This is a genomic window from Nocardia arizonensis (assembly GCF_001310275.1).
In the GTDB taxonomy this organism is placed as follows: Bacteria; Actinomycetota; Actinomycetes; order Mycobacteriales; family Mycobacteriaceae; genus Nocardia; species Nocardia arizonensis.
In genome coordinates this window covers 1-42648 of sequence record NZ_LGYZ01000055.1, presented here as the reverse complement: position 1 = coordinate 42648, position 42648 = coordinate 1, and the positions used below count along the sequence as shown (strand labels likewise).

The 42648-nt window shown below is 68.9% G+C and carries 35 protein-coding genes; 12 read left to right on the top strand and 23 right to left on the bottom strand.

From position 1 onward, the window contains the following. Positions 1–818: 818 nt before the first annotated feature. From APZ21_RS10300 to APZ21_RS10285, 4 genes are read right to left on the bottom strand one after another with little or no spacing between them, the layout of a single operon-like run. Positions 819–1802 carry a short-chain dehydrogenase/reductase gene (locus tag APZ21_RS10300; protein WP_082392984.1) on the bottom strand — a complete coding sequence of 328 codons (984 nt, stop codon included), beginning with the start codon at positions 1800–1802 and terminating at the stop codon, positions 819–821. Next, positions 1799–3298 (bottom strand): flavin-containing monooxygenase, encoded by a 1500-nt coding sequence (locus tag APZ21_RS10295; protein ID WP_054813032.1) that lies wholly within the window; start codon positions 3296–3298, stop codon positions 1799–1801. Before APZ21_RS10295 ends, APZ21_RS10300 begins: the two co-directional genes overlap by 4 nt. 45 nt (positions 3299–3343) lie before the next feature. Further along, positions 3344–4405 carry a PDR/VanB family oxidoreductase gene (locus APZ21_RS10290; RefSeq protein WP_054813031.1) on the bottom strand — a complete coding sequence of 354 codons (1062 nt, stop codon included), beginning with the start codon at positions 4403–4405 and terminating at the stop codon, positions 3344–3346. Next, positions 4402–5277 carry a metal-dependent hydrolase gene (locus APZ21_RS10285; RefSeq protein WP_054813030.1) on the bottom strand — a complete coding sequence of 292 codons (876 nt, stop codon included), beginning with the start codon at positions 5275–5277 and terminating at the stop codon, positions 4402–4404. The genes APZ21_RS10290 and APZ21_RS10285 overlap by 4 nt, the downstream gene beginning before the upstream one ends. 113 nt (positions 5278–5390) lie before the next feature. On the opposite strand from APZ21_RS10285, the gene APZ21_RS10280 reads away from it, so the two are divergent. The 4 genes from APZ21_RS10280 to APZ21_RS10265 all read left to right on the top strand — a co-directional run bounded on the left by APZ21_RS10280 (position 5391) and on the right by APZ21_RS10265 (position 8266). Then, entirely contained in the window at positions 5391–6059 is a 669-nt protein-coding gene (locus tag APZ21_RS10280; RefSeq protein ID WP_054813029.1) for a TetR/AcrR family transcriptional regulator, read from the top strand. Positions 6060–6279: 220 nt separating this feature from the next. After that, positions 6280–6669: a hypothetical protein gene (locus tag APZ21_RS10275; RefSeq protein ID WP_054813028.1), complete on the top strand. Its 390-nt coding sequence runs from the start codon at positions 6280–6282 to the stop codon at positions 6667–6669. After that, positions 6666–7232, top strand: coding sequence for a DUF3558 domain-containing protein (locus APZ21_RS10270; RefSeq protein ID WP_054813027.1), 567 nt, complete (start codon positions 6666–6668; stop codon positions 7230–7232). The genes APZ21_RS10275 and APZ21_RS10270 overlap by 4 nt, the downstream gene beginning before the upstream one ends. Before the next feature lie 89 nt (positions 7233–7321). Continuing rightward, a complete protein-coding gene (locus APZ21_RS10265; RefSeq protein ID WP_054813039.1) occupies positions 7322–8266 on the top strand; it encodes an MBL fold metallo-hydrolase in 945 nt (314 codons plus the stop codon). A gap of 70 nt (positions 8267–8336) precedes the next feature. Here the strand turns inward: APZ21_RS10265 and meaB are convergent, their stop codons facing one another. Genes meaB through APZ21_RS10250 form a run of 3 tightly spaced genes read right to left on the bottom strand, consistent with a single transcriptional unit; the run spans position 8337 to position 13494 of the window. Beyond that, positions 8337–9377 (bottom strand): methylmalonyl Co-A mutase-associated GTPase MeaB, encoded by a 1041-nt coding sequence (meaB, locus tag APZ21_RS10260; protein ID WP_054813026.1) that lies wholly within the window; start codon positions 9375–9377, stop codon positions 8337–8339. Continuing rightward, positions 9374–11638: a methylmalonyl-CoA mutase gene (scpA, locus tag APZ21_RS10255; RefSeq protein ID WP_054813025.1), complete on the bottom strand. Its 2265-nt coding sequence runs from the start codon at positions 11636–11638 to the stop codon at positions 9374–9376. Before scpA ends, meaB begins: the two co-directional genes overlap by 4 nt. After that, the gene (locus APZ21_RS10250) at positions 11638–13494 is read right to left on the bottom strand and encodes a methylmalonyl-CoA mutase family protein (protein ID WP_054813024.1); all 1857 of its coding nucleotides are present in this window, start codon (positions 13492–13494) and stop codon (positions 11638–11640) included. Before APZ21_RS10250 ends, scpA begins: the two co-directional genes overlap by 1 nt. Positions 13495–13673: 179 nt before the next feature. Here APZ21_RS10250 and APZ21_RS10245 point away from each other — a divergent pair, with 179 nt between their 5' ends. The 4 genes from APZ21_RS10245 (at position 13674) to APZ21_RS32865 (ending at position 18192) form a co-directional block, all read left to right on the top strand. After that, positions 13674–14351 (top strand): TVP38/TMEM64 family protein, encoded by a 678-nt coding sequence (locus APZ21_RS10245; RefSeq protein ID WP_174553555.1) that lies wholly within the window; start codon positions 13674–13676, stop codon positions 14349–14351. Positions 14352–14740: 389 nt separating this feature from the next. Continuing rightward, positions 14741–16732 (top strand): TerD family protein, encoded by a 1992-nt coding sequence (locus tag APZ21_RS10240; protein WP_054813023.1) that lies wholly within the window; start codon positions 14741–14743, stop codon positions 16730–16732. Between the two features lie 593 nt (positions 16733–17325). After that, positions 17326–17874 carry a DUF8020 domain-containing protein gene (locus APZ21_RS10235; protein WP_054813022.1) on the top strand — a complete coding sequence of 183 codons (549 nt, stop codon included), beginning with the start codon at positions 17326–17328 and terminating at the stop codon, positions 17872–17874. Between the two features lie 171 nt (positions 17875–18045). Beyond that, positions 18046–18192, top strand: coding sequence for a DUF1059 domain-containing protein (locus APZ21_RS32865; protein ID WP_082392983.1), 147 nt, complete (start codon positions 18046–18048; stop codon positions 18190–18192). A gap of 85 nt (positions 18193–18277) precedes the next feature. Here APZ21_RS32865 and APZ21_RS10230 read toward each other — a convergent pair whose 3' ends face one another. From APZ21_RS10230 to APZ21_RS10195, 8 genes are all read right to left on the bottom strand, one after another. Further along, on the bottom strand, positions 18278–19180 hold the full coding sequence (locus APZ21_RS10230; RefSeq protein ID WP_054813037.1) for a S1C family serine protease: 903 nt from the start codon (positions 19178–19180) through the stop codon (positions 18278–18280). A gap of 162 nt (positions 19181–19342) precedes the next feature. Continuing rightward, positions 19343–20266, bottom strand: a complete 924-nt coding sequence (locus tag APZ21_RS10225; protein WP_162240327.1) for a CorA family divalent cation transporter — start codon at positions 20264–20266, stop codon at positions 19343–19345. Positions 20267–20506: 240 nt separating this feature from the next. Then, positions 20507–22219 (bottom strand): hypothetical protein, encoded by a 1713-nt coding sequence (locus APZ21_RS10220; protein ID WP_054813020.1) that lies wholly within the window; start codon positions 22217–22219, stop codon positions 20507–20509. Next, positions 22216–24072 carry an ABC transporter permease family protein gene (locus APZ21_RS10215; protein WP_054813019.1) on the bottom strand — a complete coding sequence of 619 codons (1857 nt, stop codon included), beginning with the start codon at positions 24070–24072 and terminating at the stop codon, positions 22216–22218. Before APZ21_RS10215 ends, APZ21_RS10220 begins: the two co-directional genes overlap by 4 nt. Further along, a complete protein-coding gene (locus APZ21_RS10210) occupies positions 24069–25367 on the bottom strand; it encodes an ABC transporter substrate-binding protein (RefSeq protein WP_054813018.1) in 1299 nt (432 codons plus the stop codon). The genes APZ21_RS10215 and APZ21_RS10210 overlap by 4 nt, the downstream gene beginning before the upstream one ends. A gap of 108 nt (positions 25368–25475) precedes the next feature. Further along, on the bottom strand, positions 25476–26291 hold the full coding sequence (locus APZ21_RS10205; protein WP_054813017.1) for a hypothetical protein: 816 nt from the start codon (positions 26289–26291) through the stop codon (positions 25476–25478). A 71-nt stretch (positions 26292–26362) separates the two neighbouring features. Continuing rightward, positions 26363–27193, bottom strand: coding sequence for a DUF3097 domain-containing protein (locus APZ21_RS10200; RefSeq protein ID WP_054813016.1), 831 nt, complete (start codon positions 27191–27193; stop codon positions 26363–26365). A gap of 56 nt (positions 27194–27249) precedes the next feature. Next, positions 27250–28461, bottom strand: coding sequence for a DUF7373 family lipoprotein (locus tag APZ21_RS10195; protein WP_054813036.1), 1212 nt, complete (start codon positions 28459–28461; stop codon positions 27250–27252). 172 nt (positions 28462–28633) lie between these two features. Here APZ21_RS10195 and APZ21_RS10190 point away from each other — a divergent pair, with 172 nt between their 5' ends. Both APZ21_RS10190 and APZ21_RS10185 read left to right on the top strand, forming a co-directional pair. Next, positions 28634–29065, top strand: coding sequence for an NfeD family protein (locus tag APZ21_RS10190; RefSeq protein WP_054813015.1), 432 nt, complete (start codon positions 28634–28636; stop codon positions 29063–29065). After that, complete coding sequence (locus tag APZ21_RS10185; protein WP_054813014.1) at positions 29065–30360, top strand: SPFH domain-containing protein; 1296 nt, start codon at positions 29065–29067, stop codon at positions 30358–30360. Before APZ21_RS10190 ends, APZ21_RS10185 begins: the two co-directional genes overlap by 1 nt. A 46-nt stretch (positions 30361–30406) precedes the next feature. On the opposite strand, the gene APZ21_RS10180 is transcribed toward APZ21_RS10185, so the two are convergent. From APZ21_RS10180 to APZ21_RS10145, 8 genes are all read right to left on the bottom strand, one after another. Continuing rightward, on the bottom strand, positions 30407–31459 hold the full coding sequence (locus tag APZ21_RS10180) for a ferrochelatase (RefSeq protein WP_054813013.1): 1053 nt from the start codon (positions 31457–31459) through the stop codon (positions 30407–30409). Next, positions 31459–32292, bottom strand: a complete 834-nt coding sequence (gene inhA, locus APZ21_RS10175) for an NADH-dependent enoyl-ACP reductase InhA (protein WP_054813012.1) — start codon at positions 32290–32292, stop codon at positions 31459–31461. Before inhA ends, APZ21_RS10180 begins: the two co-directional genes overlap by 1 nt. 43 nt (positions 32293–32335) lie before the next feature. Continuing rightward, positions 32336–33058: a 3-oxoacyl-ACP reductase FabG1 gene (fabG1, locus tag APZ21_RS10170; protein WP_054813011.1), complete on the bottom strand. Its 723-nt coding sequence runs from the start codon at positions 33056–33058 to the stop codon at positions 32336–32338. A 63-nt stretch (positions 33059–33121) separates the two neighbouring features. Continuing rightward, positions 33122–34123, bottom strand: coding sequence for a VWA domain-containing protein (locus APZ21_RS10165; protein WP_054813010.1), 1002 nt, complete (start codon positions 34121–34123; stop codon positions 33122–33124). After that, complete coding sequence (locus APZ21_RS10160) at positions 34120–35070, bottom strand: DUF58 domain-containing protein (RefSeq protein WP_054813009.1); 951 nt, start codon at positions 35068–35070, stop codon at positions 34120–34122. Before APZ21_RS10160 ends, APZ21_RS10165 begins: the two co-directional genes overlap by 4 nt. 32 nt (positions 35071–35102) lie before the next feature. Then, positions 35103–36272, bottom strand: a complete 1170-nt coding sequence (locus APZ21_RS10155) for an AAA family ATPase (RefSeq protein ID WP_082392981.1) — start codon at positions 36270–36272, stop codon at positions 35103–35105. A 147-nt stretch (positions 36273–36419) separates the two neighbouring features. Beyond that, positions 36420–37835: an NlpC/P60 family protein gene (locus APZ21_RS10150; protein ID WP_054813008.1), complete on the bottom strand. Its 1416-nt coding sequence runs from the start codon at positions 37833–37835 to the stop codon at positions 36420–36422. 270 nt (positions 37836–38105) lie between these two features. Then, on the bottom strand, positions 38106–38672 hold the full coding sequence (locus APZ21_RS10145; RefSeq protein ID WP_054813034.1) for an Rv1476 family membrane protein: 567 nt from the start codon (positions 38670–38672) through the stop codon (positions 38106–38108). Between the two features lie 349 nt (positions 38673–39021). Here APZ21_RS10145 and acnA point away from each other — a divergent pair, with 349 nt between their 5' ends. Together acnA and APZ21_RS10135 are read left to right on the top strand one after the other, a co-directional pair. Continuing rightward, positions 39022–41826 (top strand): aconitate hydratase AcnA, encoded by a 2805-nt coding sequence (gene acnA, locus APZ21_RS10140; RefSeq protein WP_054813007.1) that lies wholly within the window; start codon positions 39022–39024, stop codon positions 41824–41826. 118 nt (positions 41827–41944) lie between these two features. Continuing rightward, entirely contained in the window at positions 41945–42511 is a 567-nt protein-coding gene (locus APZ21_RS10135; protein ID WP_054813033.1) for a TetR/AcrR family transcriptional regulator, read from the top strand. Positions 42512–42648 lie beyond the last annotated feature (137 nt).

The window sequence follows — 42648 nt, the reverse complement described above, 5'->3', positions numbered from 1 at the left end:
GCCTCCACCATCGCGTCCACGGCGAAATGCATGTCACCCGCACACCGAGGATGGATGTGTTCATACGAGTTAGAAAATGCAATTTTAATAGCAAGTTCTATGCCGCTCGACACTGCTTCTCCACTTATTTCCCCTAAAGACTTCATAACTACCTGACCAAACGACGGTCAGATACTTTCCTTCATCCAGGAGGTACTCTAGCGCTGTTCCACACTCGGTTCCTTGCAGGGAGATCATCGAGTGCGCGGTCCGCTTCGTGCAGAAGATCGTCGAAGCTCGTGAGCGGAAGCCAATAGTCGGCTCCCCCTGGCCCGGTACTCCCACAGAGTTCGCGCCGAGTCGACCACTTGATACCGCGTCAGGACAGTGCCGGGAATCGCTTCTCCGCCGGCGAACGTCGCGGGAAACGTCCTCGGCGCCGACTTCGGGCCGGCCGGCTCGCGCTCATGTGCGCCTGCGTCGTTTCCGTCGTGGGGATGGGCGCCGCGATCAACCTCCTCGTCCCCGATGCGCGCGAGGATATCGAAACCGGCGCCTACGCTGAGCCAGGACGCCGCCGCCCGCTGTTCGCCACGGACACTGGTCGGCCACAGTCGATTCGGGCCATGTTCGCGCGGAACGCATCGTGCGAGGAATGCGGTCCCTCCGCTGCGACTCGCTTGCCGAGAATCGCGCGAGGGACAGGTGTCAAGTCACCGGCATCCCAGCGCGGCCGTCACCTCGTAGGCCGAGGTGTGCGCACAGAGCCGGCGCAGCACCTCGGGCATCTCGGGTTCGGTCGGCAGGTCGGCCTCGGTGCGGATCACCTGGCGTATGACCTAGGAAGGTGGTCGATCGCGGGAGTCGGAACTCGCGCTCTCCTGCGCGGATGTCGTGCTCGTGGCCGTGGCGCGACGGGACAGGACTCGGGCTTCTACCTGGTGGATCAAATCGCGGACTCGGGGATCGCGGGCGAGGCGGTCGTCGAGAACGACGTTGACGGCACCGCGCAGGAGCGCATAGGGCTCCCATTGGATGGGGGCGATGGTGCGGGGAGCGCGGCGGAGGATGCCTTCGGCGATCGACGTGGCCGCTTCGCTGGCGGTGATGCGGCGGTTCAGCGGCCAGGGCAGCAATTCGCCCACATCGCGGCCCAATTCGTCGTCATCGAGGGTGCCGTGGGTCATCGCCGTATCGACGATGCCGAAGTAGGCGACGCCCGCCGTGGCGCCCGAGGCCGCCAACTCGACCCGCAAGGCGCGGCCGAACTGCTCCACGGCGGCCTTGGTGGTCATATACGGCGATCCGGCCATGCCGGGAGCGAAGGCGGCGGCCGAGGACACCACGACGACATGGCCGCCGACGGCGATGACGTGGGGCAGCGCCGGGTGCACGGTATTGAAGACGCCGATGAGGTTGATGCCGACCACCCGGTCGAATTCGGCGGGGTCCATGGTCGCGATGGTGGCGGGTTCGGGTACCACCCCCGCATTGGCGACGACCACGTCAAGTCGACCGAAGCGCTCGTGTACCTCGGCCACCGCGGCGCGCATGGCCGCGCGGTCGGCGACATCGGCGGTGCGGGCGAAGGCATTGTCCCCCAGCGCGGCCGCGGCCGCGGCGGCGGCCGTGCCGTCGATGTCGACGATGGCCACCGACGCGCCGCGCGCGATCATGTCCTCGGCCAGCGCCCGGCCGATTCCGGTGGCCGCGCCGGTGATCAGCACGACCTTGTCGCGCGGGTCGAGCGCGCCCGCGCCCCGCGCCGCCGACGGTACGGCGGCGAGCAGTTTGCGCAGCGGCAGCAGATCGGCCAGGTTCATCGCCGACTCGATTCGGGTGTGCGCGAAGCGCGCGGGTCCAGTTCATAGGATTCGGCGTCGAAACGCCGGGTGCGACGCCGGTACTCGAAACTCCAGTTCGGATACAGACCGGCATTGTGGCCGTCGGGGGTCTGGTAGTAGCTGCGGCAGCCGCCGGTCAGCCAGGCCGTGTCGCGGCTGCGCTCGTCGACCTCGTCCAGGAAGGCGCTCTGCACCTCGGCCTTCACCTCGACCCGGCCGAAACCCTTGTCCCGCATGGTCTCGAGCGCGTCCACGATGTACTGCAACTGCGCCTCGATCATGTAGATCGCGGACTGGTTGCCCGCCGCGCCGAAGGGGCCGAGCGTACAGAAGAAGTTAGGGAATCCGGCGATGGCCGCACCCAGGTAGCTGCTCGGGCGGCGGTGGTATTGATCGGCGATGGAGCGGCCGTCCGCACCGCGCACACGTTCGAAAATGCCAGGTGGCACGCCGAATCCGGTCCCCCAGATGAGGGTGTCGATCGGATACTCGACGCCGTCGGCGGTGAGGATGGAATGCGGGCGGATCTCCTCGATGCCCGCGGTGACCACCTCGACATTGGGGCGGGTCAGCGCCGGGAAATAGGTGTCGGAGAAGATCGCGCGCTTGCAGCCGATGACGTAGTCGGGGGTGAGTTTGCGGCGCAGTTCCGAATCGCGCACCTGGCGTAGCAGTTGCAGTTTCGCCAGGGTCTCGTAGGGATGGCGGAAACGCTTGTCCACGAAGCCGACCAGACCGAACGTCTCGATTCCGGCGAAGTACGCGCCGCGAATCGCCTTGCCGAGCAGTGGAACCCGGCGCAGCATCGCGCGCTCGACACCGGAGGTGGTGCGGTCGAGGCGCGAGACGATCCAGGGCGCGGAACGCTGGAAGACCGTCAGCGTGCGCACCTTCGGCTGAATCTCGGGGATGAACTGCACGGCCGAGGCACCGGTGCCGATCACCGCGACCCGCTCACCGGTCAGGTCGTGGTCGTGATCCCAGTGCAGCGAATGGAATTGAGTGCCCGCGAAACTCTCGCGCCCCTTCAGCGCCGGAATCTGCGCCTCGCTGAACGGACCGACCGCCGAGATCAGGATGTCGGCGGTGAGCTCACCGCGACTCGTGTGCACCGTCCACAGCCTGCGACCCTCGTCCCAGTCCGCCCGCTCCAGCTCGACCCCGAACCGCATGTGCGGGCGCACCCCGTACCGGTCGGCGACATCGCGCAGATAGGCCAGGATCTCCGGCTGGGTGCCGTAGGTGCGCGACCAGTTCGGATTCGGGGCGAAAGAGTAGGAATACAGATGCGAGGGCACGTCGCAGGCCGCACCGGGATAGGTGTTGGCGAACCATGTGCCGCCGAGATCCTCGGCGCGTTCGAGGACGAGGAAATCCTCGAAACCGGCCTCGCGTAATTTCACGGCGAGGCCGATGCCTGCGATGCCCGCTCCGACGACGGCGATCGGGACGTGTGCGGGTATGTCAACGGCCATGTCAGCCAGTCCTTTCCGGCGCGGGCAGCGTCGCCCGCCGAACAACTACAGGTCCAGGGTGAGTTCGCTGCCGCGCGAACGGGATACACAGGTGAGCATGTAATCCGCGCGTTCGTGGTCGGCGAGCCTGCGATCGCGGTGTTCCACGGTTCCGTTCAGGACCGCGACCTTGCAGGTGCCGCAGAATCCCTGCTGACAGGAGTAGGCCACCCCCGGCAGCACGCGCCGGATGGCGGCCAGCGCGGATTCCTCCGCGCCGACCCGCACGGTGTGCCCGCTGCGCCGCAGCGTGAGGTCGAACTCCACCCCGTCGCGCACCGGCAGCGGGGAGAAGCGTTCGGTATAGAGCGCGGTACCGGGATCGAGGGCGCGCAGTCGCAGGGCCGCGGCGTCCATGAGCGCGGGTGGGCCGCAGACGTAGGCCGCGGACCCGGCGGGCACGCGGTCGATGAGATCCGCCGGTTCGGCCACGCCGAATTCGTCGTCCGGGCGCACAACGAGTTCGCCGCCGCCGAGTCCGGCGAGATGGCTCAGGAAGGGCATACTCGCCCGCGACCGTCCCAGATACACCAACCGCCAGGGGATCGCGGCACGGGCCGCCTCGGTGACCATCGGCAGGATCGGGGTTATCCCGATACCGCCCGCCACGAACACGTACGCCGGTGCCGCGATGAAGGGAAAGGCATTGCGCGGGCCGCGAATACGCAGCTCGTCACCGACGCGCAGCGTGTCGTGCACCTCCAGCGATCCGCCGCCGCCGTCGGCGATGCGCCGCACCGAGATCCGGTAGCGGGCCCGGTCCGCGGGATCGCCGTCCAGCGAGTACTGACGCTGACGGCCCGAGGGCAGGAACAGGTCGAGGTGCGCGCCCGGGGACCATTCCGGCAGCGGCGCCCAGTACGGATCGCGCAGGGTCAGGCTGACGACGTCCTCGGCCTCGGCCTCGATCCGGTCGATCACGACCGCGCGCTCGTAGCCGTCGCGGCGCACCGGGCTCGGGCGCGACAGTACGCGCGCGGCGGCGGTCTGCACGAAGACCGTCTTGTAGGCGTCCACCGCCGAGGCCAGCAACCGCACCCCCGTACCGGGGCGGTATTCCTCGCTCACGACTTGGTGCCCCGGGCGGCGGGCGACTGCGCCAGATAGCGCAGCGCGTTGTCCATCGGACCCAGTTGCGAGGGATGGAAACCCGGCCTGAGATAGCGCGGTATCTCGGTGAAGAAGGTGGTGAAGCTGGGGATCACGCCGCGGAACGACGCGCTCGCCAGTTGCACGGGCCACCACCGGCCCTTGTCGGGTTCGGGATCGCGCCCGAAGAGGTAGCCGCTCGAGGCGACGAACAGGAAAAGGAGTCCGAAACTGGCGATGAGCGCCTGCCTGGCCTTGCGCGAGTAGCTGCCGTCGACGTACATGTAGGCGTCGTAGACGACGCTGCGATGTTCGACCTCCTCGGCACCGTGCCATCGGATCAGGTCGAGCATCGCCGGATGCATACCGGCGGCCTCGAGCTTGTCGTTGGTGAGCAGCCATTCGCCGATGACCGCGGTGTAATGCTCCATCCCCGCGAACAGGGCGAGCCGCTCGCACAGCCACGCGTGTTTGGCGCGGCCGGTGAGGCCGTGGTCGCCGAGCAGGCGATCGGTCAGCCAGGACATGGTCTCGACCATGGAGTCGACGTCGAGTCCGATCCGCTGCAACTGTCGCCGAGCCCGTTCGTGCGAACTGGCGTGCATGGATTCCTGGCCGATGAATCCGCGGACCTCCTCGGCCAGCCGCTCGTCGGAGATCAGCGGCAGCGCCTCAGTCAGGGCCTGCGCCATCGCCCGCTCGCCCTCCGGGAGGAGCAGATGCATGACATTGATGATGTGGGTCGCCATGACCTCACCCGGGATGTAGTGCATCGGCACCGTGTCGAAATCGAATTCGACATCGCGGGCGTGGATGGCGTGCGCCTGGTCGGTATACGGGGCAGAACCCATCTCGCGTGGTCCTCACGTCTCGTCGCTGAAACCGGACACTGGGAATCTAAAGCTGAAATCAAATGATGTCAACATCATGCGATGTCAACTTCTCGGTATGAGAGGATCGGGACATGGTCGCCGATTCGGACGCAACGCCCCCCGGTATGCGGCGCTGGCGCGGGCTCGCACCCGCGCAGCGGGTCGCCGCACGCCGCGAACAGCTGATCGAGGCGGGCATCGAACTCATGGGCACGGTCGGCGCCGCCGGCATCTCCATGCGCGGCATCTGCCGACAGGCCGGGCTCACCGAGCGCTATTTCTACGAGAGCTTCCCCCATCTCGACGCCCTGCTGACCACCGTGCTCGAGACGGTGGTGCTGGCGGCGCGCGACCATCTGCTCGACGCGTTGACCACCGCGCCCATCGACCGCGACGCCATGTTCCGCCACTGCGTCGCGGCGTTCACCGACCATCTGACCGAGGATCGTCGGCGCGGGCGCATAATGTTCGTCGAATCGCAAGCCACCACCGCGCTCAGCACCCGGGCCGACGAACTCATCGAATTGTTCACCGCCCCCATCGCATTGACGATCGGCGCGGGCGACTACCGGCAGCCCGCACCCGACCACCTCGACAGCGTGCTCAACGCCAATGCCATCTTCGGTTGTCTGGCCTACATCTATCGCCCGTGGCTGGAGGACTCGATTCCGGTGCCGCGGGAGCGTTTCGACGAACACGCGGCGCGACTGCTGATCGGTATCGCCGTGGTGCGCTCGAGCCACGCGGAATCGCGTCCGTAGCCGCGACGAGCAGACCGGATGGTCGGGAACCAGACACCGACTTCGAGTGAATTCGGCCGGGCCGCAGGTCCCCCGCCCTGCGAATCCGAGCCCGCCGCGGAACCGGTCCCCGCGGGCCGCCGACACGCGACCTTTCCGTACGAATCTGTGTTTCGATGGAACCGGTGCGTGGGCGAATGCGTCTCAATGGGCATACGCGACTAGTGGAAGGGCGGCCGGGATGGCGGTGGAGAGCCCGTTCGGGGCGTTCATGGAGGATGCGGCGTCGGGGGCGCTGCGGGTGCGGATGGAACCGCAGGTCTTCATCGACTTGGATGCCGCGTGTCAACAGCTCATCGATGAGCTCATCGTCGCCCAGCTGGACGCGCGGTCTCTGGGCGAGAAGGAGGCATGGGGGCTCGGTGAGGGCAACGCCCGGCTGTCCTCGGCCATCGAGTTGGTGAAACTGTTCCGCGAGAAGGCATTCGGCGGGCCGAACAACGCCTACGACACGATCGGCGACTACATCACCGTGGCCACCGACTTGCGCGCGTTGTTCAGCGCCATCCGCGAAACCTACGAGCGCACCGACGAAGATTTCGCGCGCAGACTGCGGGAGATCCACGTATGACCGAGTTTCGGCCGTACGCACGGATACTCGCTTCGGGCGCTGCGATCACCTCGACGCTGCTACTCGCCACCGCCTGCGACGAGAGCGGCAACCCTACGCCGGTGACGACCACGAATACCGCGCCGGCGGCCACGTCCGGTGCGAGTACCGCCTTCGACCCGTGCGCGGCTCTCACCCAGCAGTTCCTCGCCGAACACCAATGGGACGCGCGCGCTCCCGAGCGGAAGCAAACGACGACCGGCGGGGTCGTCTGGCAGGGCTGCGCCTATCTGGCCCAGACGCGCTACAGCTTCACCGTCCAGACGACCAACGGCACGCTGGCGCAGGTCCATGAGAAGTTCCCCTCCGCCACGGCCACCACCATCAACGGCAGGAAGGCATTGCGGTACCAGGCAAGACCCGATATGCCCGGCGGCTGCACGGTGAATGTGGAGATGACCAGCGGCTCCCTCTACATTCTCGTCGACGACCCCCGCGCCGCCCATCCGCGCAAACTGTCCCCCTGTGACAATGCCACCGAGATCGCCGAGGCCGTGGTGCCGCTGCTGCCCGCGGGCAGCTGAGGTCCCCCCGCGCGCGGTGTGGGCGATCCGGCGAGGATCACGCCGCTGGCGTGATATCGGTGCGGTGGACGATACTTCGGGATGTGTCGATGCCTGCAACCGATCCGGTGTCCAGTCCGAGCTTGTTCGACTGCTGTGCCGCGGTGGGCGGTCTGCTGACCGGTCTGGTCCGGCCGCGCCCCGCCGATCAACGTTTCCTGCGCACCATCACCGACGCCGGACTGCCGAATCCCGCGCGCACGGTGCGGATCACCGCGTTGCGGCAGGTGCCGCGGCCGGTGCCGACCTACGGCGTGGCCGAGGGCGTCCTGCGGCCGCGGCGGCTCGCGAATTCCATGACCACGTTCGTCCTCACCCACCCCGAGGCGCGATTCCTCGTCGATCCGGCGATCTGCACCGACGTCGCCGACCGGGCCATCGCGCAATTACCCGCCATCCTGCGGCCGTTGGTGCGCCCGCCCAGCACCACCGTGCCGACCATCGAGGCGCTGCGCGAATTCGCCGACCCGGCCACCGTGGATTTCGCGCTGCCGACCCATGCCCACTGGGATCATGTCTGCGGTCTGCTGGATCTGCCGGGACTCGCGGTGCGGCTGCACCGCGTCGAACACGAGTGGGTGTCGACCGGGCCGGTCGCACCGGTCGGCGGTGTGCGCGACGCGCTGCGGGAGCGCGAGACGACGCACTACGATCTCGACGGCCCGCCCGTGCTCACCTTCACCCGCAGCCACGACCTGTTCGGTGACGGCTCGGTCCTCCTGGTGGATCTCGCCGGCCACACCCCCGGCAGCGTAGGCGTGCTCGCCCACACCGAACGCGGCTGGGTGCTGCTGGCGGGCGATGCGGCCTGGCATCGCGTCCAGATCGATGAAATCCGCCAGAAGGCAAGCTTCCCAGGCGAATTCGTCGATGTCGACCGCGATATGACCTTCAAGACCCTGCACCGACTGCATCTGGCCCGGCACACCGTCCGCGTCGTGCCCACCCACGATCACGATGCCGCCGTCGCGCTAGGCACGGGCACCGACGTCTGACCCGGTGCCCGAAAGGGCGGCGAAGCCCAGGATTCCGTCATCATTCCGTCATCGGCCGCCGCCGACCGGATCAGGAACCGTCGAAGGCGTCGAGGATCTGTTCGGCGGCCAGGGCGGCCGTCAGCGTGCCCTCCCTGACCTGCTGTTCGATTCCCGCGCGCAGGGCTTTCACCCGCGGATTCTCGGCGAGGCGGCGCAGCAGCTGATCGTTGACCATGGTCCAGGTCCAGTCGACCTGCTGGCGACGACGCTTCTCGTCGAACTCCCCCGCGTCGGTGAGCACCCGGCGGTGCTCGAGGACGGTGTCCCAGAACTTGTCGAGGCCCACTCCCTCGAGACCGCTCATGGTGAGCACCGGCGGACGCCACAGCGCGTCATGCGGATGGATCAGCCGCAGCGCGCCCGCGAGTTCGCGGGCCGCGGCCTTGGCCTCGATCTCGTGTTTGCCGTCGGCCTTGTTCACCGCGACCAGATCCGCGAGTTCCAGCACGCCCTTCTTGATGCCCTGCAACTGGTCTCCGGTGCGGGCCAGGGTCAGGAAGCAGAAGACGTCGACCATGTTGGCGACGGTGACCTCGGACTGCCCGACACCGACCGTCTCCACCAGGATCACGTCGTAACCGGCCGCTTCCAGCAGCACGATGGTCTCGCGGGTGGCCTTGGCCACACCGCCGAGCGTGCCCGCGGTCGGCGAGGGGCGGATGAAGGCATCGCGTTCCAGTGAGAGCCGGGCCATGCGGGTCTTGTCACCGAGGATGGAGCCGCCGGTGCGAGTGGAGGACGGGTCGACGGCCAGTACCGCCACCCGATGCCCCTTGCCGATGAGGTCCATGCCGAGCGCGTCGATGAAGGTCGACTTGCCCACGCCCGGCACGCCCGTGATGCCGACGCGGTTGGACACCGCGGTGGCCGAATCCCCCGCCTGCGGAGTCAGTGCCAGCAGCAGCCGCTGGGCCAGCGCCCGGTGGTCGGACCGGGTGGATTCGACGAGGGTGATGGCCCGCGCCAGGGCGGCCCGGTCATTGGACCGGACCGCCGCGGCGAGTGCGTCGACATCGACGGTCCGACGTGCGGCCACCCGTTGCGGAGTGGCCGAACCTGCCTCGCTCATTCGGCGGTGGCGGCTTCGCTGCCGTGGCCGAGTTCGGACCCGAGCTTTTTCAGCAGGTCGATCGCCGCGTCGGCGATCACGGTGCCCGGCGGGAAGATCGCCGCCGCACCGGCCCGATACAGCTCCTCGAAGTCACCGGGCGGAATGACGCCGCCGACGATGACCATGATGTCGGGGCGACCGACATCGGCCAGTGCCTGCCGCAGGGCGGGCACCAGCGTGAGGTGGCCCGCCGCCAGCGAGGACACACCGACGACGTGCACGTCGTTGTCGGCCGCCTGCTGCGCCACCTCTTCCGGGGTCTGGAACAGCGGGCCCACGTCGACGTCGAAGCCGAGATCGGCGAAGGCGGTGGCGATCACCTTCTGCCCTCGGTCGTGTCCGTCCTGGCCCATCTTCGCGACGAGGATGCGCGGACGACGGCCCTCGGCCTCGGCGAATTCCTCGACGAGCTCGCTCGCGGTGGTGATGTTGGTGACCTTGCCTGCCTCGTCGCGGTACACACCCGACAGGGTACGGATCTCGGCCTGGTGCCTGCCGTACACCTTCTCGAGCGCGTCGGAGATCTCGCCGACGGTGGCCTTGGCGCGCGCGGCGTCGATGGCCAGCGCCATCAGGTTGTTGTGCATTCCGCCCTCGGCGGAGGCCGCGGCGCGGGTCAGTTCGTTCAGTGCCCGCTCGACCGCGGCCGGATCCCGTTCCGCGCGCAGACGCCGCAACTTCTCGATCTGCTCGGCGCGCACCCGGGAGTTCTCGACCTTGAGGACCTCGACCTGCTGGTCCTCTTCGACCTGGTACTTGTTGACACCGATCACCGGTTGCTGACCGGTGTCGATGCGCGCCTGCGTGCGGGCGGCGGCCTCCTCGATGCGCAGTTTCGGGATGCCCTCGCCGATGGCCTGGGCCATACCGCCGTGCGCCTCGACCTCGGCGATGTGGGCGCGGGCGCGGTTGGCCAGCTGATGGGTCAGCCACTCGACGTAGTACGAGCCGCCCCACGGGTCGATCGGCCGGGTGGTGTTGGACTCCTGCTGGATGAGCAGCTGGGTGTTGCGGGCGATACGCGCGGAGAAGTCCGTTGGCAGCGCCAGCGCCTCGTCGAGCGCGTTGGTGTGCAGCGACTGGGTGTGGCCCTGGGTCGCGGCCATCGCCTCGATGCAGGTGCGCGCCACATTGTTGTAGGCGTCCTGCGCGGTCAGCGACCAGCCCGAGGTCTGCGAATGGGTGCGCAGCGACAGCGATTTCGCGCTCTTGGGGTTGAACTTCGCGACCAGCTCGCTCCAGAGCAGCCGTCCCGCGCGCAGTTTCGCGACCTCCATGAAGAAGTTCATGCCGATCGCCCAGAAGAACGACAGGCGCGGCGCGAACTTGTCCACCTCCATGCCCGCGTCGATGCCGGCCCGGATGTATTCCACGCCGTCGGCGAGGGTGTAGGCCAGCTCCAGGTCGGCGGTCGCGCCCGCCTCCTGGATGTGGTAGCCGGAGATGGAGATCGAGTTGAACTTCGGCATCTTCGCGCTGGTGTAGGCGAAGATGTCGGAGATGATCCGCATCGAGGGCTTGGGCGGGTAGATGTAGGTGTTGCGGACCATGAACTCCTTCAGAATGTCGTTCTGAATGGTTCCGGCCAGCTGTTCGGGGGCGACGCCCTGCTCCTCGGCGGCGACCACGTACAGCGCCAGGATCGGCAGCACCGCGCCGTTCATGGTCATCGACACCGAGACCTGGTCCAGCGGAATGTGATCGAAGAGCTGGCGCATGTCGAGGATCGAGTCGATCGCCACGCCCGCCATGCCGACATCGCCCTGCACGCGCGGATGGTCGGAGTCGTAGCCGCGGTGGGTGGCGAGGTCGAAGGCCACCGAAAGACCCTTCTGCCCCGCCTGGAGATTGCGGCGGTAGAAGGCGTTGGAGTCGGCGGCGGTGGAGAATCCGGCGTACTGGCGAATCGTCCACGGCTGGTTGACGTACATGGTCGGGTACGGTCCGCGCACGAACGGCGCGACACCCGGCACGCTGTCGAGCGGATAGCCCTCGGCCACCACGGCGTCGCGATCGGCCTTGGTGAACACCGGCGCTACGTCGATGCCCTCGGGCGTGGACCAGACGAGTTGTTCCGGTGTGTGGTGGTTGGCGGCCGCGGCCTCGGCGACGAACTCCGCCACGTCCGCGGCGTCGACCGCTGCGGGTTCGGGGGCGTGCTCGTGCAGTGGCACATCGGCGAAACTGCCGATCACATGGCCGACTTCGCGCGTGGTCATCAGGCTCCCACCTTCTCCAGTAGGTCCGACAACGCCGCGACCGCGTCGATCTTCGCGGCGAGGTATCCATCGGGGCGACGGCTCTCGCTCAGCTCGGCGACGGCCTTCGCCGCGCCCGCGAGCAGTACGGTCCGCACGCCCGCGGCACGCAGTGCGTCGACGGCCGCGCCCGCCTCGTCGGCGTAGCGCGCGTCCGATCCGCACAGCACCGCGATCGTCGCGCCCGCCTCGGCGACGGCCGCGCCGAGGCCGTCGGCCGCGAGCGGACCCGGGTTGACGGATTCGATACCGCCGGAGGCGAGCAGGTTGGCGACGAAGGTGACCCGCACATTGTGTTCGGCCACCGTGCCCAGCGGCACCAGCAGCGCCTTCGGCCGCGATCCGCGCGCCGCCAGATACGCGTCGGAGCGATCGCGCAGTGCCTCGAAGGCCGCGCCGTAGCGGGTGGCGAGACCACCCGCGCGCGCCGCCTCCGACAGCGGCTTCTCGGCCAGATTCGGGAACTCGTTGACGCCGGTGACCGCGAACCGCCGGTGCGCCACGTCGGCGCCGCGTTTCGCGGCGGTCTCGCCGATGCGCTCGGCCAGCCATCCCGATTCCAGCGCGGCCGAACAGCCGCCCGCGGCCTCGATCTCGCGCATGAACGTCCACGCGGCGCCCGCGAGCGCCGAGGTCAGTTCCTCGACATACCAGGAGCCCGCGCCGGGATCGCGGACGTGACCCAGATGCGATTCCTCGAGCAGCAGCAGCTGGGTGTTGCGCGCCATGCGGTCGGCGAAGGACCGCGAGACGCCCAGTTCACCGGCGGGCAGTGCGGCGTCGAAGGGCAGCACGGTGACGGTATCCGCGCCGCCGACACCCGCGCCGAACGCGGCGAGGGTGGTGCGCAGCATGTTCACCCACGGATCACGCTGGGTCATCATGGCCGCGGAGGTGACGGCGTGCTGGGGCGCGTCGCCGAAATCGGGCGCACCGCAGACCTGCGCGACCCGGGCCCAGAGTTGGCGGGCCGCACGGAATTTGGCGATGGTGGCGAACTGGTCGTCGGTGGCGGCGAGGCGGAATTCCAGCTGGCCGAGCACATCGGCCATATCGCGGCCCGGGATGAGCGCGCGCAGGTATTCGAGTCCGGCCGCGACCGCGGCGCCGAGTTCCTGGGCGTCGGAGGCGCCCGCGTCGTGGAAGACGGTGCCGTCCACGGTGATCGCGCGCACCGTCTCCGGGCGCGCGATGGCGGAGTCGGCCAGTGTCGCCGCCTCGGCGAGGTCGATATCGGCGCTGCCCGCGAATCGGCTGGTCAGCGGCGCCGCGCCGAGACCGACCGCGATGGCGGAGCGGTCGGGGGTCTGGTAGTCGTCCAGCGCGGCGAAGATCCGCGCGGCGGCCTCGGTGACCGATGTGCCCGCGCGCAGGCTCAGCGGCGCGAGTTCGAAGAGCAGTCCCGACAGCGCCGCGGACAGGTCCGCGACCGGCACGCCGCCCTCGCCCGCGGTCAACCGGACCGCGCTCAGGCCGTTCTCCAGACCCGCCAGGATCTCGCGGTTGGCGCTCGCCCCGTCGGTCGCGGTGACCGGCGCGGTCACGAACCAGCCGCGATGGATGTCGCGGGTGGCGTCGCGGCCGCGCACGAACGGGAAGCGCCCCGGCAGGGGCTGTTCCGGCAATTCGTCGCGACGGGTATACAGGGGAGCGACGGTCAGGCCGTCGTAGGTCGTCTCCGCGAGCAACTGCTCGGGTTCCTCCGGCAGATCGGCGATGTCGACCCTGCGGGCCTTCGCCAGCACGCCGGCCACTCCCTTACGCCATGCGGCGTACTCAGGCACCGGCGTCGAGGCCGGATCTGAAGCAATCGGCACTGCTTTCCCTCTTCCACTCGAGCCGGGCTCACCTACGGTGCGCACCCGCAAACCCCAGCATTCGCCCAGCTCAGCGACCACTTCGGTTAACGAGTATTCGTCTCGTTTCCTCTGATGCTAGCGGCAGCCGACACGGCGGTTGACGTCGGCAGCCACTACCAACCGGTAACCTGACGCGGGTGACCCGGCTCATCCGCAACCGACATATCGTCGCGCTACTTCTCGGAGTCGGGGTCGTCGTCACCGCGATGCTGCTACCGCTGCCGGGTCCGAGCCGGATCCAGGAGTGGGCCGGTTCGGCGGGCCCCTGGCTACCGCTGGTCTTCTTCGTCGTCTACACCATCGCGGCCACCGCGCCGATTCCGCGCACCGTGCTGACGGTCAGCTGCGGCGTCCTGTTCGGCCCGATCCCGGGCAGCGCGGTGGCGCTGTCGGCGACCACCGCGGCCGCCGCGCTGGCCCTGCTGCTGGTGCGCGCGCTCGATCGCGATCAGATCGCCGCGCGGCTCACCCACCCGGCGGTGCGCGCCATCGACTACCGTCTCGAGCGCCGGGGCTGGCTCGCGGTGGGCTCCCTGCGGCTGATCTCCTTCGCCCCGTTCTCGATCGTCAACTACTGCTGCGGACTGTCCTCGGTGCGGTTCTGGCCGTACCTGGTCGCCTCGCTGGCGGGCTCGCTCCCCGGCACGGTCGCCACGGTGATCCTCGCCGACGCCCTCACCGGAGGCACCGATCCCGCCATGATCGCGGTTTCGGCGACGTGTATAGCGTTCGGCCTCCTCGGACTCGCCGTCGACGCCCGCTGGAGTCCCCGCGCCCCCGAGGAACCGATGGCGACCGCGGCCCCGCCGTCCTGAAGCCGTCATCCCGAAATCGCGGCGCGCGAAGGCGCACCGCGACGTGATTCCGCATTGCGCGGAAAATACTCTCCGGTCGGAATAACGACCGGTATGCAGTAAACCCTCCGGTCGCCGCGACCGAATTCCGACTGGGCCGGTAACAATTCGGCGTCGACAATCGGCGGTGATTGTCGATCGCGACAGGAAAACTCCTCCGGGACAATCGATTACCGGAGCACAGTCGGCAACCTCGGTTACCCGGGCCGCGAAAACCCTGTAACGGCAAGCGAAACCCGACCGACACTGTCTGCGCCGCCGAAATGCGGCTTACACAGGGGGTCGGTATTCCGCCACCTGCATGAAAGTTCGTCAGCGCGCGCGTCGAATCGTAGAGGGGAAATACCGACATGGCACCGATGCTGTCCAAGGGTCAGAACACGCCGCTGCCGGAGGATGTGACAGGCATCGATGTCGTCCTCGGGTGGACCGAGGCGGATATCGAGGTGGACGCCTCGGCGCTGCTGCTCGGAACGGGCGGAAAGGTCGGATCCGACGCCGACTTCGTCTTCTACAACCAGCCGGAATCCCCGGACGGCGCCGTGCGCTTTCTCGGCACGGGCGTCACGGAGGACGGCGCGCAGGCCAGGATCGCCATCGACCTGGCAGCCGTTTCGGCCTCGGTCGACACGGTCGCGCTAGCGGGCTCCATCGCCGCCGGAACCTTCGGTGAACTCGGCAAACTCGCCTTCCGCGTGGTGGACGGCGCCGGGCACGTGCTCGCCGAGTACATCACCGCCGACGCCACCACCGAATCGGCCTTCGTCTTCGGTGAGATCTACCGCCGCGGCGGGGCGTGGAAGGTGAGAGCGGTCGGCCAGGGCTGGGATTGCGGACTGGCCGGGCTCGCCAAGGATTTCGGCGTCGACGTGGACGAGGACGCCGAACCGGGGACGAGCGCCGAAGCCGAGGCCGTGCCTGCCGCCGCGCCCGCGGCGGCCACCGCGTCCACCGATCGGCCCGCCGCGCCGCCCGCCAAGCGCGCCAAGGGTGTGCGCACCGCGAAACGGGTGACCAAGCGCGCCAAACCCATCGAATTCAGATTCGCCGAGGTCGACACCTGGCAGCCTGCCCGCCTGTTCTCGGTCTTCGGGGTCGGCGCGGGTGAGGAACAGGAACAGCGTGCCACCTCCGCACTGGTGTCGACGATGCAGGTGGTGCGACCGCTGGCCCGTGCCCTCTGCGCACGCATGGGCGCGCCCGCGGGCGCGTTCGAGGGCTATGTCGAGGTGCAGTACGAACGCGGCGAATCCAAGGTCGTCCCCGACGCCGTGCTGAAGGTGGTACGCGGCGCGCGCACCTGGACCGGGCTGCTCGAGGTCAAGACCGGCAACGGCAAACTACGCCGCGAACAGGTGGAGAACTATCTGGACGTGGCCCGCCGCAGGAAGTACGACGCGGTGATCACCCTGTCCAACGACGTGCCCGCGAGTCCGGGCGAACTGCCGGTCGAGGTGGATCGCCGCAAACTGGCGAAGGTGGCGCTGCGGCATCTGTCGTGGGCCGAGGTGACCCACGAAGTGCGCATGCTGCTCTCGCACGGCGGCGTCGAAGACGACCTGCAAGCCTGGATCACCGCCGAATTCCTCCGTTACCTGGAACATCCGCGATCGGGCGCCACCGAACTGCTCGATATGGGCAGGCACTGGGTCGCGGTGCGCGATGGGGTCACGGCGGGCACGCTGCGTGCGGGCGATCAGAAGGGCGCGGCCGTGGCCGAACGATGGGTGTCGCTGGCGCGTCATCTCGCGCTGCGGCTCACCGCGGAACTGGGGGTCACCGTCAAACACGTGCAGCCGCGCCGCCACCAATCCGATCCCGCCGCGCGCAATGCCGCGGTCGCCGAGCGGCTGGCCGCCGAGGGCGTCTTCGAGGCGGTGCTGCGCATTCCCGACACCGCCGGCGATCTGGTCGTGGTCGCGGACCTGCGCACCAACCGGATTCGCTGCCGCACGGTCATCGAGGCACCCGACGAGGGCACCTCGGCCCGGCGGGTGTCCTGGCTGCTGCGGCAGTTGGCCGATACCCCGGGCGAGGTGCAGGTCGAGGCGGTGTTCTCCGAACGCGGCAACGAGACGTGCGAGTTGCTGTCCACCGTGCGTACCGATCCGAAGACGCTGACCGCGGGCCGTGCCGGGGCGATTGTGTCCTTCTCGCTGGAGCGGGCGTTCGCGATGGGCAATCGACGGTCGGGAACCGCGGCCAGTTTCATCGCCAGCGTCACCGCGGCGGTGGACGCGTTCTACGGCACGGTGGTCCAGCCGCTGCGTGGTTGGGTACCCGCCGCGCCCAAACAGTCCGAGACCGTGTCGGGCGACGGCGCCGACGGTGACGAGGCGTAGGGCGACGCCCGCCCGGTCCACCCCGAACGGTATGAACATGTGAATAATCCTGCGCGGCACGCCATCTCCGGTGCTCGCCGAGAGGGCGGGAGCGGTGTTCGCCCGCGCGATGCGGGGGGCCTTTCGAGTCCCTGTGCCGGGTATCACACGCGTGTCGCGGAGTGCGCCACGCGACCGGATCACCGAAGCGATCTGTCGCCGCGACCCGGAAGTCCGAGGCGCGGCGGCAAACCCGTGCGGGCCGTCCGGCGTCGCGATCGAAAGTCGCTCACCGCAGGCTATTCCATCGGGAATCGCCAGGTGGGGTACCACCGATCGGATACATCGGCCCTCGTTCGAGGCGGTGTCCGTCCCGTCGCGCGGTTGTCGGGCACCATCGCAGTGAATGTCCACACTCCGAAAACGGTTATCGGACAACGCCGCAACGGTGGCGCGTAATTCGCCGTGCCGCAATGGCGGTACGCGGACGAGAGCCGGTGCGATGTCACCAAAACCGACCGTCGCACCGGAGGCTGGGTGAGAATGGGTACTGCCGAGATCCGGCCGTCAGGGGAAAGTCGGCGTACGGTAGCCGACGGAATATGGGGAAAGCAATGAGAGCCAAGAAGTTCGCCGCCACTGCTCTACTCGCGGTCGGCGCCACCGGAATCACCGCGGGCGTCGCTGCGGCGCAACCTGTTTCGAATACCGAATTCGGCGTGCGCGGCGTCGATCACGGTATCGCCTACGTCGCGGCGCCCAGCGCCGACGGCCGTGGCATCACGACCTCCGTCGACGCGGGCCGGTTCGTACTGGCCGCCGACGGCCGCTCGGTCTCGCTGACCGACGCGGCGGGCGGCGTCGTTGCCACCGTTCCGCTCGCCTTGCGGGCCGTGAACCAGACCATCGCGCTCGCGCCGCGGATCGACGCCGAGGGCCGTACCCTCACCCTCACGCCGCAGGCAGATGCCGCGCAGACCGCGACGGCCATCGACGAGGCGGCCGACACCCTCGCCCGCAAGCAGTACAACGCGGGCATCGGCGCGCTGATCGGCGCGGGCATCGGGGCCGTCATCGGCTTCTTCCTTGGCGGGGTCGGCGCATTGGTCACCGTCCCGATCGGCGCGGGCATCGGCGCGCTCATCGGCTTCTCCACGCCGTAGCCACTCGACGCCGAAGATCCGATGATCACGCTGCCCGCCCCGTACCCGGGGCGGGCAGCGTCACGAGAACGGCCCTACCGCGCGTTCACCCGAGCCGGCTACGATGAGCAAGCGCTCGGTTCGTGCCAGCCCGCACGGCCGGGCCACCGTATACGGAGGAAGGACCAGCGCGTGAAACGAAATCTGAACTGCCCCTGCGGGGAGTCCATCGTCGGCACCGACGAGGACGATCTCGTGGCCAAGACCCAGGCCCACCTGGCCGAGAAGCATCCCGACCACGATTACACCCGCGAAGAAATCCTGTTCATCGCCTACTGACCAGGCCGGGACACAGCCGCGGGACGGGTCGGCGACGATTCGCCCCGCAGCGGCCGCCCACCCGGGCCGCTCATGCCCGGCGCGGTCACCGCGGCGCCAACTCGACCGGCGTCGCGATCAGATCAACCACGGCGTCCCCGCGCAGCACCGTCACCTTCATCGGCGCGCCGATGGCCTCGGCGAACAGCGTGCGCTGCACATCCTGCGCGTCGCGGACCTCGGCGCCGGCGAGTCCGAGGACCAGGTCTCCGCGGCGCAGTCCCGCGGTCTCGGCCGGACTGCCGCGGACCACGTCGATCACCCGTACCCCGCTCGTGCGCCCCACGCGTTCGGCGAGGCGGGGCGACAGCGGCCACGGCACCGTGATCAGTCCGAGATAGGCGCGCCGGATGAAACCGTCCACGCGTAGCGCCTCGATGATGCGCCGGGTCGTGGGATTGACCGGAATGGCCAGGCCGAGTCCGATGCCCGCGACCGCGGTGTTGATGCCGACCACCCGACCCCGACCGTCCGACAGCGCACCGCCGGAATGGCCCGGCACGCACGCGGCATCGGTCTGGATCACCTCTTCGATCACGCGCCCGGCGCGGCGGGAGGATACCGGGACGGCGCGCCCGAGAGCGCTCACCACCCCCGCGGTGATCGAGCCCGCCAACCCCAACGGGCACCCCACCGCGACCACCATCTGCCCGACGACGAGGGTGTCCGCGTCGCCGAGCGCCACCGCACCGGGCGCACCGTCCCGAGCTCGCAGCACCGCGAGATCCGAGAGCGGATCGATGCCGACGACGTCGAACCGGGATTCGCCGCCGTCGGCGAAGGTGATCTCGCCGTGGCCGTCCGCACCCACCACGTGCGCGTTGGTGAGCAGGTCACCGTCGTCGGTGAAGACCACCGCCGAGCCGCCGCTGCCCCGCGTTCGCACGAGAGCGACCTTGGGCGAGACCGCCTCGGCGACACCGATCACCGTACGCGAGAAGACATCCATCGCGGTGTCGTCCACATCGACCACATCCTGCCCACACCGGCTACAGCACCACCTACCAGGATGCCGCCACGAGGCCGGTGACACACCGTATTCACCACAGGCGCAGATGAATTCGGCGCGTCGTGTCCGTGAACGGGAAAGGACCGCCCCCGCGGGCAGACCTCAGCGCGGCCCACCCTTGCGCGTGACGTAGACCAGACCGACGACGACGGCCACCACGGCCACGAGCGAGGCGACGAGCACGCCGTACTCCCACTCCGGCAAACCCCCGGAATTGACGCCGTAGAGGGTGAGGACCAGGGTCGGGCCGAGGAAGACGGCCGTGACGGTGGTGAGCACCTTGATGATCCGGTTGCGCTCGACATCGAGCGATGTGCGCAGCGATTCCAGCGCGTAGCGCACCTTGTCGTGTTCGAGTAGCGCGTACGCGGTGACGCCGTCGATATCGGCCATCAGCCCCTCCATCGGGGCGTCGAGTTCGCGGGACCGAAGGCCGATGTCGCCGCGCAGATGTCGGGCGGCGCGGGCCAAATGCCGCTGGCTGTCACGAATCCGGGAGATGATCTCCTCGATGGCCTTCATCCCGGCCAGCGCTTGGCGGATCTCGACGCCGCCGAAGGCACGCCGGTCGGCGGACGCGGCGTCGAGTTTGGCGCGGATCGCGGCGAGCGCGCGACTCTCGGCGTGCAGTACCCGATCCGATTCCTGGTTCAGCGACCACAACAGCGCGTACATGACACCCCGCGACGACGCGGTGAGCAGGGGTTTGCGACCCATCTTGACGATCGCGCCGTCGAAGGGCTCGAAGGGCTCCGATGGCTGCAAGGTCACCACGAATTGCTCGCCGAGGGCGAAGACGATGGTCTCGCAGTCGACGACCTCACCGCGGCGGAAATTCACGACCACGGGAAGGTAGATGAAATCGTCGGACTCCCCGCGCGCCGCGCCTGTGACGAAGTCGACGCCGAGCCGCACCCGCAATTCCGCGGCGGTCTCGGTATCGCTCGCGGACAGCGGAATCCAGTGTTTGCCGAGCACTTCGGTGTCGAAGTGCTCGGCGGGCGGGAAGACGGTCGAGGATCGCACCGCTACCCACCACCGCGGGATGGTGCCGATCTCCTGCACTGTCGTGCCATGGCGTGAACTCCAGACTCGGATCGTCGTACCTGGTGGCGCCGAGAGGCCACGGCGTGCGCCGCTCACCTCGCTTCGTCGTGTCGGGGTGCGCACGAATTGCGCGGTCCCACATTAGAAACCGCCCGGTGCCCGCGTCAATCGCCACACGGTGAATGCGTCGGAAACACCGGGTCTTCTCAGAAATCCGGGTTACGCGGATTCGGCGCGCAGGTGCGGGTCCTCGACCGCGATGGGCCACGACCTGATCTCGGTCAGCGGTGGGGTCGGCCGCAGAGCGTCGCGGACCTCCGTTCGATAGTCCGACTCCCGGGGCGGAGTGGGCGGCGACGGACTGTTCCTGTCGGCCACCGCCAGCCATCCGCTCGCCTCGAGCAACACCTGTTCCCGCCGCAACTGGGAATTCGACGCCAGCACCGCCCCGCCGTATTCCGGCGCGACCACCAGCGCGGACCCGAGATGACGCAGGCACCGACCGATCCCGCGATCGTCCTCGAGCGCCCGGTATCCGGTCAGCGCGGTCTGCCAACTGCGCAGCGCGCGCCGCGGCTCGCCGCGCATCCAGCGCAGAATGCCGGTGATCTCGTGCGCGTGGACGCGACCGCCCGGTTCACGACCGTCCTCGGTGCGAGCGAACACCAGATCGAGGCGGTCCTCGGCGGCGTCGAATCGCCCGCGGTGCAACTCGACCACGGCCAGATTGATCAGCGCGCACACCTCCGCGCCCACATCCGCGCGCGGCAGCAGCCACCACACCCGCTCGAATTCCTCGGCGGCGGCACGCAGATCGGGCGCGGGTCGCACCAGCGCGCGCAAGCCGTGGTCGTGATGGACGCGCGCGGCCAGACCGGTGGACCAGCGCGCCGGCCGCAATCGCCGCGGGGCCACGTCGGACGCGCCACCCCGCAGGCGCAGCAGATCATGGTGCAGCACATGCGCATCCATGCCGGGCATGGCGGCCGCTCTCCGGCACAACTGGCGAAATTCGGCGGATCCGGCCGTCCCGGTGTGGACGTACCAGACCTCCAGGGCATCGGTGATACGGACCACATCGGGCAGGGCCGAGGCGGGCAGCCTCCGCGCCACCTCGTCGGCGACGCACCGTTCGACCAGTGTGCACAGGATCGGCGCGGTTCGGGTGAACCAGCGCCGCGCCGCGCCCGCGTACGTCGGATGCTCGACGGCCGCCGACCACGCGCGGGCACGGTCGGCGTGGTGACGCAGCAGTGCGCAGATCGCGGCGGACCACACCGGGCGGTTACGGACCTGCGCGGCGTCGGGCGTCGCGGGCACACGGGATACCCGGTAGCGCTGCGCACCATGCGGACACAGCACCGTTGTTCCGATCAGGTCGTCGAGCAGATCGCTCGCATTGCGCCACTCCGGGCGGGGTCGCGCCCGCCCCGATGGTGGTTCCGGCAACCGTATCGGGGCGTCGACGATGGCGTCGAGCACCACCAGCAGTGTCGCGCTGTCGTAATCGTGCTGCGGAAGCGCGCCGAGGATCGCCGCCTCGTCCCAGTTCAGCCAGGCGACGGCGGCCGGCGGCGGCGCCTCCCGCCAGGCAGGTGAGCCGAGCACCTCGGGGCCCGGTTCGTCCAGATCGACGAGCATCTCGAGCTGCTGTGCCGCATGGTCGGCATCGCGGCGGCGCGCGTACCACCGGTATCCCGCGAAGATCAGGCCGCCCGCGACCAAGGCGACCGACAGCGACCGCAAAGTGGTGGCAAGCGTCTTGATCACCTCGGTGTCACCGAAGGAGTTGACGACCAGATCGCGTCCCAGTTCCAGGGCGAGCGCCGAGGACACCACCGGTGCGGACCCGAGTATCCCGCGCCACAGGGACGATCTCGGCGCGGCCGATCCGCGCGCGAGCGCGGCGCGAGGGCGAGTGGTCTCGGTCATCGCAACGCACCGCCGGTCAGGCCGGGGACCAGCCAACGCCGCCAGGTCACCAGCAGCAGGACGACCGGAATCACCGCCGACATCAGGGATCCGGCGGCCAGGCGCGCCGCGTTCTCCTCGAACTGGCGTGCCTCACCCCACAGCAGCAGCGACCACGGACTGCCGCCCGCGCCGCCGATGAGAAGGCCGACGCAGAAGTCGTTCCACACCTGGACCGACTCCAGCACCGCCACCGCGCCGAGCGCGGGCCATGCGGTGCCGAGCACCCGCCGGACGGTCGTGCCGTGGCCCGCGAGTCCGTGCAGCGCGTCGGCCGCCGGACTGTCCGGCGGCGCCAGCAGTGCCGCGCGCAGGATGAGGATGGCGATGGGTAGACCCGCGGCGGTGTGCACCAGGATCAACGGAACCTGTGTGCCGGACAGACCCCAGCGCTGCACCACCGTTTCGATCGGGCCGAGATAGGTCTGCACCGGCAGTACCGCCAGCACCACCAGGCAGACCATCGCCGCGCGGCCGAACCTGCCATCCGGCCGGCCCGCCGCCAGCCGATGCGCGGCGGGCACGGCCGCGGTAACCACGAGCAGGGTGGTCAGCACGGCCACCCACGCGGTGGTGTAGAGCGCGTGCCACAGCGCCTCGTCGTTCGCGAGATCGGTGACGGCGTCGAACTGGAATCCGTACGGCCCATACACCGCGGCCACCGCGAGCACTCCGATCGGAAGCCAGAACAGGGCGAATACCAGCGCCGCCGCTGCCAGGCGACGAAGGTCGGGACGAGGCCGAATGTGGCGCGGCTCCGGCGAACCCGCGCGCACGGCCGCCGTGCGATGGGTGCTGATATCGGTCTGCAACCACCACGCGACGACCCCGACCATGGCGACCAGCGGCAGCGCGTACACCGCCGCCGGACCCGAGCCGAGTCCGGGATCGCTCGCCAGGCGCCACCAGTGCACGGTGGCGCTCTCGTTCCATTCCTGGAGCGACCAGGGCACCCCGATGAGGATCACGTCGAACATCCGGGCCGCGGCCACCCCGATGACCAGGCCAACCACCAGCACCACGGGACGCAACTGCTGCAACAACCGCCGCAACCGATCACGGCCGCGCACCTGGCGCAGATATCCCGCGCGCACCGGATCGGCCTCGACGGCCCGGATGCCGTCGCGAAGCAACGCGGTGACGAAGCCGAACCAGGTCCACACGAACGCCGCGAAGGGCAGCAGCAGAAACCACACCCAGTGCACACCCGCCGCGCCGAAGCCCATCGCGTCCGCCGATCTCTGGAAGATCAACCGGAACGCGACACCGGAGACCAGCGCCGCCACCGCGCACGGCGCGATGAGCGGACGCCACATCCACCAGCGATCCTTGGTCCACCAGGCGACCGCGAGCGCCGCCACGAACAGCAGTGCCGATACGGCCACCGTGGCCAGCGTGTAACCGTAGGGCGCGACGCCCGCCAGGGTCAGCGCTCCGACCAGCCGTAACGCCGCCACGACGACCAATAGCGCGGCCACCGCCGCGAGCGCGACGCGCACCCGACCTCGCCCGCCGGGCCTGCGCCGCAGCATCACGACGGCGACCACGCCGACGACCCCGACGGCGCACCACAGCGGCACCTCGGGCTGGGTGTGCAACGCGAAACCCACGGTGAATCCGGCCGGCACCACGAGCAGGCCGACGATCAGCGCCACCGCGGGGACCAACCACAGCAGCGACACCCAGTGCAGCGGATGCGGCCCGGGGACCGGCGCGCCGCGCATCGGTCTCGGCGCCACTTCCAGGCGCAGGCCGTTGGCGTGGATATAGGTCGTCGCGCTCGCCGCCGCCGTATTCGCCGCTGTCGTGCTCACCGTCGCCGCCGTTCGAAGCTCTCGAGTGCGCGCACGGCGCGGTCGACCGCGGGTTCGACCGCGCCCGCTCTGTCACCGACCGCGCGGAGAAAATCGGCGAGTACACGCCACAGACCGTCGCGGCCGCCGACCGCGCCGATACGGTCGGACAGGTCGAAGATGTGCTGGTCTGCCGATTGTTCGGCGACCGGGGCCATGATCGACGAATAGCGCGCCGAGGTCCGTCGATTGGGCCCGAGAAAGCCGCCGTATTCCTCGATCCACGGGACGGATGCCTGCGGAGCGGCCAGGGCGGCGACCACACTCGTCGCGGCCTCGGCCGCCTGCTTCGTCACCACGGCGACATCGCCGCCGACGATGCGCGCTAGCGGCTTGCCCGCGCGCACCGGGGGGAACCAGGTGGTGCCGACCACGTCCTCGCCGCGGCGCGTGTGGCGCAGACACCGCCGCACGACGGGCTCGGCGAAATCCGGCATGACCACCATCGCGGCCGTGCGCCGGTCGAACACCTCGCGCACGGCGTCGGGGAACTGCCGGGTCATCGCGTGACCGGCGCCGCCCGGCAGGGCCGACGGCGCACCCCAGAGCGCTCCGAGGCCGCCGAGCGCCGCGCGCACCGACTCGAGATCCCACCGGCGGCCACCGTCCGCGCGTGTCAATTCGTCGTAGTCCGAAGGTGATTCGGCCAGCAACATGTTCTCGAACAGATCGGTCAGCACCCACCCGTCGGCCGCGGCCAGCGCCAGGAAGCGCACCGGCCGGCCTGCCAGGTCGCGGGTGTACCCGATCCAGTCCTCGACGGTCCACCGCCCCGGATCGCCCAGGTTCAACGCGCGAACCGTCTCGCGGTCGTACCACACCAGCGATTTGACCGATCCCTTGAACGGTACGCCGTACGGCTTGTCCTCGTGGAAGAGCAGGTCTCGCCAGTATTCGGCGTATGGACCCGAATCATCGCGCCGCCCGCCGTCGGACCACAGACTCGAGGCGAGCGGCCGCAACCGGTCCGCGGCGGCCAGCTCCCTGACCTCGCCCGCCTGCGGGAGCATCACGATATCGGGCGCGGCACGGCCGGCCGCGGTGAAGGCGGTGTCGATATCGTCGCCGAGCGGCACCACGTCCACCGCGGGACCGGGCCGCAGACTCGCCAGCACCGCCCGGAAGGCCGCCAATTCGGCTCCGCTCCAGGACACTCCGATGCGCACGGTATCGGGATCGCCGAGCAGATCGGGCGTGCAGCCGGCGAGCAGCGGCAGTAGCGCCCCCGCTCGCAGTAAAGCCCTGCGCGAACCCATGCCCCCCCGATGTCGTTGTCTGACAGCCGGTTCCGAGTATCCCCCGTCCGGCGCGCGTGCGCGGCGGATTCGGAGACGAACAGCGCCCCCGATTTCGGGGGCTCGGCGCTAGCGGTTGCCCCGGGCCGCGGCGTGCACGGCGACCAGCCGGGCGGCGCGAATGGCATCCCACAGCGGACGCAGCAGCGTTTCCTGCGCGCCGATGGCACTCGCCGAAGTGGGCGCGGAGGCCGGTTCCCGCTGTGCCACCGTGAGTATGGCCGCGACGTGATCGGCGGTGTCGAGAATGCGCCTCGCGCGCAGCGGAATCGACTCGGGATAGTCGTGACGCGCGTAGTCGGCGAGTTCGGCCTCGATCAGCTCCCGCGGGTCCGAGTCGACCGCGCCCAGTGCGGTGGTGTGCAATTTCATCAGCGCGTCCGCGGCATCCCTGACCGCCTCGCGCATCGCGTATTCGGCCTCGCCCAGCGCCATGTCCGCCCCGGGTTCGGGGGGCATCGGAATGCTGTAGAGCGTCCACTGCACCGTGTCGTCGTCGACCCACACCGGAATCAGGCCGGTGCCGTCGTGCCCCGGAACGCCCATGAGCAAACCCTCCCCCGCCTCGATCGCGTCGGCGGCGAAGACCGTGCCGACCGGAAGACCGCGCACATCACCGGCAACCGGCAGCACCAGCCGCAACGTGGCGCCCGGCTCGGTCAGCGCTTCGCGGATGACCTTGAGCAGCGCCATCATTCCGCTGCCCGGCACGCTCGCACGCGAGGACCACGGCAGGTCGGTGCGACCGCCGGTGACCGGATCGCCGGCGGCGATGGTGTGGTTGGGCGCCCACGCCTGCAACGCCTCGAGCACGTCGTCGGGCGCGCTGTTCCCGGCCAGCCAGGAGCCGGCCCACACCGTCAGCGAGGCACTAGGAGAGCACATAATCATCGAGCATAATGGCTGCGCCGCGACGGCGGGCGCCAGTGTGACAACCCCGATGAGCTGCGGATCGTCTACGACTGGTCGGTTTCGGTCACGAAATCGATGAGCCGTTCCACCGCTCCGATGAGCGGCGCCTCGAGATCGCGGAAGGAGTCCACCGCGTCGTAGACCCGCCGCCATCCCTGCCGAGGCGTTCCCCAGCCGAGCCGACGGCACACTCCGGTCTTCCAGTCCTCCCCGCGCGGCACCTGCGGCCACGCGGCGATACCGACCGCCGCGGGACGCACCGCCTGCCACACGTCGACGTAGGGATGTCCGGTCACCATCACGTGCGCACCGAGTCCGGTGGTGAGTTCGGACTCCTTGGACCCGGTGACCAGGTGATCGACCAGCACACCGACCCGGCGACCCGGCCCCGGCCCGAATTCGGTGAGCCGCGCGCCCAGATTGTCCAGGCCCTCCAGATGTTCCACCACCACGCCCTCGACCCGTAGATCGTGGCCCCACACCCGCTCGACCAGTGCGGCATCGTGCACGCCCTCGACCCAGATGCGGCTGGTCCTGGCCACGCGGGCGCGCAGGCCCTGCACACGGGTGGAGCCGGAAGCCGAGCGGCTCGGTCGCTTCGGCGCCGCCGCGGTCGGCTTCACCAGGGTCACCGGTGCGCCGTCGATGAGAAAGGCCGCCTCGCGCAGCGCGAACAGCCGCACCGCGCCGCGCGCGTCCTCGAGTTTCACGAAATCGCCGTCGTAGCCGCGGTCGAAACCCACTACCGCACCGCAGAATCCGCTCGCCGCGTCCTCCACCACCAGATCGTGCTCGGCGACCACCGTCGGCACCGCTCGCTTCCGTGTCCCGGCGTGCCCGTGGAAGATGTCACCGTATTCGTCGCGCCCGCTCACCGCCCGAAACTAACACCGCCGCACGATATAGCGGGCCACGTGGGCGGGCCCGTCGGTCACATGCTGTTGGCCAGCAGGGCGTATTGCGCCGCGACACGCTGGCGCACATCGGGTTCGCTGTCGCTCGCCACCACCGCGACGTACCGCTTGTATGTCACGAAACACTGGTAGCGGTACTGCTTGTCGGTGTCGCCGCGTCGATTCAGATGCTGACAGGTCGCGCCTGGAACGTCGTTGGGCGCGGCGACCGGATCGAATTCGACCCCGGCGGAGGCCACCAGATCCGCCGCGAGCGTGGACGCCTTGGACTCCTCGCGCACCCGCATCACCCAACTGTTGTCGATCACCGCCACCGCCTCGATGCCGTCCCGCTCGATCGTGCGCAGTACCGCCGACTGATTGGTGTCGGTGTGCACCAGGGCCGCGGGCGGATGCACGCTGAACCGGTCGGGATCGAGGCGCCGATCGCGATCGGCGACGGCGACCCTGGCCAGTAGACCCTCGGGGTCAACGCGCAGCGTGTTCAACCTGTCGATCGGGGTCGGCGTGAACGCCTGCGCGGCGGGGACGGCCACGCGCAGGGTGTTGCCGGTCCAGTTGAGCAGATCTCGCTCATCGGCGCTCGGCCGCGCCACGAAGACGAACAGGACGAACTCCCCCACCGCGACGAAGGCGCCCATATTCGCGACACCGGGTCGCCAGTGGATCATGGCGTTCGGGTAGTCGGGGTGGCGGACCCGGCGATTCTGGTCAGGGGCGACCTGGAAATCGCTCTCCTCCAGGTCACGCGCCGCTTGCGCGGCCACCCCCGCACTCGGGAAGCGCATGAGCAACTGGAGCACGATGGTGTCGGGACTCGGATTCGCCGGTTGGGTCGAGAACGGCACGAACGGCAGGTCCGCGCCCATGGAACGGTAGCCGACGACCATGCCGTGGCGCTCGAGCACCGGCTTGGCCACCGAGGCCAGATATCCGTCGACGGCCTGTTCGCTGTCGACCACCACGCCCGCGTCGACGCCGACGTTGAGCGCCGGATCGATGCGCACCACGGGCGCGATGGCGTCGGCCATGCGGATGCCCTCCAATATCGCGCCCTTGCCGTGCGGGTCCTGGTCGTAGCTGTGCCGGTCGACCGGATACGGGCCGACCTCGAGGGTGCGGACGTCCGGCTCACCCGGGCGTGGAGTGCCGGGGACACCGCAGGCGCTCACCAGCGCCGCCAGCGCCACACCGGCTGCGAGAAGCGTTATGCGTGATCGTCGAACCATGTCGGCCATTCCCTCGGAGTCGGAAGAAGATCGGCGGCGAAACCGCCTACTCGGTCATCGCGGCACGCGCGAACCGCGCAACCACGGCGAGCGGTTACGGGCGTGAGTGACCGAATTCGTGACGCGCGCGAGACCTGCCCCTGATCCGCCCGGATCGCACTACAGTGATCGTGTGGCCGCAATCGTCTGGCTGGTCGCGGGCGCGCTGCTCGCGGCGGCGGAAATGCTCACCGGGGATCTCACGCTGTTGATGCTCGGCACGGCGGCACTCGGCACCGCGGGCGTCAGCGCCGCGGCCGGCACCTCCCTTGTCACCGACGCGGTGGTCTTCGGCGTCATCTCGGCGGTCCTGCTGATCGGTGTGCGCCCGGCGCTGCGCAGGCGTTTCGGCACACCGCCGCCGACTCTCACGAATGTCGATGCGCTGCCCGGCAAGTCGGCGTTGGTGCTGGAGGAGGTCACCGAGCACGCGGGCCGGGTCAAGCTCGGCGGCGAGGTGTGGACCGCGCGTCCGATGAATATCGACGAGATCTACGAACCTGGCACAACCGTGTACGTCATGAAGATCGACGGCGCGACCGCCGTCGTCTGGAAGGGACCGTAATGGCTTACGCCATCGTGGCCGTCGTCCTCGTCCTGCTGGTCGTGGTGGTGGTCGTCAAATCTGTCGCGCTGGTACCCCAGGCCGAGGCCGCGGTGATCGAGCGTCTCGGCCGCTATTCCCGCACCGTCTCGGGACAACTCACCTTCCTCGTGCCCTTCGCCGACCGTATCCGCGCCAAGGTCGACCTGCGCGAACGCGTGGTGTCCTTCCCGCCGCAGCCGGTGATCACGCAGGACAACCTGACCCTGCAGATCGACTCGGTGGTGTACTTCCAGGTCACCAGCCCGCAGGCCGCGGTCTACGAGATCAGCAACTACATCGCCGCCGTCGAACAGCTCACCGTCACCACACTTCGCAACGTGGTCGGCGGCATGACCCTCGAGGAGACGCTGACCTCGCGCGATCAGATCAACAGCCAGCTGCGCGGCGTCCTCGACGAGGCCACCGGGCGCTGGGGTCTGCGGGTGGCGCGGGTCGAACTCAAGTCCATCGATCCGCCGCCCTCCATCCAGGAATCGATGGAGAAGCAGATGAAGGCCGACCGCGAGAAGCGCGCCATGATCCTGACCGCCGAAGGCCAGCGCGAATCCCAGATCAAGACCGCCGAAGGCGCCAAGCAGGCGCAGATCCTCGCCGCCGAGGGCGCCAAGCAGTCATCCATTCTGTCCGCCGAGGGCGAGCGCCAGAGTCGCATCCTGCGCGCCCAGGGTGAGCGCGCGGCTTCCTTCCTCCAGGCACAGGGCCAGGCCAAGGCGATCGAAAAGGTCTTCGCCGCAATCAAATCCGGTAAGCCGACCCCGGAACTGCTTGCCTACCAATACATGCAGACACTGCCCATGGTCGCTCGCGGCGATGCCAACAAGGTGTGGCTGGTGCCAAGCGATTTCGGCAAGGCGCTGGAGGGTTTCGCGAAGAGCTTCGCCACGAAGGGCGAGGACGAGGTCTTCCGCTACGAACCACCCGCCGACGAGGGCACCGTGGAAACCGACGACTCCGATGTCGCCGACTGGTTCGACACCGCGCCCGATCCGACCATCGAGCGCGCCGTCCGCGCCGCGGAGGCCACCGCCCGCACGCCGGTGGAAGGCATGTCACCCACCGGCGCCCATCCCGCGGCACCGCAACCGCCCGTGGCGCCGCCGCCGCCCGCCCCCGCCCAACAGCCGCCGTCGAGCCCGCCCCCGCCACAGCAACTGTCGCAGCAGCCCCCGCCTCCCGGATTCACCCCGATGCCTCCCGGCGGACCCGAACCCTATGGACGCCCCTGGGAACCCCCGGAGAACCACCGCCGCTAGAGTCCGCCCGCGCGGCGTCCCGGTGCGACCGGACCCGCCGCGCGGACTAGGACGCGGCGGGTGAGCGGCGCACGGCGCAGCAGCCGGTGACGCAGGGCGCGCCGTCGCGGGTGCAGCCGTAACCGGGTACGGAACCAAGCCGGCGGACGGGGCCGCCCTCGATGTGTTCGCCGATCAACTCCACCACCAGACGGGCGAAGCGCGGATCGGCGCCGGGTGTCGCGGCGCGCGAGAAGGCCATTCCGAGTTCGGCGGCCTTCTCCTCGGCCTCGTTGTCCAGATCCCAGATCACCTCGAGGTGGTCGGAGACGAATCCGATCGGGCACACCACCACCGAGTCGACGCCCCTACCGGACAGATCCTCGAGATGATCGACGATGTCGGGTTCGAGCCACGGCACCTGCGGCGGTCCCGACCGTGATTGCCACACCACGTCGTAATCGGCGAAACCCGTTGCCGCCGCACACAATCGGGCGGCCTCGGCGACCTGACGGCTGTAGAGCCTTCCGCCGTCGGCGGGCGGACCCGACCCGATGTCGGCCGCGACCGGAACCGAATGCGCGGTGCAGACCAGCCGCGTCCGGTCGCGGCGATCGACCGGAATCCGTTCCAGGGCGGCGCGAATGGCGTCGGCGAAGGCATCGATGAACAGCGGGTGGTCGAAATATTGGCGCAGCTTCACCAATTCGGGCGCACCCGCGCCGACCGCGGCGCGCGCCCTGGCGATGTCCTCGTGATATTGCAGGCATCCCGAATAACCGCCCCAGGCCGAGGTCGGGAACACCAGCGCGGAGCCGACGCCGTCGGCGGCCATCCGCTCGACGGTGTCCTCCACCATCGGATGCCAGTTGCGATTGCCGAAGTACACCGGCAATTCCGTACCCGTACTCGCCAACTCCCCCTCGACCGCGGCGATGATGTCACGGTTGAGCTCGTTGATCGGTGAGACACCGCCGAAATGCAGGTAGTGCCTCGCGACCTCCTCCAGACGCGCCCGCGGCACCCCCCGACCCCGGGTGACGTTCTCCAGAAACGGCATGACGTCCTCCGGGCGTTCGGGGCCGCCGAAGGACAGGACGAGCAGCGCGTCGTAGCTCATCAGGCCGTCGGCAGCTCCTCGGGCAGCCACGTGTTGTGGCTGGCGCCGCCGTCGACGTAGATGATCGAACCGGTGGTGCCGGGCAGCCAGTCCGAGAGCAGGGCGCAGATGGACTTCGCGACCACGGTCGGATCATCGACATCCCAGCCGATCGGCGACGCGCCGTCCCAGTAGGTGTTGAGCTGGTTCATCTTGGCGGCGTCGTCGGTGGCGGTGCCCGCGATGGCCTTGGCCGCCAGTGTCTTGATCGGGCCTGCGGCGATCAGGTTGGACCGGATCTTCTTGGCCGCGCCCACCTCCCGCGCGACATAGCGGTTCACCGATTCCAGCGCGGCCTTGGCCACGCCCATCCAGTTGTAGTACGGCATCGCGGTGCGCGGATCGAAATCCATGCCGACCAGCGAGCCGCCCTCGTTCATGACCGGCAGCACGGCGCGCGCCAGCGAGGCGTAGCTCCACGCCGAGATCTCGAACGCCTTGGCGGCATCGGGCCCCGGCCCCTCGAGGAAGGGCTTGGCCTCGGGCCCCATGAGGGTCCGCGGGGCGAATGCGATGGAGTGCAGCACCCCGTCGAGACCCTCCGGCGCGACCTCGCGCACCCGGTCGGCCAGGGTCGCGAGGTGGTCCTCGTTGGTGGCGTCGAGTTCGATGGCGGGCGGCACCTCCTTCGGCAGCCGCTGCGCGATCCGATCGATCAGCCGCAGCCGGTCGAAACCGGTGATGATGACGCGCGCACCCTGCTCCTGCGCCACCGCCGCGGCGTGGAAGGCGATCGAGGCATCGGTGATGATGCCGGTGATCAGGATGGTCTTGCCCTCGAGCAATCCGCCCATGAGTCTGTCGTTCTCCTGTGTCGGTGTATCGGGGACGCGAAGGTCAGTGGCCCATGCCCATGCCGCCGTCGACGGGGATGACCGCGCCGTTGATGTAGGCGGCATCGTCGGAGGCCAGGAAGCTGATCGCGCCCGCGACCTCCTCGGGCTGCCCCATCCGCTGCGCCGGAATGCCGTACTTGAGGACGAGTTCGCGCATCTCGTCGCTGACGTCCTCGCGGGTCATGTCGGTGTCGATGAAGCCGGGCGCCACCACGTTGGCGGTGATGTTGCGCGAGCCGATCTCCATGGTGATCGACCGCGCCATACCGACCAGACCGGCCTTGGAGGCCGCGTAGTTGACCTGACCCGGGCCGCCCTTGAGGCCGACCACCGAGCCGAGGAAGATGATCCGGCCGAACTTCGCGCGCAGCATGGCGCGGTTGGCGCGCTTGGCGCAGCGCCACGCACCGGTGAGGTTCGCGTCGAGGACGCGGGTGAACTGCTCCTCGCTCATGCGCATGAGCAGCGTGTTGTCCACGATGCCCGCGTTCGCGACCAACACCTCGACCGGTCCCTGCTTCTGTTCCACCTCGGTGAACGCCTGATCCACCGAGTCGGAATCGGTCACATCGCATTTCACGCCGAGCAGACCGTCCGGTGCGCCCGACCCGCGATGGGTGACGGCCACCTTGTGGCCGTCGGCGAGCAGACGCTGCGCGACCGCGAGTCCGATACCGCGATTACCGCCGGTGACCAGGACCGACCGAGATGTGATGTTGGACATGGCGATCAACCTACCCGTGTTCGGTTCGGGCCGTACCACTGCCCCGTCGCGACCGCACGGCGGTCACGGCAGGCGCTGACGGTACAGCAATCCGGTGACAATACCCGCCGCGACGAGCAGCATTCCCAGCAGCAGCCACGGCCTGCTCGCATCACCCCTGGTCAGCTCGAAACCGATCTGCTCCTCGAGGGTGTCGTAGACCTTGGTCAACTCCTGGGCCGAGGCGGCGGTGTAGAAATCGCCGCCGCTGAGTCTGGCGAGTTCACGCATGGCGTCGTCGTCCACCGCTACCGGCACCTTCTCCGAGGAGCCGTCCTCGCGGGGGATCTCCACCGAACCCCACGAGGTGCCGAACGAGATCGTCGAGATCGGCACGTTCTTGGTCTTGGCGAGCCGGGCGGCGACGAATTCGTGGCGCGGATTGTCGATGTCGTCGAAGGAGGGCACGGTCTGCTTGCCGTCCGACATGAGCACGATGCGCGCGGGCGGCGGTTCCTGACCGCCGCCGAGCACCGAGGCCAAGGTCTCGATGGCCTGCAACGCCGTCAAGATGCCCTCGCCGGTCGCGGTGCGCTCGGCGAGTTTGACATTGTCGATGGCCGCCTTCACCGATTCGTGGTTGGTGGTGGGCGAGACCATCACCGAGGCGGTGCCCGCGAAGGTCACGAAGCCGATATTGAGCCCGGTCGGCAGGCCGTCGACGAATTCCTTGCCCGCCTTCTTGGCGACCTGGATGCGGCTCGGCGCGACATCGGTGGCCTCCATCGACAGCGACACGTCCATGACCAGCATCACCGTGGCACGGTTGCGCGGCACCTTCTGCACCGAGGTCGGCCCGGCCGCGGCGATGGTCAACAGCGCGAGTCCGACCAGCATCAGCGCGATCGGCACGTGACGCAGCGGGCTCGGCCGCGTCGGAGCGACCTTCTCCAGCAGCTCCATATTGCTGAACCGCAGCATGTGCTTGTGCCTGCCGCGCTGCACGAGGACATAGCCGAGCGCGATGAGGGCGACAACGACGAGGAAGGCGAGCCAGATCAGCGCGGTGAAATGGGAAATGCTCACTGGCGCGGTGCCTGTCCGCTCGGGGCGCCGAACGCGTGGCGCCGGGTGGCGACGAAACGGACCACGTCCGCGATCCAGTCCCGGTCTGTCTGCAAGGTCAGCACGGGCGCGCCGCAGCTGCGCAGCGCCTGCTCCACCTGACGGCGATGCCGCTGGGCCGCGGCGGCGAAGTCCGCGCGCAGCGTCGGGGTCACACTGAATTCCCTGGTCCGCCCGGTCTCGGGATCATGAAGCACCACATCGCCCATATCGGGCAGCGCCAGATCGCGCGGATCGAGCACCTCCACCGCGAGCAGATCATGGCGCGCCGAGATGGCGCGCAGGGAACGCTGCCAGTCGATCTCGCCGAGGAAATCGCTGATGATCACGGCCAGCCCGCGTTTGCGCTGGGGACGGCGCAGCGATTCGATGCCACCGCGCAGATCACCGCGCACGCCGTCGCGAGCGTGCGGGGTGGTGGCGATGCTGCGCAGCAGCGACTGCGCGTGCACCCGCCCGCTGCGCGCCGGAATGCGCGTCAGCCGTTCGCCGGTGGCGACCACCGCGCCGATGCGATTACCGCCCCCGCTGGTCAGGTGGGTGATCGCGGCCCCGGCGGCGATCGCGAGATCGCGCTTCTGGCACAAGGCGGTACCGAAGTCGAGGCTGGCCGACAGGTCGACCACCATCCACGTCTCCAGCTCGCGGTCGGCGATCATCTGCCGCACGTGCGGATGGGTGGTGCGGGCGGTGACCGACCAATCCATCTGGCGCACGTCGTCACCCGGCTGATAGGCCCGTGCCTCGCCGGGTTCGGACCCTGGGCCGGGTATCAGGCCGAGATGGTCACCGTGCAGGACGCCGTCGAGACGGCGGCGCACGGTGAGCTCGAGTGTCTTCAGCGCCGCCGTGAGCCGCGGGTCGGTCAGCTCACCCGCGCGGAACGAGGGCGGGGAATGCGGGCTCATCTGCGCTCGGGCAGCGGGATCGAATGCGGCCGTCACTTGGGCTGGTTGTTGCCGGCGGCCGGTGCCATCTGGCCGACGGGCGGCTGCGGCGGGGCCGCCTGCGGCTGGGCGGGCGGCTGCGGAATCGGGTGCGGGGCGGGCGCGGAGCCGTTTGGCGCGACCGCCTGCGGTGCGACCTGCGGCAACCCGACGGTCTGGAGCACCCGCTTGATGACGTCCTCGGGGGAGATCTCGTCGGCCAGCGCGTCGTAGGACAGCACGAGCCGATGGCGCAACACGTCCGGGATCACCTCGACCACGTCCTGCGGGACCACGTAGTCACGGCCGCGGATGAGCGCGACCGCGCGGGCCGCGGCGATGATACCGAGGCTGGCGCGCGGCGAGGCGCCGTATGAGATCCAGTTCGCCACGTCCTGCATGCCGAAGTCGAGCGGCTTGCGGGTGGCCGCGATGACCCGGACGACGTAGTCGACCAGCGCGTGGTGGACGAAGGTGTTGGCCGCGACCTTCTGCAACCGGATCAGCTCCGAGGGCTCGAGGATCGGCTTGGCCTCCGGCGGGGTGACGCCCATCCGGTAGATGATCTCGCGCTCCTCCTCGACCGAGGGGTAGTCGACGACGACCTTGAACAGGAAGCGGTCGCGCTGGGCCTCGGGCAGCGGGTACACGCCCTCGCTCTCGATCGGGTTCTGGGTCGCCATGACCAGGAACGGATCGGGCATCGGGTAGGTAATGCCGCCGATGGAGACGTGACGCTCGGCCATGACCTCGAGCAGCGCGGACTGCACCTTGGCGGGCGCGCGGTTGATCTCGTCGGCGAGCACGAAGTTCGCGACCACCGGGCCGAGTTCGGTGTCGAACTCCTCGCGGCCCTGCCGGTAGATGCGGGTACCGATGAGGTCGGTCGGCACCAGGTCGGGGGTGAACTGGACGCGGGCGAAGCTCCCACCGACGACCTTCGCGAATGTCTCGACCGCAAGGGTTTTGGCGATACCGGGCACACCTTCGAGCAGGACGTGACCGCGTGCGAGGACACCGACGAGCAGCCGCTCGACCAGGCGATCCTGACCGACGATCACTCGTTTGACCTCGTAGATCGCCTTTTCCAGGGTCCGGACGTCACGCTCGAGGCCGGCCGCGGGGTCCGGGCCATCCTTCACCAGGTTCGCCCCGCTCACACCATCCGTCGAAGTCACCAACATCCCCGCTTTCACCTCGGTCCTGTGCGTGCTGCCCCAACTATTCCAGGTAATCGCCGCACATGCCGCAACCGGCTCCGGTATCAGCCGGATTCGGGCCGGATTCGGGCCGGATTCGCACCGGATTCTCAGCTCCGATCGGGGAGAACGTCAGTCGACGATACGGACGGCGAACGGCATGATGCCCGCTTCCCGCACCGGAGAAACCTTCACCAACTCGCCGGATTGCGGCGCCTCGACCATGGTGCCGTCGCCGAGGTACAGCGCCACGTGCTGACTGCCGCCCGGACCCCAGAACAGCATGTCGCCGCGTTCGCGATCATCGACCGGCACCCTGGTGCCCGCGTTGTACTGGTAGCCGCTGTAGTGGGGCAGCGAGACCCCGATGCCCGCGAAGGCGTAGACCATGAGCCCTGAACAGTCGAATCCGACCTTGTCGAAATCGCCGTGGCGGTCGGCGACGCCACCGTCACGAATGCCCTTGGTTGGACCGTCCTCGTCACCGCCGCCCCAGGCGTAGACCACCCCGAGCTGCGACATGGCCCGGTCGACGACCGTCTCGACCGCCGCCGAGCCGGTGACCGATGGCTTGGACGGGCGCGGGGTGCTGCGCTTGGGCGGGGTGGAATTCTCCAGATCGGTGTGCGGCCGCCGGTCGGCGCCGGTCTGGGCGGCCCGTTCCCGGGCGGCCGCGTCGGTGGCGGCGCGGGCCGCGGCGGCGCGCGCGGCGGCCTGTAACGCCGCTTCCTCGGCCCGGCGCTGCTGATCCCAGGCCAGATAGGCATCGCGCCGGCTCTGCAATCCCGCGACGTCCGCACGCGCGGCGTCGAGTTCGGCCTGTGCGTCCGCGCGTTCACGCGACAGACCGTCTCGGCGCACGGTCTGGGCGTCCAACTCGGCCGTGGTCGCGGCGACCGAGTTCTCCGCGTCGACCTTCTTCCGTTCGGCCTCGGCCGCCGCCGCGACCGCGACCGATTCGGCCCGGCGCGCCTCGGAGTTCTTGTTGCCCTGTTCGATCTGCGCGCGGCGCAGCGCGTCCATGGCCTGCTGCTGATTCTTCGAGACCAGACCGAGGATCTGGGCGCGGTCGATGGCCCCGCCGGGTCCGTCGGCGGTCAGGTAGGTGACCATCGACCCGTTGGTCGGCCGGGTATATGCGCCGGTGGCGAAGTCGTCGAATTCCTTGCGCGCCGCGGCGAGCCGGGCGCCCGCGCCCTCGAGCGCGCGTCCGGTCTCGACCACGGCCGCGGCCGCGGCGTCGGCGGCGTCGCGGGCGTCCTCGAGGTCGACCAGGGCCTTGTTGACCTCCTCGCGGCGCCGCGCCATGGCGTCATCGAGTTCGCGAAGCTGCTGGTCGACCGCGGCGACCTGGTTGATCAGCGCGCCGACCGCACCGACTCCTGACCGCACCCGCGCGGCCGCGTCGGCGATCGCGCCGTCGCTCGGATTGGGCGGCGGGGGCGGCACCGCCTCGGACGGACCCGCTGTCAGACAAAGCGCTGCGACGGTCAGCAACCCTGTGGCGATCGATAGCGGGTGTCGACAGCCATCGGCGAATCTGCGCATCGCACCTCCCGAGGACCTTGATTCGGCAAAGCCTCACGAGCCCCAGCCGAACCAACTAGCCCAACGGTCGACAAATGGCCCTTGTCAGTACATGTTCACCACTGGTAACCATTCGAACCGTACGACACATCCGCCACCGAGAAAACTCTGGCAACAGAATCACACACGGGTAATTTACCCATTGCTAGAAATTAGCCAGACGGGCGAAGGGTTTAGCGCAGAGGAAACAGACCGGTCGTTAGGAAAAGGTCGGCACCGGGAAACCGACCGTCACTCGGAAGACGAGAGGTTCGCCTCGGCCGCGCGATCGGCAGACTCCTCGCGCGCCCGCCGCGCCTTGACCCAGTAGAGACCGCCGACGACCAGCACGGTGCCCGCGACGATCACACCGGTGATAGCCGTCCAGGAAACCGACGGCGGCTCCTCGAGACGCCCCACGAACAGACGTGCCGCCTCGACGGAATTGCCCTGCGTGCTCTTGGCGGCGTCCTCGGCCCATTCGAGGGTCACGCGGCTGACGGAATCGCTGTAGGTGCCCACCCAATCGTCGCTGAGCACCACCACGGTGCCGTGCTCCTGCTTGCCGACCTCGGTGGCCAGGTCCCGTAGATTGGAGTCGTGGCCTGGATTGCCGGGAATCACGACGATGCTGAGCGGGATCCCGTGGGATCGCGCGTCGGCGACGACCGCCTCGAGCCCCGACTGGTCCTTGCCCTTCGGCGTGGCCACGTGGTTGTCGGCCACGTCCACCAGGATCGTGCGCAAACCGCTGTCGGAGATGCCTGGCGGCAGTTCCGCCGCCTTGGGGGTGAAAACCGAGGTGTGCGAGGGGGCCATCTTCCATCCGGTCTGTCGAGCCGCGTCGTCATGCGAGGCGACGGGCATACAACACTGCGTGGTGAGCATTGTTCCTGTCCGACCCGGGCGGAATGCCGCCGCCCCAGGAGTGCGCGCCGGATTCGGATCCGACCGCCGCTGTCGCTCGAGTGCACAGTACGCGACGCGGCGCCCCACGCGACCGTTCCCACCGCGCCGAGCGGCCCCCGCACGCTTCTTAGGACAAGCGTACTGTTAGAGTTGTGGCGCGAGGAACCGGCGCACGACGGCGCCGGAGCCCCTCCCGAGACCCATACGCCACCGGCACAGCCCCGTCGGTGGCCGACCCACACAGACGAGTGGAGCTGACGTGACGACAAGTATCGATACTTTCGGCGCCAAGGGCACCCTCGAGGTCGGAAGCAACTCCTACGAGATCTTCCGGCTCTCGGCCGTGCCCGGCACCGAGAAACTCCCCTACGCGCTGAAGGTGCTCGCGGAGAACCTGCTCCGCACCGAGGACGGCGCGAACATCACCGCCGACCACATCCGCGCGATCGCGAACTGGGACCCCTCGGCCGAACCGGACACCGAGATCCAGTTCACCCCGGCCCGCGTGATCATGCAGGACTTCACCGGCGTGCCCTGCGTGGTCGACCTCGCCACCATGCGCGAGGCCGTCACCGCCCTCGGCGGCGACCCGAACAAGGTCAACCCGCTCTCCCCCGCCGACATGGTCATCGACCACTCGGTCATCCTCGACGTCTTCGGCCGTGCCGACGCCCTCGAACGCAACGTCGACCTCGAATACGAGCGCAACGGCGAGCGCTACCAGTTCCTGCGCTGGGGCCAGGGCGCATTCGACGACTTCAAGGTCGTCCCGCCGGGCATGGGCATCGTGCACCAGGTCAACATCGAATACCTCGCGCCCACCGTCATGGTCCGCAACGGCCAGGCATACCCCGACACCTGCGTCGGCACCGACTCGCACACCACGATGGTCAACGGACTCGGTGTGCTCGGCTGGGGCGTCGGCGGCATCGAGGCCGAGGCCGCCATGCTCGGCCAGCCGGTCTCCATGCTGATCCCGCGCGTGGTCGGCTTCAAGCTGACCGGTGAGATCCAGCCCGGCGTGACCGCGACCGACGTGGTGCTCACCGTCACCGACATGCTGCGCAAGCACGGTGTGGTCGGCAAGTTCGTCGAGTTCTACGGCGCGGGCGTCGCCGAAGTCCCGCTGGCCAACCGCGCCACCCTCGGCAACATGAGCCCCGAATTCGGTTCCACCGCGGCGATCTTCCCCATCGACGCCGAGACCGTGAACTACCTGCGCCTGACCGGCCGCACCGACGAGCAGCTCGCGCTGGTCGAGGCGTACGCCAAGGAGCAGGGCATGTGGCACGACCCTGCCCACGAGCCCGAGTACTCCGAATATCTCGAACTCGACCTGAGCACGGTCGTGCCGTCCATCGCGGGCCCGAAGCGCCCGCAGGACCGCATCCTGCTCAGCGACTCGAAGACCGCCTTCCGCAAGGACATCCACAACTACGTGGAGGAGAACCTGCCGGTCGAGCACACCAAGCTCGACGAGGCCGTCGAGGAGTCCTTCCCGGCCTCCGATGCCGCGGTGCTCTCCTTCGCCGACGACGGCGCGGTGAACGTGCAGTCGGCCGCCAACGGCGCCGAGGGCCGCCCGTCCAAGCCGGTGCGCGTGGTCTCCGAGGAGCGCGGCGAGTTCGTGCTCGACCACGGCGCTGTCGTGGTCGCGGGCATCACCTCCTGCACCAACACCTCCAACCCGTCGGTCATGATCGGCGCCGCCCTGCTGGCCCGCAACGCGGTCGAGAAGGGCCTGTCGTCCAAGCCGTGGGTCAAGACCAACATGGCGCCCGGTTCGCAGGTCGTGGCCGACTACTACGAGAAGGCCGGTCTGTGGCCGTACCTGGAGAAGCTCGGCTTCTACCTCGGCGGTTTCGGCTGCACCACCTGCATCGGCAACACCGGCCCGCTGCCGGAGGAGATCTCCGAGGCCGTCAACGACAACGACCTGTCGGTCACCGCGGTGCTCTCGGGCAACCGCAACTTCGAGGGTCGTATCTCCCCCGACGTGAAGATGAACTACCTGGCCTCCCCGCCGCTGGTCATCGCCTACGCGCTCGCGGGCACCATGGACTTCGACTTCGAGACCGACCCGCTGGGCGAGGACACCGAGGGCAATCCGGTGTTCCTGCGCGACATCTGGCCCGCGCCGCAGGAGATCGACGACACCATCAAGGCGGCCATCAGCCAGGACATGTTCCGCAAGTCCTACGCCGACGTCTTCAAGGGCGACCACCGCTGGCAGAACCTGGCGACCCCGGAGGGCGACACCTTCGCCTGGGACGAGAACTCCACCTACGTACGCAAGGCGCCCTACTTCGACGGTATGGAGCTCGAGCCCGCACCGGTCGAGGACATCAAGGGCGCGCGCGTGCTCGCGCTGCTCGGCGACTCGGTGACCACCGACCACATCAGCCCCGCGGGTCCGATCAAGCCGGGCACCCCGGCCGCGCAGTACCTGGATTCGCACGGGGTGCAGCGCAAGGACTACAACTCCCTCGGCTCGCGGCGCGGTAACCACGAGGTCATGATCCGCGGTACTTTCGCCAATATCCGGCTGCGCAACCAACTCCTCGACGACGTCTCGGGCGGCTACACCCGCGACTTCACCCAGGAGGGCGGTCCGCAGGCGTTCATCTACGACGCCTCGCAGAACTACCAGGCCGCGGGCATCCCGCTGGTCGTGCTCGGCGGCAAGGAGTACGGCTCGGGTTCCTCGCGCGACTGGGCGGCCAAGGGCACTCGCCTGCTCGGTGTGAAGGCCGTCATCACCGAATCCTTCGAGCGCATCCACCGCTCGAACCTCATCGGCATGGGAGTCATCCCGCTCCAGTTCCCCGCGGGCGAGTCGGCCGCGTCGCTGAAGCTCGACGGCACCGAGACCTTCGACATCGAGGGGATCACCAAGCTGAACGATGGCGTCACGCCGAAGACCTTGAAGGTCACGGCGACCAAGGACAACGGCGACAAGATCACCTTCGACGCCGTGGTCCGCATCGACACCCCCGGTGAGGCCGACTACTACCGCAACGGCGGCATCTTGCAGTACGTGCTGCGGAACATGATTCGCGGATAGTCGTTCTCGACTCTCGCCGACGGCGGCGGGAATGATCCGAGCATCGTCGTGTCCCGAGGTCCGCGTACCGCATCGCAAGCGGTGCGCGGACCTCGCACATGCCCCCGAGGAGACCGCATTGCCCAAGGTCAGTGAAGATCATCTCGCCGCCCGCCGCAGCCAGATTCTCGACGGGGCGCGGGCCTGCTTCGCCGAATACGGATACGAAGGCGCAACCGTGCGCAGGCTCGAAGAGGCCATCGGCCTGTCCCGCGGCGCCATCTTCCACCATTTCCGCGACAAGGACGCCCTGTTCCTCGCACTTGCGCAGGAGGACGCCGAGCGCATGGCCGACGTCGCCGCCAACCAGGGCATCGTCCAGGTCATGCGCGATATGCTCACCCACCCCGAGCAATTCAATTGGCTCGGAACACGTCTGGAGATCGCCCGGCGCCTGCGCACCGACCCGGAGTTCCGAGCAGGCTGGACCCAACGCTCCGCCGAGTTGACCGCGGCCACCCTGGCCCGCCTGGAACGCCGCAAAGCCGCGGGCGCACTACGCGACGACGTCCCCACGGACGTACTGCTGGGCTACCTAGACCTGGTCCTGGACGGCCTGATTGCCCGAATAGCCTCCGGCCACACCAACGAAAACCTCTCAGCCGTACTGGATCTGGTAGAAGCGTCGGTCCGCCGCAAGGAATAACCCCGGCACACCCCAAACCCACACCCCGACACACCCCAAACCCACACCATCACCACCCAACCCACACCCCGACACACCCCAAACCCGCACCATCACCACCCAACCCAGCCCGCACGGAGCGAGTCTTACGAGCAACC

Bases quoted from the DNA above. Each gene is read 5' to 3' on its own strand.
- APZ21_RS10300 (WP_082392984.1), bottom strand. From the start codon at position 1,802: ATGAACCTGGCCGATCTGCTGCCGCTGCGCAAACTGCTCGCCGCCGTA.
- APZ21_RS10295 (WP_054813032.1), bottom strand. From the start codon at position 3,298: ATGGCCGTTGACATACCCGCACACGTCCCGATCGCCGTCGTCGGAGCG.
- APZ21_RS10285 (WP_054813030.1), bottom strand. From the start codon at position 5,277: ATGGGTTCTGCCCCGTATACCGACCAGGCGCACGCCATCCACGCCCGC.
- APZ21_RS10280 (WP_054813029.1), top strand. From the start codon at position 5,391: ATGGTCGCCGATTCGGACGCAACGCCCCCCGGTATGCGGCGCTGGCGC.
- APZ21_RS10275 (WP_054813028.1), top strand. From the start codon at position 6,280: ATGGCGGTGGAGAGCCCGTTCGGGGCGTTCATGGAGGATGCGGCGTCG.
- APZ21_RS10270 (WP_054813027.1), top strand. From the start codon at position 6,666: ATGACCGAGTTTCGGCCGTACGCACGGATACTCGCTTCGGGCGCTGCG.
- APZ21_RS10265 (WP_054813039.1), top strand. From the start codon at position 7,322: ATGCCTGCAACCGATCCGGTGTCCAGTCCGAGCTTGTTCGACTGCTGT.
- meaB (WP_054813026.1), bottom strand. From the start codon at position 9,377: ATGAGCGAGGCAGGTTCGGCCACTCCGCAACGGGTGGCCGCACGTCGG.
- scpA (WP_054813025.1), bottom strand. From the start codon at position 11,638: ATGACCACGCGCGAAGTCGGCCATGTGATCGGCAGTTTCGCCGATGTG.
- APZ21_RS10240 (WP_054813023.1), top strand. From the start codon at position 14,741: ATGGCACCGATGCTGTCCAAGGGTCAGAACACGCCGCTGCCGGAGGAT.
- APZ21_RS10235 (WP_054813022.1), top strand. From the start codon at position 17,326: ATGAGAGCCAAGAAGTTCGCCGCCACTGCTCTACTCGCGGTCGGCGCC.
- APZ21_RS10230 (WP_054813037.1), bottom strand. From the start codon at position 19,180: ATGGATGTCTTCTCGCGTACGGTGATCGGTGTCGCCGAGGCGGTCTCG.
- APZ21_RS10220 (WP_054813020.1), bottom strand. From the start codon at position 22,219: ATGACCGAGACCACTCGCCCTCGCGCCGCGCTCGCGCGCGGATCGGCC.
- APZ21_RS10210 (WP_054813018.1), bottom strand. From the start codon at position 25,367: ATGGGTTCGCGCAGGGCTTTACTGCGAGCGGGGGCGCTACTGCCGCTG.
- APZ21_RS10205 (WP_054813017.1), bottom strand. From the start codon at position 26,291: ATGTGCTCTCCTAGTGCCTCGCTGACGGTGTGGGCCGGCTCCTGGCTG.
- APZ21_RS10195 (WP_054813036.1), bottom strand. From the start codon at position 28,461: ATGGTTCGACGATCACGCATAACGCTTCTCGCAGCCGGTGTGGCGCTG.
- APZ21_RS10185 (WP_054813014.1), top strand. From the start codon at position 29,065: ATGGCTTACGCCATCGTGGCCGTCGTCCTCGTCCTGCTGGTCGTGGTG.
- APZ21_RS10180 (WP_054813013.1), bottom strand. From the start codon at position 31,459: ATGAGCTACGACGCGCTGCTCGTCCTGTCCTTCGGCGGCCCCGAACGC.
- inhA (WP_054813012.1), bottom strand. From the start codon at position 32,292: ATGGGCGGATTGCTCGAGGGCAAGACCATCCTGATCACCGGCATCATC.
- fabG1 (WP_054813011.1), bottom strand. From the start codon at position 33,058: ATGTCCAACATCACATCTCGGTCGGTCCTGGTCACCGGCGGTAATCGC.
- APZ21_RS10160 (WP_054813009.1), bottom strand. From the start codon at position 35,070: ATGAGCCCGCATTCCCCGCCCTCGTTCCGCGCGGGTGAGCTGACCGAC.
- APZ21_RS10155 (WP_082392981.1), bottom strand. From the start codon at position 36,272: ATGTTGGTGACTTCGACGGATGGTGTGAGCGGGGCGAACCTGGTGAAG.
- APZ21_RS10150 (WP_054813008.1), bottom strand. From the start codon at position 37,835: ATGCGCAGATTCGCCGATGGCTGTCGACACCCGCTATCGATCGCCACA.
- APZ21_RS10145 (WP_054813034.1), bottom strand. From the start codon at position 38,672: ATGGCCCCCTCGCACACCTCGGTTTTCACCCCCAAGGCGGCGGAACTG.